Genomic DNA, 56,438 nt, shown 5'->3' with positions numbered 1-56,438 from the left:
AAATAAGCATCGGTTCAGAGGTTCCCGCAATCACATTCTCGTCGATTACCACTTTTTCAACGCCTTCAATTGAAGGCAGTTCATACATGGTTTCAAGCAATGCAGCTTCAACAATAGAACGGAGTCCACGTGCACCGGTCTTACGGCTCATTGCTTTCTCTGCAATCGCCACAAGTGCTTCGTCACGAAACTCAAGCTCTGCACCTTCAAGGCTAAATAACGCTTGGTATTGCTTCGTTAACGCATTTTTAGGTTCGCGTAAAATTTGAATCAACGCCTCTTCACTCAGTTCGCTCAGGGTCGCTACCACTGGAAGACGGCCGATGAACTCGGGAATCAAGCCAAATTTAATTAAATCTTCAGGCTCTGCTTGCGCTAAAAGCTCCCCTTCAGCCGCTTTTTTAGACGGATCTTTTACCGTTGCGCCAAAGCCGATACCTGAACCCGTTTCTACACGCTGAGCGATCACTTTATCTAATCCAGCAAAAGCGCCCCCACAGATGAATAGAATTTTTGATGTATCAACTTGCAAAAACTCTTGTTGTGGGTGTTTACGGCCACCTTGTGGAGGAACGGCTGCCACGGTCCCTTCGATCAGTTTCAGTAAGGCTTGTTGAACACCTTCGCCCGAGACATCACGGGTGATGGAAGGGTTGTCTGACTTACGTGAAATTTTATCGATCTCATCGATATAAACGATACCACGTTGCGCTTTCTCAACATCGTAGTCACATTTTTGTAGTAGTTTCTGGATGATGTTTTCAACATCCTCACCGACATAACCCGCTTCTGTCAGAGTCGTGGCATCTGCCATGGTGAACGGCACATCGAGTAAACGCGCTAACGTTTCAGCAAGTAATGTTTTACCACTTCCGGTGGGGCCGATAAGTAAAATATTACTTTTACCTAATTCAACACCGTTCGATGTATCGCCATTACGTAGGCGCTTATAGTGGTTATAGACTGCTACAGAAAGGACTTTCTTCGCCTTTTCTTGCCCAATCACATAATCATCGAGATGCGTGCGGATCTCACGCGGCGTAGGCAGTGCATTGCGCTCGCGATGTGGAGCAACTTCTTTTATCTCTTCACGAATAATGTCATTACATAAATCAACACATTCGTCGCAGATATACACTGACGGTCCGGCAATTAGCTTACGCACTTCATGCTGGCTCTTGCCGCAGAAAGAGCAGTACAGCAATTTACCTGAACCCTCTTTGCGCTTATCAGTCATCAGTTAGCCTCTTCTCAGTGTTATCAATGCCAGCATTATCATTTGTGATAATACTCGACGTTTAGGTGTGCAATTTGCTTAGCGCTTTTACTTGCGGTGAGTCAGGATGGAGTCGACCAATCCATAGTCTACGGCTTCTGCTGCAGAGAGGAAACGATCCCGCTCAGTATCACGCTCGATTTCTTCTAAGGTTTTACCCGTATGCTTAGCCATCAGTTCATTCATACGCTGTTTGACCTTTAAGATCTCTTTGGCATGAATTTCGATATCTGTTGCTTGCCCCTGATAACCGCCTAATGGTTGGTGGATCATCACACGGGAGTTAGGTAGGCAGAAACGCTTACCCTCTGCGCCAGCGGTTAACAGGAACGCGCCCATGGAGCAAGCTTGCCCCATACAGATAGTGCTGACATCCGGTTTGATGAATTGCATGGTGTCATAGATAGACATACCAGCGGTAATCACCCCACCCGGTGAGTTGATGTAAAGATAGATATCTTTTTCTGGGTTTTCTGCTTCAAGAAACAGCATCTGCGCAACAATCAGGTTTGCCATATGGTCTTCAACCTGACCGGTCATAAAAATAACGCGTTCTTTTAATAAGCGTGAATAGATATCGTAAGAACGTTCGCCGCGCGAGGTTTGCTCGACAACCATGGGAACCAGTGCCATTTGGGCTGGCGTCATTTCGGGTTGATTACTGTATGACATAAACCATCTCCTGGGTAAATTTCTTGAGCAACGCTTGTCGCCTTTAGTAACAACAGCCACTGATGCAGTGTAATTTTACATTCATTCAAGCATAACAAGGTTTTGATTAATACGCGAAGTAGATTACTGCGGTTCAGAAAATTCTTTTCAAGGGGGTACGATAAAAAAAGGCCCGTGACTTAAAATCACGAGCCTAATTCAATAGCTACACTATTACGTCTTAAGCTTGTTGGTTCATCAGTTCTTGGAACTTAGTCGCTTTATCAGTAACTTTAGCTTTTTCAAGAATGAAATCAACAGCCTGCTCTTCTAACGCAACGTTACGCATGTTGTTCATCATCTCTTTATTTTTGCTGTAGTACTCGATCACTTCTTGTGGATCTTCGTACGCTGCAGCCATATCAGCGATCATGGTATTAACACGTTCTTCGTCAGCTTTCAGCTCGTTAGTGTTGATCACTTCACCTAACAGTAATCCAACCATAACGCGACGTTTCGCTTGCTCTTCGAACAGCTCGCGTGGCAGTTCTAACGCTTGTTGCTCGTTACCACCAAAGCGTTGAGCTGCTTGACGACGTAATACGTCGATCTCACCGTCAATCAGTGCAGCAGGAACGTCAATCTCGTTTTGCGCCAGTAGACCGTCAATAGCTTGGGTCTTAATGCGGTTACGCACTGCGCCTTTCAGCTCACGTTGCATATTTTTGCTGATTTCTGCACGCAGGCCATCAACAGAACCGTCTGCAACGCCGAAACGCTTAACGAACTCTTCAGTTAATTCTGGCAGTTCACGCTCTTCAACTTTCTTCAGAACGATATCGAACTTAGCGTCTTTCCCTTTCAGGGTTTCAGCGTGGTACTCTTCAGGGAATTTAACATCGATAGTAAATTCTTCACCTGCTTTGTGACCGACTACGCCTTCTTCGAAGCCTGGGATCATACGACCTTGACCCATCGCCAGAACGAAGTCAGAAGATTTGCCACCTTCGAACTCTTCACCGTCAACGGAACCAGAGAAATCGATGGTTACGCGATCTTCAGCGGTTGCCGCTTTATCCGTTTCTTTCCAATCTGCTTGTTGCTTACGCAGAGTGTCTAGCATGGCATCAACGTCTTCATCGTTGACATCGACTACAGGCTTCTCAATTTCGATGTTCTCTAACCCTTTTAATTCAACTTCTGGGTAAACTTCGAATTCTACTGAGTAAGTAAAATCTTCACCTAACTTGTATTCACCTGGAACGTAGTTTGGTGCGCCCGCTGGATTAATCTTCTCTTTAATGATCGCATCAATAAAATGACGAGACATAAGTTCGCCCAGAACATCCTGACGAGCAGAAGCACCGTAACGCTTTTCGATGATGGTCATTGGCACTTTGCCTTTACGGAAACCATCAATACGCGCTTTTTTAGCGATATCAACCAGTTCTTTCTTCACCGCACCTTCAATGTTGTCGGCAGGGATAGTCATGGTAATGCGACGGCCTAGGCCCTGAGTTGTTTCAACTGAAACTTGCATCTTGTTACCTCAAAAAATCACGTGCTCGATTGGCTTCATAGAGAACAGCAAGACGACTCACTGTTCGACAACAGAATATGTTGATATGGTTTGAACAACATCCCTGTTACCAGAAGCGTCACGAAGACATTCTGGAAAAATAGACGCCGCATTATAGCGGCATCAACGATATGAGTCGAGATTTGGCAGGGTTTCGAGGGGAGATTCTGCGAAAATTTTGTTCATTAAAGCTACATTTTTAGACAAATCAGAAAATAATTATTCAAACTGTCTTCTTTTTAAGCGATGATTCCTGCGCCACGGCAGTCCGGTGAAGACAATACTGTGTCCTGTAATCCCGCCCACTCTTTCGGCGTGTAAGTGTGTAGCGCCAAAGCATGAACGCCACCCGATAGCTCAGCACCTAAAATGCTGTAAATAGAGCGGTGGCGCGCGAGAAAGCGTTGGTCGGTGAATTGTTCAGACACGATAATCACTTTAAAATGACTTTCCGCACCTGCTGGCACATTATGGCGATAACTCTCATTCTGCACATCAAGGTGAGAAGGTGAAAAAGCCTGAATTAATTTTTCTTCAATCGTCTGACGTATCATAATAAGTCCCTCGCTATTAAGGCATCCAATGACCTTAAATAAATTGTAGCGTTTATTTCTTGTTACATACTACTTTTACGAAAAAAAAACGTGCTATTTTAGTGGCGGTTCCGCATGAGCGGTTTAATTCCTTTATGAACTATCGAGTGGCAAATTCATGGCTCTTTTGAAAAAGTTTGGTTTCCCGTTGCTAGCCTTATTTCTTTTGGCAGGTTGCGCAGCGCCAAGCAACACCATTGATGTAACTCCCCAAATTCGTCTACCTCAGCAAGACCCAAGTTTGATGGGGGTCACTATCAGTATTAATGGTGCCGATCAGCGTACCGACCAAGCACTGGCAAAAGTCAATCGAGACGGTCAATTAGTCACCTTGACGCCGTCACGAGATCTGCGTTTCCTACTACAAGAAGTGTTAGAAAAGCAGATGACAGCACGCGGATACATGGTCGGCCCGTCTGGAGCCGTTGATCTACAGATCATTGTCAATAAGCTTTATGCCGATGTGACTCAGGGTAACGTGCGTTACAGCATTACAACCCAAGCTGATATCTCTATTATCGCTACCGCAAAAAATGGTAACAAGCAGGTAAAAACCTATCGTCAAAGTAACAGCATTGAAGGGCCATTCAGCGCGACCAATGCTAAAATCACTTCCGCTGTGAACAGCGCATTAACCGATGTGATAAGCGATATGGCCGATGACACCTCGATCCACGAGTTTATTAAACAAAACGCTCACTAACTGATAGTATGGCTGTATGTTTTCTACATGCAGCCATTCATCATGACCTCACCTTTACGATTCATCACATTATCTCCTACGACATGGGTCCTGTTACTCTTAGGATTCTCATCAGGGCTTCCCTTAGCGCTAACGTCAGGCACTCTGCAAGCATGGATGACGGTTGAGAACATCGACCTGAAAACCATTGGTTTCTTTTCCATGGTTGGCCAAGCCTACGTTTTCAAATTCCTTTGGGCCCCGATGATGGATCGTTACTCACTGCCGTTTACCGGGCGGCGACGTGGATGGTTAGCAGTTTGCCAACTTTTACTTATCCTCTTAATTGCCTTAATGGGTACCGTCAACCCAAATTCGGGATTACTGTTACTGGCTATCCTCGCCGTCGCTGTCGCATTTTGTTCTGCGTCACAAGATATTGTGTTTGATGCATGGAAGACCGATGTACTCTCTGCAGAAGAACGCGGTAACGGGGCAGCCTTGACGGTTCTCGGTTATCGCCTCGCCATGTTGGTGTCCGGCGGAGTGGCGCTCTGGCTGGCTGACCGTTATCTCGGTTGGCATAATACCTATTTCCTGATGGCAGGGCTGATGCTGCTTGGCCTGATCGGAACGCTGCTTGCCAAGGAGCCGGAACAATCTGCCGCCCCACCGTTATCCTTACGCCATGCGGTCGTCGATCCGCTCAAAGACTTTTTCACGCGTAGTAATACTTGGCTGATGATTACCCTGATCATTTTCTACAAATTAGGTGATGCCTTTGCGGGGGCGCTCAGTACCTCTTTTCTGATTAGGGGGCTTGGATTCAGTGCAGGTGATGTTGGGTTGGTAAATAAATCCCTTGGGCTGGTCGCGACCATCATTGGTGCCTTATATGGTGGCGCGCTCATGCGAAAGTGGAGCTTATACCGAGCGTTGATGATTTTCGGGATTGCGCAAGCACTCAGTAATTTGGCTTATTGGGTGCTGACCGTGATTCCTAGCCATTTATGGTCAATGGGGAGTGCCGTTTTCATCGAGAATTTGTGTGGCGGGATGGGGACCGCAGCGGCTGTCGCATTATTGATGTCGCTTTGTAACCGCCGTTTTTCTGCCACACAATTCGCGCTACTCTCTGCCCTCAGTGCGATGGGCCGCGTGTATGTTGGGCCTATTGCCGGCTGGCTGGTTGAGTCTTGGCACTGGTCAGGATTTTATGCCTTTACGGTCATCGCGTCATTGCCGGGCCTTCTACTACTTCGTGCTGCGAAAACGTCGCTACTTAGGTTGGCTGATACGACTGATTTTGCGCCCCGACGTCACTACGCCTTCGCCTACTCGCTAACTACCAGAGGATTTTTACTGGGAGCACTGATGGCAACGCTAGGGTTGTTGATGATGTTGATTGCCTATCTATTCGATGTCGCCGAGCTATCCCTCATACAGCCACTCATTCGTTATGGCCTGATTGTCGCGGTTTTCGCCACCGTGGTGGGAGTGATGCTGGATATCCTTTCGAGGGAAAAAGCAGCATAAAATGCTATTTTTATTATTATTAGGAAAAATTCAATTTATCGAACTAATTATTAATTCAAGGTTTCGCCGCAGGCCGCCGACCACTGAGATAATAGAATGTAAACTAATGATACGATATGTGGTTTTTTATGTTAAATAAATGATGCACAAAGTTCGTGGTTATAGCTCGAGAAAATAGGTACGACATATATCAATAGGCTTTTGTTATATTAAAGCCAACTAATTGATGGTGTTGATAATTTCATTGCGTGAATAAAATTTGTTAAATGTCTCAAATAACCATCTACACTTTACTGACAGAACCTCAAGCAGGTTTACACTACTCCAACGTTACCGTAAAATACAGATACACTTAAACGACAATACAGCCCTTTGTCATTGAGGTCGTTAAATGAGACTCAAGAAATACAAAAATAGTTTGGGGATTTTGTCATTAATTTCAGCCACTCTGCTCATGAGTGGTTGTAATAGTGCACTTTTAAATCCTAAAGGTCAGATTGCACTGGAGCAACGTTCACTAATACTGACAGCCTTCGGCTTGATGTTGATTGTCGTTATTCCAGCAGTCTTCATGGCAATTGCATTCGCCTGGAAGTATCGGGCATCGAATACAAATGCTAAATACTCACCCAACTGGTCACACTCTAATAAAGTGGAAGCAGTAGTCTGGACAGTTCCTATCCTGATTATTCTCTTCTTAAGCGTGCTGACTTGGAAAACTACTCACTCTCTAGAACCTAGCAAACCTCTCGTTTCTGATGTAAAACCTGTCGAAATTGATGTCGTTGCTTTAGACTGGAAATGGCTGTTTATTTACCCTGAGCAAGGTATTGCAACAGTTAATGAGATCGCTTTCCCAGCTAACACTCCGGTGCATTTTAATATCACCTCTAACTCTGTGATGAACTCGTTCTTTATCCCTACCCTGGGAAGCCAAATCTATGCGATGGCTGGAATGAGAACGCAATTGAACCTGATTGCCAACGAAGCAGGGATTTTTGATGGTATCTCGTCTAACTACAGTGGTCGCGGGTTCTCTGGTATGAAGTTTAAAGCCATTGCCACCAACACTAATGCTGAATTCCAGCAGTGGGTAGACAAGGTCAAGACTGCACCTAATACACTGACTACCATGGATCAGTTTGAGAAGTTGGCTGCGCCAAGCGAAAACAATCCAGTAGAATATTTCTCAAATGCTAACCCTGAACTGTTTACACAAGTTGTCGACAAGTTTATGTCTAGCCACGGAAAAATGAACATGCCTGCGCACGCTGGTATGGACATGAATCACACCGCTTCAGCCGGAGCAGAGGAATAATCATGTTAGGAAAATTAACATTAGCGGCGGTTCCCTTAGACGTACCAATCGTCATGGTGACCATCTCCGCTATTATCCTTATTGGTCTGGCACTCGTTGCCACCATCACTTACTACGGTAAGTGGAAGTACCTGTGGACAGAGTGGTTTACCTCTATTGACCACAAAAAACTCGGTATCATGTACTGCATCATGGCTTTCGTGATGTTGCTCCGTGGTTTTGCCGATGCCATCATGATGCGGAGCCAACAGGTTCTCGCCTCAGCAGGTGAAGCTGGCTTCCTTCCGCCGCACCACTACGACCAAATCTTTACCGCGCACGGCGTGATTATGATTTTCTTCGTAGCGATGCCTTTCGTTGTTGGTTTGATGAACATCGCTGTCCCGTTACAAATCGGTGCTCGCGACGTTGCCTTCCCATTCCTAAACAACTTAAGCTTCTGGTTTACGGCTATCGGTGTCATCTTGGTAAACCTGTCTCTGGGTGTGGGCGAATTCGCGCAAACCGGTTGGCTGGCCTACCCTCCTCTGTCGGGTGCTGAATACAGCCCAGGCGTAGGGGTTGACTACTGGATTTGGAGTCTACAGCTATCAGGTATTGGTACAACACTGACCGGGATTAACTTCTTTGTCACTATTTTGAAAATGCGTGCCCCAGGCATGACTATGTTCAAAATGCCAATCTTCACTTGGACCGCGCTGTGTACTAACGTCCTGATTATCGCTGCGTTCCCAGTACTGACGGTGACCTTAGCACTGCTGACCTTGGATCGTTACCTTGGCTTCCATTTCTTTACTAATGAAATGGGCGGTAACATGATGATGTACGTGAACCTAATTTGGGTTTGGGGACATCCAGAAGTTTATATCCTTGTGCTTCCTGTGTTCGGTGTCTTCTCTGAAGTAACGGCAACATTCGCTAAAAAACGCATGTTTGGTTACACCTCAATGGTGTGGGCAACGGTTGCGATCACCGTACTGTCATTTATCGTTTGGTTACACCACTTCTTCACTATGGGATCCGGTGCCAACGTCAATGCCTTCTTCGGTATCATGACAATGATTATCGCAATCCCAACAGGGGTTAAGATCTTCAACTGGTTGTTTACCCTGTATCAAGGTCGTATCGAAATGACTGCGCCTATGCTGTGGACCATCGGCTTTATCGTGACCTTCTCGGTCGGCGGTATGACGGGTGTTCTATTAGCGGTTCCGGGTGCGGACTTCGTATTACACAACAGCCTATTCCTGATTGCTCACTTCCATAACGTTATTATCGGTGGGGTAGTCTTCGGTTGTATGGCGGGTGTGACCTACTGGTTCCCGAAAGCCTTTGGCTTCAAGCTTGACGAGAAATGGGGCAAACGCTCTTTCTGGTTCTGGATCATCGGCTTCTTCGTTGCCTTTATGCCGCTGTACGCATTAGGCTTCATGGGGATGACCCGTCGTTTAAGTCAAAACATCGATCCACAATTCCACCCGCTGTTAGTTGTTGCAGCTTGTGGTGCAGGCTCGATCGCACTGGGTATCCTTTGCCAGCTGATCATGTTCTACGTCTCTATCCGTGACCGTGAACTGAATCGTGACCTGACTGGGGATCCATGGGGTGGTCGTTCTCTTGAGTGGGCAACCTCTTCTCCACCTCCGTTCTACAACTTTGCGGTAATTCCAGAAATCAATGAGCGTGACTCTTTCTGGGAAATGAAGCAAAAAGGCGAAGCCTATAAGAAACCCGCGCATTATGAAGAAATTCATATGCCAAAAAATAGTGGTGCTGCAGTCGTTATCGCTGCTTTCGCAACTATCTTCGGTTTCGCAATGATCTGGTACATCTGGTGGTTGGCGGTTGTCTCTTTTGTTGGAATCTTGGCGAGCTGGATCATCAAGAGCTTTGACGAAGACGTGGATTACTACGTTACCGTTAAAGAAATCGAACAGATTGAGAACAAACACTTTGAAGAACTTAGCAAAGCAGGTGTGAAATAATGTCTTCTCTATCTAAACACCACGACGCCCATGGAGAGCATGGGCATCACGATGCAGGAGCCAATAAGATTTTCGGCTTCTGGATCTACCTGATGAGCGACTGCATTATCTTTGCAACCTTGTTTGCAACCTATGCAGTAATGATGAATAGCACCGCAGGCGGCCCTGCAGGACGTGACATCTTTGAACTGCCGTATGTTCTTGGTGAAACCGCCCTACTCCTCCTGAGTTCTATTACCTACGGCATGGCAGTAATTGCGATGAACAAAGGTAATAAAGGAACGGTTAATGCTTGGTTAGTCTTAACTTTCCTTTGCGGTCTAGGATTCATCGGTATGGAAATCAACGAATTCCATCACCTAATCTCTGAAGGCTTCGGTCCTCAGCGTAGTGGCTTCCTGTCTGCGTTCTTTACCTTGGTCGGTACCCACGGACTTCACGTAACTTGTGGTCTGATTTGGATGCTAGTCCTGATGTTCCAGATCGCAACACGTGGTCTGACCGCGACTAACCGCACCCGTATCATGTGTCTGAGCTTGTTCTGGCACTTCTTGGATGTGGTGTGGATCTGTGTGTTTACCATTGTCTATCTGATGGGGGTCATGTAATGAGTCACTCAGCAACCGAACATGGCGCATCGCATGGTAGCGTGAAGTCGTACATGATTGGCTTCATCCTCTCTATCATCCTAACGGGAATTCCTTTCTGGATGGTAATGGATGGAAGTTCTGCACACTCCACTACCCTAGCGGTAGTGGTGATCTGTGCCGTAGTTCAGGTTATTGTCCATCTGGTCTATTTCCTCCACCTCGACAGTAAGTCTGAGGGCGGTTGGAACCTAGTAGCCATTGTCTTCTCAGCAATCATCATTCTGATTGTTGTGGTCGGCTCACTGTGGATCATGTGGAACCTTAACTACAACATGATGCCCCACTAACTGAGTTAACCGTAATGATTAAGCAATACCTACAAGTGACAAAACCAGGGATTATTTTCGGAAATTTAATTTCTGTGATCGGGGGTTTTCTGCTGGCTTCTAAAGGCAGCATCGACTTCCGCTTATTTTTCGTCTCGCTGATTGGCGTCTCTCTCGTCGTCGCATCAGGTTGTGTTTATAACAACGTGATTGACCGCGATATTGACCACAAGATGGAAAGAACGAAAAACCGAGTTCTGGTGAAGGGGCTCATTTCAACAAAAGTGAGCTTGGCCTACGCCACCTTGTTAGGTATTGCTGGATTCGCGGTACTTTACTTTGGTGCTAATCCGTTAGCCATGTGGCTATCGGTCATGGGTTTCGTGGTTTATGTCGGTGTTTACAGCCTCTATATGAAGCGTAATTCTGTTTACGGAACGCTGATTGGAAGCTTGTCGGGCGCCGCACCTCCCGTGATCGGCTATTGTGCCGTCACGGGCAATTTCGATGCCGGTGCGTTGATTCTCTTAGCTATTTTTAGCTTATGGCAAATGCCTCACTCCTATGCCATAGCGATTTTCCGCTTTAAAGATTATCAAGCGGCAAATATTCCGGTGTTACCTGTCGTGAAAGGTATCTCCGTCGCTAAAAACCACATTACGCTGTATATCATCGCGTTTATGGTAGCGACATTAATGCTCTCCTTAGGGGGCTATGCCGGTTATAAATATTTAGTGGTTGCCGCCGCGGTTAGCCTGTGGTGGTTGGGCATGGCATTATCGGGTTACAAATCTGAAAACGATGACCGTGTCTGGGCACGTAAGCTGTTTGTCTTCTCTATTGTCGCCATTACCGCGTTAAGCGTGATGATGTCTGTCGACTTTATGGGCCCTGGCTCACCAGAGCTACTGACCTACGTGCGTTAATACCACGCTATGCTCCTAAGGCGCGAATTTCGCGCCTTTTCTTTTTGTTACGTAAGCTTAAGATCTATTCATTTACCCAACCTACACAACTCCTTAGACTATAAACAGAATTAAAGTAGAGGTTGTCATGAACGATAATAAAATGACCCCACTCGAGTTGCGCGCAACCTGGGGATTGGGGACGGTATTTTCTTTACGCATGCTCGGCATGTTTATGGTCTTACCTGTATTAACCACCTATGGTATGGCGTTACAGGGCGCGACAGAGGGATTGATTGGACTCGCTATTGGTATCTACGGTCTCGCACAAGCAATCTTCCAAATCCCGTTTGGCTTACTCTCTGACCGCGTGGGACGTAAACCTCTAATTGTCGGCGGCTTATTGGTATTTGTATTGGGCAGTATTGTTGCGGCAACGACGACCTCAATTTGGGGGATTATTTTAGGGCGTGCCTTGCAAGGTTCCGGTGCTATTGCCGCTGCGGTAATGGCGCTGTTATCCGATTTGACGCGAGAGCAAAATCGTACCAAGGCGATGGCCTTTATCGGGGTAAGTTTTGGGGTGACCTTCGCCATTGCGATGGTGATAGGCCCCATAGTGACGCATCTCCTCGGCTTACACGCCCTGTTCTGGATGATTGCTGTACTCGCTAGCCTCGGGATCATCATCACTTTATTAGTTGTCCCTTCTACCTCCGAGCATGTCCTTAACCGTGAGTCGGGTATGGTTAAAGGTAGCTTTAGCAAGGTACTTGCAAATCCCAAACTGCTTAAACTCAATGCCGGTATTTTATTCCTACATATCTTATTAATGTCGAGCTTCGTCGCGCTACCCGGTGAGTTTGAACAAGCCGGTTTCCCCGCCTCTGAACATTGGAAAGTCTATCTGGTAACCATGCTGATCGCCTTTGTAGGCGTTGTGCCGTTTATTATCATTGCTGAAGTTAAGCGCAAGATGAAGCTGGTGTTTGTGAGCTGCGTGGCGCTATTACTGATAGCAGAGCTGGTATTGTGGCAAGCTGGTGCTCACTTCTGGACTTTGGTCGTGGGCGTTCAGCTTTTCTTTTTCGCCTTCAACTTGATGGAAGCCATCTTACCTTCGCTGATCAGTAAAGAGTCGCCTGCTGGCTATAAAGGGACGGCAATGGGGATTTACTCGACCAGTCAATTCTTGGGTGTTGCTATCGGCGGCAGTGTAGGCGGATGGGTTTTCCAGCATGTCGACGCGCAAGCTGTCTTTTTACTTGGTGCAGGGATTGCCATTGTGTGGTTACTGGTCAGTTTAACCATGCAAGAGCCACCTTACGTCAGTAGTCTTCGCGTGGTGATCGACCGCACTGATAACGCTCAGTCACTTGAACAGCGCTTACGCGAAGCTCCGGGCGTGAGTAACGTCTTGATTATTCCTGAAGAGCGGGCGGCTTATATTAAAATCGACAGTAAAACGACCAACCGTCAAGAAATCGAAGCGCTGATTGCAGCGAATTAACCCCCTCCCCTCTCGACCACTTACCTGATCCTTTGCTCAGGTAAGTGGTAAGTCATCTTAATCGCGGAAGTTTTTAAATTGGAACGGCTGCCCCAAATTAGCCGCCTTAACGGTTGCCATTGAGGATTGTAAATCATCACGTGATTTACCTGTCACGCGCAACGATTCACCCTGAATCTGCGTTTGTACTTTCAGCTTGGCATCTTTGATGACTTTGACAATTTTCTTGGCAATGTCTGACTCAATCCCTTTTTTCATTTTAATGTCTAGGCTCCAGCTCTTACCGCTGTGGGTAATCTCTTCTGGTACATCCAGCACAGCCCCTTCAATGCCACGCTTCAACATTTTTTCACGCAGGATGTCGACAATTTGACGCACTTGGAAGTCAGACTCACTGCTCACAGAGATCACTTCATTCTTTTCATTCAATGTCACTTCTGCCGTCACATTGCGAAAATCGAAACGAGTTGATAGTTCACGGTTGGTATTTTCAACAGCATTTTTCACTTCTGGCATTTCAACTTCTGAAACTATATCGAAAGATGGCATATTTTCTTCTCCTCTTAAATCGTTGACATGCATAATACCGATCTGTAATGACGACACAACTGTTCAGCAAAAATTGGCAATGGATTGCGAGGGAATTTTATGAGAATAACAGTATTAGGCTGTGGTGCTTTAGGTCAGATATGGCTATCGGCTCTCTTCAGAGCAGGCCATGATGTACAAGGGTGGCTCAAAGTGCCACAACCGCAGCTCGCTATACAGGTCTTCACCCCTGAACAAAACTGCTATCAGCATAGGTTCTCCGTTAATGATGCTCACCTTCTGCAACAATGTGAATTATTGCTGGTAACGTTGAAGGCCCAGCAACTGCAATCGGCATTAACACCGCTTTTACCACTTCTGCCTGCAGCGTGCCCTATCGTCTTAATGCATAATGGACTGGGGGTCATTGATGATCTGCCTGTAATCACTCAGCCACTCTGTCATGCCGTGACCACGCAAGCAGCTTACCGTACCGCGGCAGCGACATTGCATAAAGCATGGGGATTAACACAAATCGGGCCATTAAACGCGGCAGCGCAGTCGGTAAGCCATGTCGCTGATATTCTCCACCAAGCTCTGCCAGATGTCGCTTGGTATGATGAGATAAAAATATCAGGGTGGAAGAAATTAGCGGTTAATGCGGTAATTAATCCTTTAACGGTTAAATATGACTGCCAGAATGGTGAGCTAATGATGGTGTTAGACGAGGTCAAAGCGTTGTGTAGTGAGCTTGCAACCGTGATGAAGCGGGAAGGTATCCATACCGACACCCTTCAATTATACGATCAGGTCGTCAATGTGATTAGCCTCACCGCCGCAAACAGTAGTTCTATGCGTCAAGATATCCACGCAAAGCGCTTAACTGAAATCGACTATATCAATGGCTATCTCCTTAAACGTGCGCGCTGCTACGGGTTAACCTTACCTCAGCATTCGGCGCTTTATCAACGGATTAAACAAAAGGAATCCGAGTATGTCAGCGACGCCCTCAGTGCTACTCTGCCTCGCTCATGGTAATGATGCCATTGAGATCACCACCTTTTTAAGTTTACTGCCGCGCGCCGGTATTCAGGTTACCGTCGCCAGTGTCGAGGGTGATAGCACCCTCACCCTTCAAAGCGCAGAGGGGCTTACCTTTCAGGCCGATACTCCCCTCTGTCAGGCGGTCGATAACGCCCACGATATGCTTCTTCTACTCGGAGGAAGAGAAAGTTGTGAAACTTACGTCGAGAGCGACTTGGTGATTGAATCTATCGCTCAATTCATAGCGAGCCAACGCTACGTTGTGGCCATGAGCCATGCGGTGCCGGGATTAATCGATAAGGTAGACTGTTACCGTGGGGCAAATGTAACCTGCCTGCCGCAACAGAAGGCTTTATTACAGCATACGCAATGGCAAGAACGGCGTGTTGTGATCGACCCACGCTATCATCTATTGAGCGGTCAAGGACCGTTATGTGCAACCGATATGGCACTGAAAATTATTGAACTGCTGAAGGGGAAGGAAGATGCTCATGCCGTTACTCATGATCTCGCCATCCCGATTGGGATTTACAATTATCAAGAGTAAAAAAAAGGCCTCATCATTGAGGCCTTAAGTATTACGGTCGGTACACTTTAACGTTAGTGAACCCTTGCTCATGCAGGTATAAGGCTTGTAATCGGCTCATTACCCCCCGCTGGCAGTAGAGTAACCAGGTACGTGAACGGTCCAAGTCCCCGAATTGCGTACTCAGCTTGTAGAAAGGTATCGATTTGATTTCTACACCACCGATATCGAGAGGATGATCCTCTTGTTCATCGATTGAACGAATATCCAGAATCGCATCTTGAGCCGTAAATTCGCTGACTGATTCGATTTCTGCCACTTCAGCGGTGGTCTCAACGGCAATTTCACGAATATCGATATTGCGTGCCTCAGCAACGACCCGGTCTAAGATGGTGAAATCGAAATTATTCTCTTCTTCTTCAATCTTCGCCTTGACCGCTTTCACAGTAGGACTCTTCGAGATCACGCCACAATATTCAGGCATGGTTTTCGCAAAATCTTCTGTGCCAATTTGACGAGCCACTTTGATGATGTGTTCTTTATCATGGGAGATCAGCGGACGCAGAACAAGGGTGTCAGAGACGTTATCGATAAGACGAAGATTGGTTAGGGTTTGGCTTGAAACTTGGCCAAGTGCTTCACCGGTCACCAACGCCTGAACGCCATAACGCTCAGCAATATGAGAGGCCGCACGGATCATCATTCGCTTCAGTACAACACCCATCTGACCATCATCAACTTTTTCTAAAATCTCGCCAACCACTGGCTCGAAATCGATAGCGATGAATCGTACGCGGTGAGAGCGACCAAAGGTGTTCCAAAGATAATGCGCGACTTGGCGTACACCGATTTCGTGAGCGGCACCGCCAAGATTAAAGAAGCAATAGTGAACCCGGCTACCGCGGCGCATCAGCATATAACTCGATACACCTGAGTCGAAGCCACCCGAGATCAATGAGATCACGTCTTCTTGAGTCCCTATTGGGAAACCACCGAGCCCTTCATAACGATTAGTGATTAATAATAGGCGATCTTGGTCGATCTCTAAATGCACTGTCGTATCTGGATTTTTTAGTTTGACCGAGGCTGACGCAATATGTTGATTCAATCCTCCGCCAACATACCGCTCTACTTCGTGTGAAGTGAACTCATGTTTACCACGGCGTTTGGCACGCACACAGAAGGTTTTCCCCTCAAGTTGTGTTTGGTACCTAGCCAAGGTTTGCTCAAAGATGTCGTGCAAGCTGGTAAAGCTACGATCTTCGACAGCGAGCACGTGATGAATTCCCGGAATCCGCGTCAGTGCTTCTGCCACCGCCGAGCTAAGCTCCGGCTTTCGCGTACGAACCGTAATGTGGTCCCACAAACGGACTACCGCAATATCTTCATCAACGCTTTTCAGCACGTTTCGTATATTGCTGGATAAAATTTTGATAAAGCGCAGTCGTACAGATTGGCTTTTGATCGTTATTTCTGGAAATAGTTTTACGATAAACTTCATAATGGCACTAACTTACGTGGGAATAAACGTTAATTATTAATCGTTTATATGTTAAAATGGTTTTCAGGGTTACCCTCTGATTTAAGCGCGCGTAGTATATCACCATTAGGGTGCATTAGCTTGTTTTAGTCGTGCAATACAGAGTGTTTTGCGAAAACTCTCTAGTCAGCTAACATATATCTCAATTATCGTTCACTCACCAAGCCGGTACTGTATATGCCAAAAAAACCTGCGTCGACGATCAGCTTTGAACAGTCACTTTCTGAATTGGAAGCTATTGTCCAACGCTTAGAAAGCGGTCAATTGCCGCTAGAGGATGCCCTCAACGAATTCGAAAAAGGGGTGACTCTTGCACGCCAAGGCCAACAGCAACTACAGCAAGCCGAGCAACGGGTGCAAATTCTGCTTGCCCAAGACGAGCAGGCTGAATTATCAACGTTCACACCGGAAAAGTGATCATGGATCTCTCCACAACCTTAACGCATTATCGTACCCGTATTGACCGCGTACTCGAAGAATGTTTAGAGAATCTTACTTTTCAGTCTATTCCCTTATATAAAGCCATGCATCATGGCGTATTATTAGGTGGAAAGAGAATGCGTCCGTTTCTGGTCTACGCTACCGGTGAAATGTTTGGTGTCTCACCTGACGTTTTAGATGTGCCAGCATCGGCAATCGAGTTTATTCACGCTTATTCTCTTATTCATGACGACTTACCGGCCATGGATGATGACAGCCTCCGTCGAGGACAGCCAACCTGTCATATTGCCTTTGGTGAAGATACGGCAATCCTAGCGGGCGATGGATTACTGACGCAGGCATTTTCGATTTTAAGTGATAACCCTATGCAAGGCGTTTCGGACAAAATGCGGCTTGCAATGGTCAGCGAATTAGCCCAAGCCAGTGGTGCAGCCGGTATGGTGCTTGGCCAAGCCTTGGATTTACAGGCAGAAGGTAAAACGCTTGATTTGGCAGCCCTAGAAACTATCCACCGCCATAAAACTGGGGCACTGATTCGTGCTGCAATTCGCCTAGGGGCCTTAAGTGCTGGAGAAGAGAGCCGTCAATACCTTCCGATTCTCGACCGTTACGCGGAAGCGATTGGCCTGGCCTTCCAAGTGCAGGACGATATTTTAGATGTTACCGGCGACAGTCAAGTAACGGGGAAACAACAAGGGATGGATGTTGCCCACGGCAAAAGTACCTATCCTGGATTATTAGGTCTTGACCAAGCAAAAGCGAAAGCCCAAGAGCTTTACCAAGAAGCCATCAATGCGCTGGTACAGCTTGAACAGCATGGCTTTTCTACTCAGCAATTACAGGCGTTAGCGAGTTATATCGTTGAGCGTAATAAATAAATTCTATGATGAGTCTCTGATGAGTTTTGACAATACCCTTTATCCCACTCTGGCCTTGGCTGAGACCGTTCAGCAATTACGCCAACTTCCTAAAGAGAAGTTGCCACAACTCTGCGAAGAATTACGCGCGTATTTGCTCAATAGTGTGAGTCAATCGAGTGGGCACTTTGCCTCTGGCCTTGGTGTCGTTGAACTTACCGTTGCATTACACTATGTCTATGATACCCCCTTCGACCACTTAATCTGGGATGTCGGCCATCAAGCTTACCCGCATAAAATTTTGACAGGTCGCCGTGATCGCATCGGTACTATTCGTCAAAAAGATGGGCTGCACCCCTTTCCGTGGCGCGCGGAAAGTGAACACGATGTATTAAGCGTCGGACACTCATCAACCTCTATCAGCGCAGGTTTAGGTCTGGCCGTCGCCGCGCAGAAAGAACAAAAAGAACGTAAAGTCGCCTGTATCATCGGTGATGGTGCCATCACTGCGGGAATGGCATTCGAGGCCATGAACCATGCCGGTGATATAAAACCTGATATGTTAGTTGTACTTAATGATAACGACATGTCTATCTCCGAGAATGTTGGGGCATTGAATAACCGTGTCGCACAACTTCTCTCCGGAAGAACTTATTCTAAATTACGTGAGAGCGGTAAGCGCGCCTTCGATAATTTCCCACCGATTAAAGAGCTGCTCAAACGCACGGAAGAGCATCTAAAAGGGATGGTATCCCCTGGGACCTTATTCGAAGAACTCGGCTTTAACTATATTGGTCCGGTGGATGGCCACGACGTCCTGACGCTGGTGAGTACCTTATGTAATATGCGCCAGCTGAAAGGCCCGCAATTCCTGCATATTATTACGCAGAAAGGCAAAGGATATGCGCCGGCGGAAAAGGATCCGATTAGCTGGCATGCTGTGCCAAAATTCGATCCCGCAAGCGGTGTATTACCGGCTAGCAAACCTAGCATTGCCCCTACCTACTCGAAAGTTTTCGGTGACTGGCTATGCGAAGTCGCGGCGCAAGATCCTAAACTGATGGCAGTCACCCCAGCGATGCGTGAAGGGTCTGGTATGGTCCGCTTTTCTCGCGAATTTCCACAGCAATATTTCGATGTGGCAATCGCTGAACAACACGCGGTAACCTTCGCGGCAGGGTTAGCGATTGGTGGTTATCATCCCGTTGTGGCCATTTACTCAACATTCTTACAGCGTGCTTATGATCAGCTGATTCATGATGTCGCTATTCAGAAGTTACCTGTCTTATTCGCCATCGACCGTGGTGGGATTGTGGGGGCTGATGGTCAAACCCACCAAGGTGCGTTTGATATCGCTTTCTTACGCTGTGTGCCAGACCTCGTCATCATGACGCCAAGCAACGAGGACGAGTGCCGTCAAATGCTCTATACCGGCTACCAATACCGTCAAGGGCCTAGCGCCGTGCGCTATCCTCGCGGTAACGGTATCGGCTTAGCAGAGCGCCCATTAGTCGCCCTACCGATGGGTAAAGGGTATGTGGTACGTGAAGGGTCACAGATAGCGATCTTAAACTTTGGAACACTGCTTGAAGAAGCCAAATACGCGGCCGAGCAGTTAGGTGCAACCTTAGTGGATATGCGTTTTGTTAAACCACTCGATGAAGCATTAGTCCTTACCCTTGCCCAAACACATGATACCTTTATTACCCTCGAAGAAGGGTCAATCAAAGGTGGTGCAGGCAGTGCGGTCAATGAACTTCTGATGGCTCATCGACTGATGCGTCCGGTCCTCAATCTAGGCTTGCCCGACGAATTTATCGCACAGGGCACGCAGGAAGAGGTCAGAGCATTGCTCGGCTTAGACAGCCAAGGGATTATCGCCAGCTACCAGCAGTGGTCAGCCTAAAGAAAAAGCGCCTAACGGCGCTTTTTTTATCCAGTGAAGTGGTCAAACCCCTTCGGTTGGTAAGGCAGCTTCTTACCGTTATCAAATAGGGTAATGCCCTCGGAAGCCGGTAAAATTTGACCAATACAGTGCCCTTCAACGCCTAAATTCGCCAAGGCTACTATGATGGCCTCACGGTTCACTTCAGGCACTGTGAAGCAAAGTTCATAGTCTTCCCCTCCATTCAAGGCAAAGGCTATCGCCTCTTCCCGTGACACCACTTCTTGGAGAGTCGCCGACAGAGGAAGATGATCCTGATCTATCTTCGCTCCAACGCCGCTGGCTTGCAGAATATGCCCGAGGTCTGAGAGTAATCCATCTGACACATCGATCGCGGAAGAGGCTAAATCGCGCAGCGCTTGGCCTTGTAAAATACGCGGCGTTGGGCGCAAGTGCCGTTTTAATAAATAATTTCGCTGTTCAGCGGTTGCCGTCGATAACTTCTCTTGTAACAGAGCAAGTCCCGCCGCACTATCGCCTAGGGTTCCCGTGACAAAAATCCAATCCCCATGTTGTGCGCCGCTTCGTTTCAATGCTTTTCCGGCAGGTACCAGTCCGTGGATCCCAAGCGTCATGGATAGCGGACCGCGTGTGGTATCCCCACCGATTAATTGCATATGATAATAATCGAGTTGTTCGAATAGGGCATCACTAAAGGCTTGTAGCCATGGGTGGTCAATCGCTGGGAGGCTGATCGCTAACGTTAACCAAGCTGGGTCTGCGCCCATTGCAGCCAGATCACTCAAGTTGACAGCCAATGCCTTATAGGCAAGGTCGTCCGGGGCGATATCGTGATAAAAATGAGTACCTTCCACTAATGTGTCAACACTAATGGCTAATGTCTGATTGGGAGCAAGATTTAATAATGCGCAGTCATCACCAATCCCTGTTTCTACATCTCGTCTATAAGTCGTTTTACGATTAAAATAACGACTAATAATCTCAAATTCTCCGCCAGCCATCACGCTTACCTTTTTTGTCTTGCTGAGCCATAAAAAAAGGCCGGAATATCCGGCCTCATAGCATTATTTACGGCGAGGTCTAATTTGTGGAGCAACCTTGTCCAATACGCCGTTTACGAACTTATGGCTATCTTCTGCACCAAATATTTTGGCCAGTTCAATCCCTTCGTTAATCGCAACTTTGTAAGGCACGTCATCACGCTTACTGAGTTCGTAAAGCGAAATACGTAATGCGGCTTTCTCAACTTCGCCCAGCTCGTCAAGGCGACGGCTCAGGTGAGGTTGCATCAGCTTATCAAGATAATCACTGTTGTTCGCTACGCCTGTCAGGATCTCCCGAAAGTACAGCACATCAACGTCTTTGACGTCGTTTTCAGCAAGGAACTGATATTCAACATCAGCAATGTCGTTATTCGATAATTGCCAAGAGTAAAGTGCTTGAAGAGCACACTCTCGGGCGCGGCGGCGAGCAGCAGGTTTCACAAAAATCCCCTCAGAATCAGGCGTTAATCGCTTTTAATACGTTAATCATTTCGAGTGCGGTCAAAGCAGCTTCTGCTCCTTTGTTACCCGCTTTAGTTCCAGCACGCTCAATAGCCTGCTCGATATTTTCGGTCGTCAATACACCAAAAGAAACTGGGATGTCACTATTCATCGCAACATTCGCAATCCCTGAACTCGCTTCGCCTGCCACAAATTCAAAATGTGCAGTACCGCCACGAATTACGGTGCCCAGTGCAATGACAGCGTCATATTTTTTAGTCTGTGTTAAGGTGCGTGCGGCGAGTGGCAGTTCATAAGCGCCTGGTACCCACACCACGGTAATGTTTTCGTCTTTGACCTGACCAATACGTTTTAACGCATCGACTGCACCTTGAAGCAAGCTATCGTTAATGAAGTTGTTGAAACGAGCGATAACAATCGCAATATTTGCTTCTGGCGTAGCAACCGGCGCTTCGATAGTTTTCATAAATATCCTTCAGGTTAAGAGTTAGACGCCCAACAGGGCGCGAATTCTAGCATAATGTTTAACGAACTGCTTAGGCTTTTACGCAGACAGTGAGGTTGGCTGTAAAATAATACGAATATCGGGGCCAACTTGTTGAATATCTTGTATCTCAAATCGTAAGGCTTGTGCAAGGTGCTCAAGGCCCGGTAGCACACAAAGCCCCCGAGCATCGGTCCCCATTAAGGTCGGGGCCATATACAGGATCAATTCATCAACGACACCTGCTTGCAATAGCTGTCCTGCCAAGCTTGCGCCCGCTTCAACCCACACAGTGTTAACCTCTTGTTTGCCCAACACCATCATTAATGCGACCAAATCGATATTTTCTTGGTGCTCAGGAACGACTAGGGTTTTAGTCCAACACGAGGAGTCTACCCCCGGCTGAGTAACGACTCGCCATGTCTGTGCCTCCGTCACCGTGAACAGGGTCTGATCATCGTTCACTTGACGGTGACGATCCAGCACCACACGAATCGGTTGACCTAACAGCTCTTCTCCCCCAATAGTCGCTTGGGCTGCAGGGCTTAACTCTGACCAGCGTACATTCATGCTAGGATTATCGACGAGCACAGTTTTACTGGTGGTGAGGATGGCTGAGGCCTGGGCGCGAAACTCCTGGACGTCTTGTCGTGCTGCAGAAGAAGTGATCCACTTACTTTCACCATTCGCCATGGCTGTGCGCCCATCCAGCGACGCGGCCAATTTTAGTTGTACCCAAGGGAAGCCTGTTCGCATCCGTTTTAGGAAACCTCGGTTTAAGGCTTCAGCCTCTGCCGCCAATAGGCCGAACTCGACCTCGATTCCAGCTTGGCGTAATCGGTGCAAGCCTCTGCCCGCAACTTGAGGGTTGGGATCTTGCATTGCCACGATAACTCGTGAGATCCCTGCTGCGATAAGCGCATCACAACAAGGCGGTGTCCGACCATGATGGCTACAAGGCTCGAGCGTGACATAGGCTGTCGCGCCTCGCGCTTTATCACCGGCCTCACGCAGTGCATTGACTTCTGCATGCCCTTCGCCTGCTTTTTTATGCCAGCCTTGACCGACCACTTCGCCATCCTGAACGATCACACAGCCGACATTTGGATTAGGGTTAGTGGTAAAACGTCCCCTTTTGGCGAGGTCTAAAGCCTGTTGCATAAACACTTGATCTGACATTACTCGCTCCCCAGCTTGGCAATTTCCTCACCGAATTCACGAACATCCTCAAAACTACGATAAACTGATGCAAAGCGGATGTAAGCGACTTTATCCAATAATTTCAATTCGTCCATCACGTAATTCCCTACCACCTTGCTTGGCAGCTCGCGTTCTCCGGTCGCGCGTAATCGCGCTTTAATTCTGTGCACGGCGTTGTCCAGGGCATCCGCACTAACTGGACGCTTTTCTAAGGCCTTCAGCAACCCACGCATCATCTTTTCTTCATCAAAAGGCTCTCTAACCTCATCGCTTTTAATGACACGTGGCATCACCAATTCGGCAATTTCGAAAGTGGTAAATCGTTCACTACAGAGTAAACACTGCCTACGGCGACGTACTGACGACCCTTCACTGACTAAACGAGAATCAATGACTTTGGTATCGACAGCGTTACAAAAAGGGCAATACATGGTGTCTCCTAAACTGAGGCAGTAGGGTCAACTAGTGTAGCGCGAACCCCTGAGGACAGAAACGCCTAGCATTAAATTTATTCACTACAGCCAGATATCTCTCATTGTGAAAGAAATAGTCTATGCTTTACGGTGAAATACTGACTATTTTCACGACCTAAAACAGGAGTTTGTAATGGGCTTATTTGATTTTGTTAAAGAAGCAGGTGAAAAAATTTGGGATTCAGTCACCTCACATGACGATGCGGCAACCAAAATTCAGGATCACCTAAAAAAACTGGGGATTCCGGGGGCTGATAAAGTACAAGTTAATGTAGAGGGTGATAAAGCCACTGTCAGCGGTGATGGAATTAGCCAAGAACTGAAAGAGAAAATCTTGGTGGCTATCGGCAACGTTGCGGGCGTTAGTCATGTCGAAGATAACGTGAAAACGACGGATACTACGTCCGAGAGCAAGTTCTATACCGTTAAGTCAGGCGACACGCTCAGTGGAATTGCTAAGCAAGTCTACGGTGACGCTAACCAATACAATAAAATTTTTGAAGCGAATAAGCCGATGCTATCGCATCCAGATAAGATCTACCCTGGTCAATCTCTGCGTATTCCTGCCTAAAAAAATCGCTGCCGTGTCATCGGCAGCGACACTTTCACCGTCTATCGCTTACGACGGGTCAACGGATAGCCTAACAACAGCAATACCACCCATACTGCGCCGGCGTACAATGACAGGCGTGTATCAGGGAAATAGCCAATCAAGGCGATGATAAAGACTAGGAAGATCACCGCGATACTCGACAATACGACACCACCCGGCAGCGCAAATTTCAGTGATTTTGCCGCCTCCTTGCCCATTTTGATCCGTGAAGCAATTTGCGATAGCAGGATCATAATCCATACCCATACCGTCGCAAAGGTCGCTAGTGAAGCGATTACCAAGAAGACTTTTTCCGGCATCAGATAGTTAAGCAGTACCGCAATCAACAGTGCCACCATCATGACGATTACCGTCACAGCCGGTGCGCCGCGAGAAGAAACCTTACGGAAAATGGCGGGCGCTTGCCCCTGCTCAGCCAATCCGTGCAGCATACGACCCACCCCAAAAATATCGCTATTAATCGCAGAGAGTGAGGCGGTAATGACCACAAAGTTCAGGATAGAGGCGGCAGCAGCAATCCCCAAATGCTGAAAGGTGAGTACAAACGGGCTGCCTTGGGTACCAACCTGGTTCCAAGGATAGATTGCCATAATCACGAACAGCGTTGCGACATAGAACACAAGAATACGCCAAGGGACGGAGTTGATCGCTTTCGGAATCGATTTTTCTGGATTTTCGGCTTCTCCAGCGGTGATCCCAATAATCTCGATGCCGCCATACGCGAACATGACCATTTGCAACGAAAGCAACATACCGACTAGTCCATGGGCAAAAAATCCGCCATGTGTCCATAAGTTAGAGATACCGGTGGGCTGCCCGCCATTGCCGATACCCCAGATAATCATACCGAAGCCAGCGATAATCATTAGCGTAATGGTGGCAATTTTAAAGAATGAGAACCAGAACTCGACTTCACCGAAGGTTTTGACGCTCATCATATTGATTGCGCCAATAATAAATACGACACTCAGTACCCAAATCCAATGCGGGACTTCTGGGAACCAGACCCCCATGTAGACACCGAACGCTGTCACATCGGCAATACCGACGATCAATATCTCAAAACAGTAGGTCCAGCCAGTCAAATACCCTGCCCAAGTCCCTAAGTAATCATTGGCATAACGTGAAAACGAGCTGGCTGAAGGGTTATTAACCGACATTTCGCCGAGGGCGCGCATAATAATGTAAGCCACTAACCCGCCGATAATATAGGCTAACAGCACACTTGGACCCGCCATACGAATCGCATCCGCCGATCCGTAAAATAAGCCCGTTCCAATCGCCGAACCTAATGCCATAAAACGGATATGCCGGATACTCAATCCCCGCTTTAGGGTATTTTTTTGTTGCTTCATTTTCCGATTCCACAAATAAAAACCACGAGCCTTAGCCCGTGGTTGTTCACGTCAATACTGTTTTACTGCGTGGTTTTCACGCTAACAGTCTTACCCTTCATTCTATCAATGATAGCCGCCACAATAATAACGACTAACACTGGGGGTAACCACGATAAGTTTTGTTCAGAGAGAGGCAAATGTTGCAAGCTTGCCGGGACGACTGAACTGAAATCACTGGCCTTTAATCCATCGATGATGCCGAATACTAAGCTAACCGCCATCGCAGGTTTGATGATTCGCCCCGCTTCTTGCCACCAATTTAGGGTAAAGCTTAACAGTACCAATACGATACAAGGTGGGTAAATCGCAGTAAGCACTGGCACAGAAATCGCGATCAGGTGCGTCAAGCCGAGATTTGAGATAATCATCGCAAACACGCCAAGGAGCACCACCAACGTCTTATAAGAGAGTGGGATGTATTGAGCAAAGAACTCCGCACAGGCACAGGTTAGACCAATTGCCGTTACCATACAGGCGATAAAAATGAGTACACCTAAGAATAGGCTGCCACCCGCACCAAAAGTATGTTGCACATACGCATGAAGAATCGCTGCACCGTTAGCGGATTGGCTAATTAAGCTGCCGCTGTCTGAACCGAGTTTGAACAGAGATAGGTAAACCAGTGTCAGACCCACCCCAGCAATTAATCCGGCGAGTACTGTATAACGAGTCAGTAATGTTGGATTCTCGATACCACGCGAACGCGCAGCATTGACAATAACAATACCGAATACCAACGCCCCTAACGTATCCATGGTCAGGTAACCATTCACGAAGCCATTAGAGAATGCTGCTTGCTGATAAACCTCCGTCGCCGGCAGATTATTACCTGCAGGCCACATCAATGCGGCAATACCCAGAATCGCGAGCGCGACAATTTTAACCGGTGCAAGAAAATGACCAACGGTATCCAGAAGTTTTCCAGGGAACAGCGAGATCACGATAACCAAGCAGAAGTAGATTGCGCTGTAGATGGCCAACGCCAACGAGTTTTCACCCACCAGAGGGCCAATTCCAACTTCAAAGGAGACCGTTGCCGTACGCGGCGTGGCGAAGAGCGGGCCCACAGCCAAATAGCAGACTATCGCTAGCACTATACCTGCCGCTTTACCGACTGGCGTACTCAAGCTATCCACACCACCGCCGACGCGTGCAAGCGCGATGACCGTTGCAACGGGTAAGCCTACCGCGGTAATTAAGAAACCAATAGCGGAAACCCAAACATGTTCGCCGGATTGAATACCGACCATCGGTGGGAAAATAATGTTACCCGCACCGACAAACAGCGCAAAAGTCATAAACCCCAGCGCAAAAATGTCCCTAGTTGTTAAACGTTTCATCATAAATACTCTATGTCGCCCTGTCGTTTATAAAAGTTATAGTTTATTGACGATCACTTCCCCTTCTAAAAGCCTGGGCCAGAGGGATTAAAAAGTGAGATGGCGTTATGCCACAAGCTCCGTCAAGGTCATAAGTAAATCTTTTATAATAAACAAAGGCAACAGAGCAAGCGCAATGCAGGAGGATATTCTAAAAAAGAGGATTAAATCAGTAATTATGCTAAGTATAGAGTGAAACATTTAGAAAATGATATGAGTGTTTTTTGTCCAGCTTAACGCAATAGCCTAAAAATGGACCTAACCTGTACGATTTTTTTACTGCTTATCAATAGGGACCGTAGCACAACAGTCCCCTTGAATTTATCCCTTAGGTACAGCAGATGACGATGCTTCAGAAACGATAAAGGATTTAGTCAATTGAAAACTAAAAACAGTCTGATGATGAGGCTGACTTTCAATGCGCAATTTGCTGCCATGATGACTGAGTGCATGTTTAACAATTGCTAACCCTAAACCGCTACCTCCAGAATGGCGTGAACGTGCACCATCCACTCGGTAGAAGCGCTCCGTCAGTCTTGATAAATGCTCTGGCGCTATCCCCGGTCCATTATCGATCACCTTAAATTCTGCGCCACTGGCGATTCGCTGCCAGCTAAGGGTAATTGCCGTACCACTCGGCGTGTGATTGATCGCATTAAACACTAGGTTCGACAGTGCGCTGCGTAATTGCTCCTCATTTCCTCGCACCGTTAAGCATTGATCAATCTCGCAAACTACCTGATGTCGGCCATCGCTTAATGCGGTCGCATCAAGGTAAATTTGCTCCAGTAGCCGTGGAACGTCGATATGCTGTCGCATCTCATACGCTGGGGTTGCTTCGATTTTAGAGAGCGTGAGAAGTTGTTTGACCAGTTCTGCCATACGCTGCGTTTGAGATTGCATCGATGCTAACGCCTTTTGCTGGCTCGCGGGCGGCATCTCTCCCTCCTCCAGCATCTCGAGATAGCCTTGCAAAACGGTAAGCGGTGTACGCAGCTCATGGCTCACATTGGCAAAAAAATTACGACGCATATTTTCGAGCTGATGAAGTTGACTCACATCCCTACCAACGATCAACCATTGTTGATCGCTGTAAGGCATCACCCGAAATTCCATCTGCTGCCCATTATTCAGTCCTTGCACCAAAGGTTGAGTAAATTGGCGTTGCTGCAGATAACGCGAGAACTCGGGGTAACGCAGAAGATTTTGAATGTTTTGACCATTATCTTCCGGCCAACGCAACCCAAGCAAATCTTGCGATAAACCGTTACACCAGAAGATATTTCCCTCTTCCGTGACCATCACTAAGGCATCGGGCAGTGATTCTGCCCCACTGCGAAACCGTTGAATTAATGAGCGTAATTCACTGCGCCGGCGCTTGTTGCGCTGTTGCATCAGCAGTAAACCGTAAAAGAGTGGCTCCCAACTGCCCCGTCCTGAAGGCGGTGTCATGCTCCGATCGATCCACAGCCAATGAGAGAGACGCAGAAGCTGTTTGAAGTGCCAGCCTATCAGTAGCAAGAGCCCAAGAATGATAGCGATGGCCGGTTGATGAAAAAAAAATCCGATGACCGAGGCTACAATAAGGACAAGACACAACTCGAGCAGAAGTGTTTTAAGCGATAATTTATCCAGCACCGTATCGCTCCCTAATAGCGTACTGAGAAACGGTAACCTGCGCCACGAACGGTCTGAATCATTTTTTCATAGCCTGAGGGTTCTAATGCTTTACGTAAGCGTCGAATATGAACGTCCACGGTGCGATCTTCTACGTAAACGTTAGTGCCCCAGACCTGATTCAGTAAGTGTTCACGAGTATAGACTTTTTCGGGATGTGACATAAAAAAGTGCAGTAAGCGGTATTCTGTCGGCCCCATATCTACCGGAGTCTCCCCCGCCATCACTCGGTGCGAGCTGGGATCGAGTACAAGCCCTTGGATATCAATGACTTCATCTTCTGGCATCGGCGAGATACGTCTAAGGATCGCTTTAATCCTCGCGTTCAATTCTTTCGGTGAAAAAGGCTTGAGCATATAATCGTCGGCCCCGGCGTCTAGCCCTCGCACCCGATCTTCCTCTTCCCCTTTCGCGGTCAGCATCAGCACCGGAATATCGCGGGTAAAGGCCTCTTTCTTCAAATGCCGGATATACTGAATACCACTGCCGCCGGGCAGCATCCAATCCAGTAAGATCAAATCTGGCCAAGGCTCAATTAATTGTCGGAGAGCACGATCATAGTCTTCTGCTTCGATTACGTCATAACCATTCTGTTCGAGTACAAAACAAATCATTTCACGAATGGGGGCTTCATCTTCTACTACTAAGATCCGCTTGGCCATTTTATCTCCAAAATTAACCCCTTACTTAGGCATGGGCGCCATTATCTGTCACTTTTATTACAGTTTTATGAATAACGGTAGTAACTAATCATCTTCCCTTAACTATTGCAAGTTTGCCCCGAGGTGTTTTTTGCCCCATCGGTAAAGGCTATACTCCTGCCTTTATAACTTTAGAAGTGAAGCCTGATGAAAATAGTTCATACCTCAGATTGGCACTTAGGCCAGTTTTTTTATGCGCGAAGCCGTGCGGCGGAGCATCAGGCTTTTTTTCAGTGGTTGAAGGCGTTAGTCATTGAGCAAGAGGTCGAGGCCATCATCGTGGCTGGGGATATTTTTGATACCGCTACCCCGGCCAGTTATGCCCGTGAGCTATTAAACCAATTCATTGTGTCGCTACAAGAGACTGGCTGTCAGCTTTACCTGCTAGCGGGCAACCATGATTCGGTAGCAACGTTGAATGAATCGAGAGAGCTGGTCGCCTGCCTCAATACCCATATTATTACTGGTCCGACGGAGCAAGGCGACTCGCCGATTTTTCCGTTAAGAGATAGGCAAGGTAACGTTGCAGCAATCCTCTGCGCTATCCCCTATTTGCGCCCGCGAGATATTCAGTTGAGTCAAGCCGGGCTGTCGGCAAGAGAGAAGCAACAAGACCTTTTACAGGCTATCACTGGCTATTATCAGGATATTTTTCAGCAAGCGCTTCACCTCCAGCAACAGTATCAGGGCGATACTCTACCCATCATTGCAACCGGGCACCTTACCGCGCTAGGCGTGACGAAGAGTGATTCTGTCCGCGACATCTATATCGGTTCGTTAGAAGCTTTTCCTGCTAGTGCCTTTCCACCGGCTGACTATATCGCGCTAGGGCATATCCATCGCCCACAAAATGTTAGCGGCGATAAGTCGATTCGCTATTCCGGTTCACCGATCCCGTTAAGCTTTGATGAGCTGGGGTCGCCGAAGAGTATCACGCTTATCACCTTAAGTGCCGACCAGCCATTACAGTGGCAAGCGGTCGATATTCCGTGTTTTCAACCGATGCGCAGCTTGAAAGGGAACTTAAGTGAGCTAGCTAATCAGCTAGCAGACCTTGCGCCACCGACACCTGGACAGAAAATCTGGCTGGATATCGAGATCCACCACGAGGAATATCTCAGCGATTTGCAACAACGGGTAGAAAAAATGACCGAGGGCCTGGCCGTGGAAATTCTCTTACTGCGACGTAAACGGCTTCAGTCCCCCCTCGCCCTCACCAGCAACGTTAAAGAGACCTTAAGCGAATTAACGCCTGAAGAAGTATTTCGGCGGCGATTAGCACAAGAGCCCTTGAATGATGACCAGACTCACACCCTGCTGCAACTGTTCCGAGAAGTCTCCGCACAACTTGATGAGGCAGAAGAATAAGCGATGAAAATAGTCACGTTACGCCTTAAAAATATAAACTCCCTGCGCGGAGAGTGGTTTATCGACTTTAGGTTATCCCCCTTTAGCGACAATGGCTTATTTGCTATCACCGGAGAAACTGGCGCAGGAAAAACCACACTATTAGATGCGATATGCCTCGCGCTTTATCATCAGACGCCACGTTTAGGGGCGATCTCGCCGACGCAAAATCAGCTGATGACCCGTGGCACCAGTGATTGTATGGCCGAGGTTGAATTTGAAATTAAAGGGGAGGCTTGGCGAGCCTTCTGGAGCCAGAACCGCGCAAGAAACGATCACCGAGGTAAGTTACAGCCGCCGAAAGTCGAACTTGCTCGCTGTGCCGATAACAAAATTTTCGCAGATAAGGTTTCGGATAAACTTAAGACTATCGAAACGCTTTCTGGTCTAAATTTCCAACGTTTTACTCGTTCAATGATGCTGTCGCAGGGGCAGTTCGCTGCGTTTCTGAACGCTCCCGTGTCGGAGCGGGCCGAATTACTTGAAGAACTGACGGGTACTGATATCTATGGGCGTCTATCACAGCAGGTCTACGAGCGACATAAGCAGTATAAGATCGAGCTCGACCAGTTGCAGGCCAAACTCTCTGGCGTTACGCTGCTTGACCATTCGCAGCGTGACGCGCTGTTTCAACAACATAAAGATTTAGCCCAAGAACGTGATGCCTTACAGCAACAGCTTGAACAGCTGCATAATGCACTGAATTGGCAGCACTACCATCAACAGCTTGTTCAACAGGTCACTGATAGTCAGCAGGCGTTAGTCACGACTCAACAGCAAGCAGAGAACGTTGCCCCGCTACGGGATCAGCTTGCTGCCTACCAACCCGCAGTACAACTGTTACCCTTTTGGCAAGCCTTAGAGCAGTCGACTCATCGTTTAGCGGCGACACGCGCTCAGCAATCGACCTTACAACAACAGGTTGAACACACCGAACAGCAAATACAGAGCCGCTATCAAGCGTGGCAAAACACCGTTCAAGCGGAACAGCAATTCCAAATCCACCAGCAGCAGCAACAGCAATTGCTGGTGGAACAGATTATTCCCCTTGATGAGCGTATTAAACAGTTGACTCAGCAACAGCAAGAGCTCGCGCAGCAGCAACGTCCTTTGCAACAGACCTATCAGCAAACAGCCCAGCAGTTGAGTCTGTTAACCCAACAAGCAGACACTCAGCAGCAACGTCTTCGAGTGATTGAAGATTGGCAACAGCGCTATCCGACACTGAGCGAGTGGGGACCGGAACTGGGGGGCTGGCAGCACACAGCCGAGCAGCTGTTGCGAGAGGAAAATGCTCATCAGGCCATGGTAAAGCAGCTTGAACAGCGGAAAAGCACATTGCATTCGCTAAGCCGTACACGGTCAGGCCAACAGCAACAGATTGATAACGCGCAACGTCTGGTTACGGAAAGCGAATCGGCCTTAACCGCTTTTCTACAACATCCTCTAGCACAAGAGGAAGCATCGGCTTTTGCGGCCCTAACGCAATGGCACCAACAGCAGGGGCAATTAACCCCCTGCTATCAACAATTAATACGCTATTCAGATCAATGGCAAACGCAGAGAGTCGCGGCTGAGCAGGCGCAACAAGCACTTACCTGCAGCGAACAACAGTTGATCTCCTTGCAACAGCAGCAGAATCGGCATGCACAGCAGCTGGAAACTGAAACCGCGCACCTCAATGCCTTAGAAAAACTCTGTGTGCTAGAGCAGCAGGTCGCCGATTTGCAACGTCTGCGTGAAAGTTTGCAGCAAGGGGAGCCTTGTGCGGTGTGCGGTTCAACGTCCCACCCGGGTCATCCGGAAAGATCGGCGGCTGTCCCGACATCCCATCATTTCACTGCCCGCGATCAGCAGCGGGAAGCGGTCGATAGGCTTAGGCAAGCACTTACCCGTTTGGAGGCTGACTGCCACAATAGCCAGCGTGAGGCACAGCAGCAACGCCAGCTACTCGATCAAGCGGAGGCGCGTATTACCGACCTGCGCTCGACATGGCAACACGAAACCGCACAACAGGGTATTTCCCTGAGTCTTGAGGACCGTGAGGGACTGGAACAGGCTTATACTCAGCAACAGGATTTTCAGCAGCGTTACCAACAGGCGCTGGAACAGCAGCAGCGTCGTCACGCGGAGCGTGCTCAACTAGAGAAAATAGTTCATCAACATCAACAAGTCCTACAACAGCAACAGCAGGCCGCGGCGTTAACCGACCAGCACTCTCGGTCAGAGCAGCAACAACTGGACACCCTAAGCCAACAGGCACAAATAGCGCAAGAGGCGTTACAACAGACTTTAAAGGTCCTCTTACAGCATTTGGCACAGCATCAACTATCCCCGCAGCCCATAGCGCAACTGGCTAAGACCTTGACGGAGTACCAACAGATTTGGCGAGAATACCAAGCACGCCAGAAAGAACGGCTCGCGGGGGAAACCGCCCTGCATACTTTGACAGAACGACTGGCATCCTTACAGCGCGAACAGACTCAGCGGGAAACGGAAATCCACCAGCGTCAGCAACAGTTGCTTGCTGGTGAGTCTGCTCTTCAGCAATGCCGAGCAGAGCGCCAGGCCTTGGTCGGTGAGCAGTCAGTCAGTGCTTTACGCCAAGCTCTTGAAGAGCGTGCTGCGCAATATCGTCTCGACGAACAGCAGCATCGGCAGCTCTGGCAGAGTTGTAAAGATCAACAACAACAGACGCATGGCGAGATGCGCCAGATTATCACGCAGCTTGAGAGTCTGGTGGCGCAGCATCAACACACTGAGCAACAGTTCGCCGAAGCATTACAGGCCTCAGGCTTTAGCGACCAACAACAGTTCTTGTTAGCTCTCCTGCCAGAATCGGTTGTTAAGGACTACCAGTATAAAATCGATCAAGCGGCGCAGCAGATTGACCGTGCTAAAACGCGACTTCAGCAATCTGAACAGGCAGTGACACAGCATAGCCAAACCCTTCCTCCCCTCGCACATGAGACTGGCGAGACGCTGTCTGCACAACGCCACCAGCAACAGGAGCGCTATCAGCAGGTATTATTTCAGCAAGGTGAGGTGACTCAGCAGCTTCAAGCAGACGATACGCTGACTCAGCAGCAATCCTCGCTTATCGCGATGATCACCGAACGACAAGCTCATTTGGCCAATTGGGATCACCTTAACGATCTGATTGGATCGGCCAGCGGTGACAAATTCCGCCGTTTCGCTCAAGGGCTCACACTTGAAAACTTGGTTTGGCTCGCAAATCAACAGCTCGAACGCTTACATGGTCGCTATCGCTTACAGCGGACAGATCGAGACTTACTCGAATTACAAGTGGTCGATCAGTGGCAAGCTGACGAGTGCCGTGATACCAAAACCCTCTCTGGGGGAGAAAGCTTCTTGGTCAGCCTTGCGCTCGCCTTAGCGCTCTCCGACTTGATGAGTGAAAAGAACCATATCGATTCTCTCTTCTTGGATGAAGGCTTTGGTACGCTTGATGCTGCCACCTTGGATACCGCGCTGGATGCGCTGGATACGCTTAATGCGTCGGGGAAGATGATCGGCGTGATCAGCCATGTGGAGGCAATGAAAGATCGTATACCGGTACAAATAAACGTTAAAAAAGTGAATGGCTTAGGCTTTTCTTCCTTAGTCATCCGTCAGTAACCGCGTGCTATAGTGGCTGAAACCCTCTGGTAAATTCAGTATGATACGCGCAGCGAAAAGCAAACAGAGGAAAGCAAATGTTATGGTTTAAAAATATGATGGTCTACCGATTAACCCGAGAGATCCCTCTAGTTGCTGAAGAGATCGAAACGCAATTAGCGTCCAGCCAATTCACGCCTTGTGGAAGCCAAGATAAACTGGCTATGGGTTGGGTATCCCCCCTTGGTCCGCAGGGGAAGACCTTGGTTCATGCTAGCCAAGGCCAGCTTCTGCTTTGTGCTCGCAAAGAAGAAAAAATGCTACCGGCGACCGTGATCAAGCAAGCGCTTGAAGCCAAAGTATTGAAGCTTGAAACAGAGCAACAGCGCCGGTTAAAGAAGACGGAAAAAGACTCTCTGAAAGATGAAGTTATTCATAGTCTGCTGCCGCGTGCCTTTAGCCGCTATAGTCAGACATGGATTTGGATCGATGTGCAACATCAGCGCGTTATCGTCGATAGCGGGAGTGCTAAAAAAGCCGAAGATGTGTTGGCCTTATTACGCAAAAGCCTCGGCTCTTTACCGGTCGTTCCGCTAACGCTTCAAACCCCCGTGGAAATTACGCTTACTGAATGGGTACGTTCTGGCACGCCAAGTACTGGGTTTACACTGCTGGACGAGGCCGAGTTGAAAGCGACCTTGGAAGAAGGCGGCGTGATTCGCTGTAAAAAACAAGAGTTAGTCTGTGACGAGATCGCGCACCATATTGAGTCGGGTAAACGTGTTACTAAACTGGGTATTGATTGGCAAGAGCGCGTACAGTGCTTACTCAATGACGATGCATCGATCAAACGAATTAAGTTTAGCGATACCCTTCGTGAGCAAAATGATGATATTAGCCGTGAAGAAGCCGATTTACGGTTTGATGCAGATTTTGTGCTGATGACCGGTGAATTAGCGGCCTTTATCGATTCGCTTACTGAGAGTCTTGGTGGTGAGTCAGAACACTAATTGTTCCAAGGTGGCTGCCTGAAAACGGCAGCCTGTTTCCCATTACAGATAGCGGCAAAGGTAAGCCGTAGGCTCCGCAACCTGTAGGTGAAATTCGCTGTGCGCCGGGATATTAAAGGTGGTACCCGCTTCGAACCACTGCCACTCAGTTTCACCCGGTAATAAGACTTTCAATGCCCCACTGATCACCGTCATCTCTTCGGCTTTTGCTGTGCCGAACGTGTATTCACCCGTCGCCATAACCCCCACGCTGGCTTCGCCGGCAAGGCTATTTGCAAATCCAATCGATCTTACTTTACCTTCAAAATACTCGTTCGCTTTAAGCATACTATTTCCTTTTTAGAAATAAGGGTGAGTGATGAGTGACCTTCAGGGAGTGCGAGACATTAGGCCGTTAATGAGTCCCGACTTAACGCCGTTAAAATATCTATCACGACTTTTTCCGGCGGTTGATTGGCATCGATCGTGTGATGAGCCGCCTGCTGATAGAGCGGAAGTCGTTGTTGAAGAACGTCATAAAGCTCTTCTGTAATCGGCCTGCCTGTCAGGGTTGGACGTTGCCCTATTTCGGGATCGGCAGTCAGCCGATTAACCAGTACGTGGTGTTCGACACTTAACCAAATCACCGTTCCGGCCTCACGCATATGTCGACGATTATCCTCACGGAGAATAATCCCTCCGCCCGTGGCGACGACTGTATTCTCTGACGTCACAGTAAGCAGTGCATGATGTTCTTGTTGGCGAAAAGTGTCCCAACCGTGCTGTGCGACATAGTCTGCGATACTTTGGGCGAGTTGTTGTTGTAGCTGTTGATCTGTATCGCAAAAATGATAGCTGAGTTGACGAGCAAGTAATTTACCTACTGTCGTTTTTCCACAGCCTCGGGCACCGATTAGGTATACCGGAAATGACATAATCAGAACATCCTCTACCGCCGCCTGGCGGACGTCTCCATAGTAAGTGATCTGTAGGCATCATAACTGGATTACGAGTAGACGGCTATCCCGCTTAGGCTAAGAAAACATATTTATTTACGGCTAAACCCTTCCCTTTGCAGTAACTAACCCCATATCATCAGCTAAGTAGAGCGTTCCAGCCTATCGCAGGAGTGCCAAGGTATCTTGTTGCTTATAAGAAAAGAGAGGTTTCTGATGCAAACTGAAGAACAAAAACTCATCGATGACCTGTTTGGTCGCCTGCAACAGGCAGAAACGCAATCCAGCGCGCGTGATAGCGGCGCGGAACAGCGGATTAAACAGCATTTACAGTCCCAACCCGATGCCCCTTATTACATGGCTCAAGCCATTATTATCCAAGAGGCTGCATTGAAGAAACTGAATGATCGGGTGGCGCAACTTGAGCGTCAGGCCGCTGAGCAGCCTAAACAAAGTAGTGGTGGTTTCCTTTCCGGCCTATTTGGCGGTGGGAACAGCCGTCCGCAAAACGCGCCACAACAAAACAGCGGTTGGGGTGGCAATGCACAAAATACCGCCCCACAACAAGGTTATAATAGTGCCCCGCAACAGCCTGCGGCGCGTGGTACTGGCTTCTTAGGCGGCGCGTTACAAACCGCAGTAGGGGTTGCTGGAGGAGTGGTAATGGCGGATATGCTAACGAGCATGTTCCACCATTCTCAGCCTGAAGAGATCGTCAATATCATCAATGAGCCACCGCTCGAACAACCGAATTACGATTCGAATCTAGATACTTTCAATCAACAAGCAGATACCAGTGATTTCAATAATGCCTGGGAGTCACCACAGAACGACGATAACAGCAGTTTCTTTGGTGATAGCAGCTTTGGCGACGACGACGACAGCTTCCTATAAGCGTCACATTAAGGCTTATCGCGCTCGGAACCACTTATCAAGTTCGTTAGCAAATAGCTGACGATCTTTTTGACTCAACGCTGCGGGCCCACCAGAGGGTATGCCGCTGGAACGCAGCGTTTCCATAAAGTCACGCATCACTAAGCGTTGTTTGATTGTTTCACGGGAATAACGTTCGCCACGCGGATTAAGCGCCTCTCCCCCCTTCTCCAACACTTCTGCTGCCAGCGGAATGTCACTGGTGATCACCAACTCACCCGGCCCCACACGCTTTACAATTTCGTTATCAGCTACATCAAATCCCGCTGCAACCCGCAGCGTGCGGAGATAGTCTGACGAGGGAACGCGTAAAGACTGATTCGCGACGAACGTCACTATCGTCTGGGTTCTTTCCGCTGCGCGGTAGAGCACTTCCTTAATGACCACCGGGCAGGCATCGGCATCAACCCATATCATGTTTATTCTCCATCTATACTTATGGTGAAAGATAATTGTGTATAGTAATAACTTCTCGTGGATTTGTCATAGATAAGGTTTAACAGCGATATGAAAAACGTAAAGATAGGCTTTCTAGGATGTGGCAATATGGCCAGCGCAATGATTAGCGGCTTAATCAAAAGTAAGGCCATACCCGCTGAAAATATTCTCGTCTTTGACCGTAAACCTAAAACGAATAGTGATCTTCACGACCAATTTGGCGTGACCGCAATGGATAGCGCGAATCAACTCGCCGAAAAAGCGGACTACCTGATTGCTGCCGTGAAGCCCAATGCCTTGCTGGCAATACTTGATAAGCTCTCCGCTGATCTGCGTAAAGAAACAGTGATCGTTTCGGTCGCGGCAGGTGTGACGTTAGATGCTTTAGCTTCAGCGCTGCCAGAAGCGCAAAAAATTATCCGTGTCATGCCGAACACGCCTTGTCTGGTGGGAGAAGGCATGAGCTCTATCACCCCTAACAGTCATGTCACGGAACAAGAGACTGATACGGTGGTAACACTCTTTAGCCAATTCGGTAAAGCCGAAGTCGTCAGTGAAAGCCTGATCCATGCAGTAGTCGGTGTCAGTGGTTCAGCCCCTGCGTATATTTATATCTTAATTGAAGCCATGGCAGATGCTGCAGTCTTAGCGGGCATGCCTCGTGCAAAAGCTTACCAATTTGCTGCACAAGCAGTGAAAGGTTCGGCAGAAATGGTGTTAGAGAGCGGTAAACATCCTGGCGAATTGAAAGATAATGTGTGCTCACCCGGCGGTACCACTATTGAAGCCGTGGCCATGCTGGAAGAGACCGGCTTTCGTTCGTCGATTATGCAAGCCATGCAAGCGTGTATCGCAAAGTCGGATGCCTTAAGCAAGAAGTAGCGTAGGAACAGTAAGAGGTTCAGGGCCTTGAAGCGCAGCTTAGGCAAGTATTGTTAGAAAGAATCACCCAATACGGTATACCCGATATTGGGTGATTAAATTTTAAGATTTCTTCAGGCAGCTACTCATAAATGACTTACGCTCTGTACCGGCTAATTTCTTATCTTTAGCGGTAGCATTACAAGTCTTCATTTTTTGCTGCTGGGCAGTTAAGCCAGACGCTTTACTGTCTTTCTTCAAACAATTACTCATAAAGCTCTTGCGGCTATCGCCTTTTAAGCTTTGTGAGCTCGCCTGCTGATTACATACCGTCATCTTTTGTTGCTGAGCGGTTTTTTCAGCTGCTGAAGCATAACCTGCGACTAAAGTCGTTGCTAAGGCAAGCGTCATTAACATCTGTTTCATTCTACTTCTCCTTATGAGTCAATAGTGTAATTCACAGATACTCTGTAGAATTATTTAACAGAATACACCGAATTTATGAAGGTTCGAAGAAACTATTTGTTAATTAACGTGATTGGCTATAGCCAAAATGAGGACCACCTGGGCCGCCACCACCGCCACCGCCGCCACCACCTGGGCCACCCCAAGGGGGTAAAATGCAGCCGCTTAAGCTTGCGGTGAGTGCCAGCACCGATACAATTTTAATTAATGTTTTCATCTGCACATCCTTCTTTTTCTCAGAGATTGAATTCTATCTCGAGAACCAACCAGAAAAATCTGCAACTGAATGGGGTTAATACTTAATAACCGAGCTTTACTTAACCCCTACACTCAGTTGATTAAACGCTTGCACTCTTAACGAATCAACCGCAATACACTCGGGTGATAATGCCCTTATCATCGGCAAGAAAATTTATTCTACGTAGGACAAAGTCCATTGTGACTGATGCATAAGCAGGTATCGCTCTGACAGGTTGTTCGAGTTGTAAATTATCAACTGCCGTCAGCGGCTTTCCGACATAATTCTGAAATTGAGAGGCGCTACACATATCGTCATCCGGCAGATACTGCGGACGCGCGGCTTGGTCGGAATGGCTGCAAGCAGAGAGTAGCGAGCACAATAGTATAGAGGGCAATAGCGTGAAACGTTTCATAAAAGCCTCATAGAACACTCTATCAATCGGGAGCTTGCAGGTAAGATCGCCTTCTACTCCCGAGTAGAAGATTAATTATGACGATCCTGTTCAAAGTGTTTTTTGAACTGCTCGTAAATCGACAACATATTACTGGCATCGCCTTGCAGGGGACTTAACTTACCTGCTCGTACTAATTCGACTACCAGTTGTAGGGCGGCTTGTTTAGGATGCTTGTCTGGATGAGCGATATTTTCATTATCCGAAGGACGTGGGGGTAATTCCGACATAATTAACCTTATTTTCTTAAACGTAATGGCAAGGATAGTGTAACTCAGTTGACGCTTTTCTGGCAGAATAGTGGCACTGAAAATTAGATAATCTCATTAAATGACAATGGGCCTTCTCTAAACCCACACAGGAGTCAGGCATGCTAATAGGATTTGTATTACTGGTGAGCGCTTGTGGAAATGATGCTTGCGATGCCTTACCTGTAACAGAAACTATTTACCCAACTCTCGCAATGTGTCAACAAATGGAAGCCCGCGTTCACAAGGTAAGACCAAATGTTGTGTTACTGTGTGGCGAAGTCCACCGAGACCATCCCGATTAATCATGGTTGATGATTCGTTACAACGCACGGATACCCCTAACATGAGAGCTGTGGCTCGTCGCCCACGTCGACCTACGGGTCATTGGGTTTATTATTTACTCGAAGAGGGACTATTATGGCCCTGCCCTGTTCACTGGGAGTGGGAAAACAGTTACGGCGGCTGGCTACCCTTCTATTGTTCACCGACATTAGATTATATCTCAGCGGATCCGAGTAAAGTGGTGAAGCGGCCCAAGACGTCGGCATCAACTACAGCGACGGTAGCACGATTGAGGGAGGTTAAGTTGCAGGGTCGAGAAGAAGAGTGACGCCGAAGCGTCACTGACAGTATTAGGCGTTAAGCGTATAGTCGAGAGTAATTTCAGCATCGAACAGCTGTGATACTGGGCACCCCTCTTTGGCTTGATTGATGATTTTGTCGAACTCTTTTTCATCAATGCCCGGTAGCTCCACGTTGCTCTTTAGTGCAACTTTAGTAATTTTGAAGCCTTCTCCAGCTTTATCTAGCGAGACTGTCGCCGTGGTATCAATACTTTTCGGGGTGTGCCCTGCATTACCAAGCATCAGGGACAGTGCCATGGAGAAACATGCAGCGTGGGCACCGCCGAGTAATTCTTCAGGATTGGTACCGGTCTTACCTTCAAAGCGGGTATTAAATCCGTAAGGTTGTTCGCTAAGCGCACCACTTTCGGTGCTAACTGTGCCTTTACCTTCTTTGATTGGACCTTCCCAATGCGCTGAACCACTTTTCAGAATCGTCATAACCACTCCTAGTCAAAGTATGTTTCATTCAGTATAGAAGTGATTAGCGAATCTTCAACCTCATCGAGAAGAGGTATTATTTTTAAAGTCGATCACCACGCGGCCTGAAATCTTACCAGCGTGCATTTCGTCAAAAATTGTGTTGATCGCTTCAATCGGGCGTAGTGTCACTTTCGGCGTGACTTTGCCTTCTGCCGCAAACTGAAAGGCTTCCGCCAAATCGGTGCGCGTTCCCACTAATGAGCCGACAACTTGTATTCCATCTAAGACTAAACGTGGAATATCGAGCGCCATCGATTCTGGGGGTAAGCCAATCGCGACCACTTTCGCCCCAGCTCTAACGCTAAAGACCGCTGACTGAAAGGCAGACTTCGCTACGGCGGTCACTAGTGCGGCATGAGCACCGCCGCATTTCTCTTGAATTATTGCCGCCGCATCGTGATCGCGTGAATTAATCACGACATCCGCCCCCAACGAGGAGGCCAAAGCCAATTGTTGCTCGTTAATATCCACCGCAATAACTTTGGCATTAAACACGTTTTTAGCATACTGCAAAGCAAGATTGCCCAGTCCCCCTAGGCCGAAAATTGCTACCCACTCACCTGGACGAATATCACTGACCTTAAGCCCTTTATAGGTGGTAACCCCCGCACAGGAAATACTGCTGGCCGCCGCGGAGTCCAGCCCTTCTGGCACTTTGACCGCATAATCGGCGTGGACAATACATTGCTCAGCCATTCCACCGTCAACGCTATATCCGGCATTTTTCACCGAACGACACAGCGTTTCCCTCCCTGAATTACAGTATTCACAATGTCCACAGCCTTGATAGAACCAAGCCACACTAGCGCGATCGCCGAGCTTTAATGCGGTTACGCCAGGCCCCAGTTGGCTCACAATACCAATCCCTTCATGACCAAGTACGACTCCCGTTTTATCGCCAAAATCGCCATTTTTGACGTGTAAATCGGTATGGCACACACCACAGCATTCCATAGTGAGCAATGCTTCACCATGCTCTAAGGGCCTTAGATGTTTGTCTTCAACACTGACTCGATGATCATGAGTGACTATAGCGGCTTTCATCTCGTACCTCTCAGTAAAAGTGATTAACAATCCACCGCTACTCTACGCCTTTACCCTTTATGTAAATTGATTCAGATCAAATATTAGCAAACGAATAGTTAAGTTTTTATGACTTATTTGATAGGTCGCACAACTCATAACGTCTCAAGCGCCTGCCTTAAATCGGCAATCAAATCGTCAGCATACTCTATTCCTATCGAGATACGGATGGTGGTATCAAAGATGGAAAATTTTTCACGAACAGCTTTGGCTACCCCTGAGTGAGTCGTTGACGCAGGATGGCTGATAAGTGACTCCGTTCCGCCTAAACTTACTGCTAATTTGAATATTTTCAGTGCATTAAGGAAACGAAAAGCTTCAACTTCATTCTGCCCTACCTCAAACGAAAAGGTAGACCCTCCGCCGGTACACTGTTTATCGTAAAGCGCGCTTAATTGGCTTCCTGGTGTGAAAAGAGGTGGATAGGTAACGGCTGATATTTTCGCATGCTGCTGAAGATAACGAGCGACATGCTGCGCATTATCTGCCGCTTTCTCCATACGTAACTGTAATGTTTCTAAAGAACGCCCTAACATCCAACTGGTGTGGGGATCTAACTGTGTCCCAATGGCGCTACGCATCTGTTTAATCTTTGTAATGAGCGTGTGACTCCCCAGTGCGGCCCCTGCCACGAGATCAGAGTGGCCACCGACATATTTAGTCAATGAATAGACGGTAATATCGGCCCCTAACGTCAAAGGTTTCTGGAAAATAGGCCCTAATAATGTGTTATCACAGATAATAAAAGGTCTAGTTCCCTGTTGCTGCTCCAGCTCATCGGCTAATTGAGCAAGTAAGCTGATATCTGTCATAGCATTAGTGGGATTGGCGGGCGTTTCGACAAAAATTGCGGTAATTGGGCCCCGCTGCGTGGCTTGATTAGCATCCTGTCGTAATACGGAAAGATCGCTAGTGTCTTGGAGGGGATAAGGTTGAATACCAAAACGTGATAGCGTCTTATTAAATAACGTTTCAGTCCCCCCGTATAAGGGTTGAGACGTTAAAATAGTCTCCCCTGGTTGACACAGCGCCATCAAGACTGTGGTGATGGCTGACATCCCTGAAGAGAACAGCACTCCCCGCTCAGCCCCTTCATATAACGCTAAACGGTCTTCGACAATCTCACTATTGGGATGATTGAAGCGTGAATAGACCAGGCCTTCTCTTTGCCCCTCCGGTGCAGGTGTACGACCACTGGTGACGTTAAAAAATGCTTTTCCTTCTTCTGCAGTACGAAAGATAAAGGTCGAGGATAAAAATATCGGCGGTTTGACGGCTCCCTCCGACAACATGGGGTCGTAGCCATAACTGGTCATTAGCGTCTGAGGGTGGAGCACATGCTCGCCCTGTGCGGTACTGAGGGTTTTACGATCGCCCATAATATCTCCTTGAGGTTCTGAAACTGTGTAGGCCATTAAACAGAAGAGGGAGTGTAGCGAAAGTTTTCAGTTTTACTTAATCACCTTTATTAAGAAGATTATGCTAAAAAAAGATATTGACCTCGATAATGCTTTGGTAAGAAGAATGTTTTATCCATAAAAAAGGGGCTGGCCACTGGCCAACCCCTTGTTCATTATTAACTTTTCGATGTCGCGTTAGCGAGACCTTAGTTAAGACGCTCTTTGATACGAGCTGACTTACCAGTACGCTCACGCAGGTAGTACAGTTTAGCTTGACGTACAGCACCACGACGTTTGACAGTAATGCTGTCAATAACAGGTGAGTGAGTTTGGAAAACACGCTCAACACCTTCGCCGTTTGAAATCTTACGAACAGTGAATGCAGAGTGCAGACCGCGGTTACGGATAGCGATAACCACGCCCTCGAATGCCTGCAGACGTTTTTTAGAACCTTCAACGACCCATACTTTCACTTCCACGTTGTCACCTGGACGGAAGGAAGGTACGTCCTGTTTCATCTGCTCTTGTTCAATTTGTTTAATAATGTTGCTCATAATTGTATCTCTTATCCTGGGTAAACTGATATTAAGGGAAGTCAGACTTCCTCATCATCATGTTGTTGTTGATATTCCTTGCGGAACGTATTCAACAATTTTACTTGCTCTTCAGTCAGAGCCAGGTTTTCCAGAAGTTCAGGTCTTCTCAACCAAGTACGTCCTAGCGACTGTTTCATGCGCCAGCGTTTTATCTCAGCGTGATTTCCCGACAGCAATACTGCTGGGACCTCTTCACCTTCTAACACCTCAGGGCGGGTATAATGTGGGCAGTCGAGTAAACCTTCAGAGAAAGAATCCTCATCTGCTGACGCTTGTTTGCCCAAGACTCCAGGAATAAACCGAGAGACTGAGTCAATCATCGTCATAGCGGGGAGCTCCCCACCACTTAACACGTAATCGCCAATTGACCATTCTTCATCAACTTCAGCATTGATTACACGCTCATCAATCCCTTCATAACGGCCACAGACAAAAATTAATTTGTGCTGTGTCGCTAATTCGCAAACCCCTTGTTGATCGAGTTTGCGACCTTGAGGCGAGAGATAAATCACTTTCGCGTTATCACCCGCTGCGGCACGTGCTGCATGAATGGCATCCCGTAAAGGTTGAACCATCATTAACATTCCAGGCCCCCCACCATAAGGACGATCGTCCACGGTGCGATGCTTGTCATGCGCGAAATCACGAGGACTCCAGCATTGAATGTTTAGCAGGCCATTTTTGACCGCTCGGCCAGTTACCCCGTACTCGGTAATCGCTCGAAACATTTCAGGAAACAGGGTGATAACACCAATCCACATATTTCGTCGCTCAGTTACCGTGATATCCGGAGATCAAAAACCAGGATCCCAATCCACTTCAATGGTAGAAGTGTCGAGATCGACTTTTCTGATAACCTGTTCATCAAGAAACGGAATTAACCGCTCCTTCGCACCAAAAGCATCTTTCAGGTTTGCCTTAACGACTAAAACGTCGTTCGATCCGGTTTCCATCAAATCAATGACTTTCCCCATCTCGTAGCCTTGGAGGTTAACCACCTTGCAACCCATTAGGTCTTTCCAGTAGTAATCACCATTATCCAACGCAGGCAAGTCAGCAGCGTTAACCGATATCTCGGCATTCGTCAATTGGGCTGCTGCATCACGATCATCAATACCTTTGACCTTGATGATCAGATCCTGATTGTGATGACGCCAACTCTCCAGTTCGATCAACTGCCATTTACCGGCATGTTGAATAAACCAAGGTTGATAGTCAAAAATACTTTCAGCATTTTCGGTGGAGGAAAACACTTTGAGCCAACCGCGAATCCCGTAGGGCGCACCCAACTTCCCCAAAATAAGTGGGTTAGCAGGAGGCTGTGCGGAGTTAGTTTTGGTCATGCTCACCACCGTGACAGATTAAGCTGCTTTTTTTGCTTCTTTAACTAGTGCATTCACACGATCAGACAGAGTTGCACCCTGACCAACCCAGTGTTCAATGCGATCTAAATCAAGACGCAGACCTTCAGCCTGGCCAGAAGCAACCGGGTTGAAGAAACCAACACGCTCGATAAAACGACCGTTACGTGCATTGCGGCTATCAGTGACAACCACTTGGTAGAACGGACGCTTTTTTGCGCCGTGACGTGCTAAACGAATTGTTACCATAACATCCTCTTGAGTTAATAAAACAACTGGGCCCCATCGAGGAACGGGGCCCAGGTGCAATATAAAAGCCCGAAAATTTTACTTATTTTGGCGTAAAAAGCAACCGATAATGTAAAATCGCTCGAGTCTTTTCGTTTTGGGCTTAACGCCCAGGGAATCCAGGTGGCATCATGCCTTTCATGCCACGCATCATCTTGGCCATACCACCCTTCTTCATTTTCTTCATCATGCGCTGCATATCATCGAATTGCTTAAGCAGACGATTCACATCCTGAACTTGTAACCCACAGCCTGTCGCAATACGGCGTTTACGAGATCCCTTGATAATCTCAGGCTTAGCACGTTCTTGACGCGTCATGGAATTGATGATGGCTTCCATACGGACCAACACCTTATCGTCCATTTGCGATTTCATGTTATCTGGCAGCTGGCCCATACCTGGCAATTTACCCATCAGGCTAGTCAGTCCACCCATGTTACGCATCTGCTTTAATTGCTGCAGGAAGTCATCTAAATCGAAACCATCGCCACTCTTAAGCTTCTTCGCCAGTTTTTCAGCTTCTTTGTGGTCAACTTTGCTTTCAATATCTTCGATAAGAGAAAGCATGTCGCCCATGCCTAAAATCCGCGAGGCAATACGATCTGGATAGAACGGGTCTAGGGCTTCGGTCTTTTCACCGACACCCATGAATTTAATTGGTTTACCCGTGATATGACGAATTGACAGTGCCGCACCACCGCGCGCATCACCATCAACTTTGGTTAGTACGACGCCGGTTAGCGGCAGTGCTTCGTTAAACGCTTTTGCCGTGTTCGCCGCATCTTGCCCGGTCATGGCATCGACGACAAACAGTGTTTCGACTGGGTTAAGCGCGGCGTGGACATCTTTAATTTCGTCCATCATCGCTTCGTCGACGTGCAAACGCCCTGCGGTATCGACGATTAGCACATCATAGAATTTTAACTTCGCTTCTTTCAGTGCTTGGTTAACGATATCAACAGGCTTCTGACTGACATCAGAAGGGAAGAAATCGATATTCACTTGCTCGGCTAACGTTTCAAGCTGGCGAATCGCCGCTGGACGGTATACGTCGGCGGAGACCACTAATACTTTTTTCTTCTGCTTTTCGCGCAGGAATTTACCAAGCTTACCGACACTGGTGGTTTTCCCCGCACCTTGCAGGCCAGCCATTAGGATAACCGCTGGAGGCTGTGCCGCGAGATTCAAGGCATTATTTTCAGCGCCCATCGCCGCGACTAATTCATCACGAACAATTTTGATGAACTCTTGACCCGGGGTGAGGCTTTTATTTACGTCATGGCCGACGGCACTTTCTTTCACCCGGGCGATAAACTCGCGTACAACCGGAAGCGCCACATCGGCTTCTAGTAAAGCCATACGGACTTCACGCAACGTTTCTTTAATATTTTCTTCGGTCAGCCTGCCGCGACCGCTGATATTGCGCAGTGTTTGCGACAATCGATCTGTTAAGTTATCAAACATTATCCACTACTCAGATATAGGCTGGCGAAGCCGCCTGTGAGACATATTGTGCCTATCATAGCATGAAGTTACAGAGATCTCTGCAATTGTACTGAGATCGTTTGGCGCAGGCAGCAGGTAACGTTATACTGGACGTTTACTGGCAATATTTAAACGAATCCATCATCTATGTCTTTGTTTGCGATAGTGGCGTTATTCGCCTATTCCCTAAGTCTTGCGCTAATCATACCTAGCCTGCTGACTCGCAGTAATGGCTGGCGGATGATGGCGATGCTTTCTGCGATTGTGGCGCTTATTTGCCACGGAGTCGCCATTGAGCAACGGATCTTCAATCTCGAAAGCAGCCAAAACTTTAGCCTACTTAATATCGGCTCAGTAATCAGCCTCATCATCTGCGCGGTCATGACCATTGTCGCCTCGCGTAATCGGGGCTGGCTCTTACTGCCCTTTGTCTACACCTTTGCCCTGATCAATCTTGCGTTTGCAACCTTTGTACCGAATGCGTTTCTCACCCATTTGGAAGCGACTCCAGGTATTTTAGTGCACATTGGGTTAGCGCTTTTTGCCTATGCAACGCTGATCATTGCGGCACTCTATGCCCTGCAACTGGTCTGGATTGATTATCAGCTTAAGAATAAGAAGCTCTCTTTTAATCATGAAATGCCACCACTGATGGTGTTAGAACGTAAAATGTTCCATATCACCCTGGTCGGATTCGCCTTACTGACCTTAGTCTTGGCCAGTGGTATTTTTTACTTACAGAATTTTTTTAGTGCTGAGAACATGGATAAGGCTATCCTTTCTTTCTTAGCCTGGTTTATTTATCTCATTTTACTTTGGGGACACTACCAAAAAGGTTGGCGAGGACGTCGTATCGTCTGGTTCAATTGTAGTGGCGCCTTTCTGCTCACTATGGCTTACTTCGGTAGCCGCGTACTCCAGCAATTACTCACTCATTAAGGATTGTTTCAGTGGACTCTGTCTCGACCACGTCGTTGATTATTATTTTAGTTGTTATGGTTTTAGTTTCTGCTTGGTTCGCCGGTTCTGAAACCGGCATGATGACGCTTAACCGCTATAAGTTACGGCATCATGCAAAGCAAGGAAACCGTGCAGCAAAACGTGTTGAGAAACTGCTGAAGCGCCCTGACCTACTGATAAGCCTAGTGCTTATCGGTAATAATTTAGTCAATATTTTAGCCTCCTCACTGGCGACAATCGTCGGGATGCGCCTGTACGGTAATGCGGGTGTCGCCATTGCCACCGGGGTATTAACCTTCGTCGTCTTAATTTTTGCTGAGGTTTTACCTAAAACCATCGCCGCACTCTATCCGGAAAAGGTCGCCTACCCAAGTAGCCTTTTACTCGGCCCGATTCAAACAGTCATGTTACCCATCGTTTGGTTATTAAATACTATCACCCGCTTTTTAATGCGCTTGGTCGGGATTAAAACCGCAACATCGATGAGCTCGGCTTTGAGTAAAGAAGAGCTAAGAACCATTGTGTATGAGTCGCGTAATCTGATGTCGCGCCGAAATCAAGATATGTTGCTTTCCGTGTTAGACCTAGAGAAGGTGACCGTAGACGATATTATGATCCCGCGTAACGAAATCGTTGGGATAAACGTCAACGACGATTGGAAAACATTAAGCCGTCAGCTGACTCACTCACCTCATGGTCGTTTAGTGCTCTATCGCGATACCCTTGAGGATTGCGTCGGCATGCTACGTGTGCGGGAAGCTTGGCGTACCATGAACGATAAGCGTGAGTTCACCAAAGAGAATTTATTGCGGGCGGCAGATGAAATCTATTTTATTCCTGAAGGGACTGCCCTTAACCAACAGCTCGTCAAGTTCCAACGAAATAAGAAAAAAACTGGTTTAGTCATCGATGAGTACGGCGATATTAAGGGCTTAGTGACTATCGAAGATATATTAGAAGAGATTGTAGGGGATTTTACCACCTCGATGTCTCCTTCTTTAGCCGAAGAAGTGATGCCACAAAACGATGGATCAGTGCTGATTGATGGCAGTGCTAATGTCCGTGAAATCAATAAAGCCTTTAACTGGGACCTGCCAGAAGATGGTGCGCGTACGATTAACGGTATGCTGCTTGAGTTCCTCGAAGAAATTCCAGAGACGAACACTAAAGTGAAACTGGGCACCTTTGCAATCGATATTCTTGATGTGCAAGATAATATGGTCAAGCAGGTTCGAGTGGTCCCTAACAAGCCTCTTAAACAGAGTTAATCTCCCTTCTCATAACGCGACGCCCCGTCGCGTTTTTTATTTATCGAGCACTCCCCAGCGGTTTTCAAGACAAAACGACTTTCTGTGCCATGCTTAATTAACTTACTGAAAATCAGATTTCACTTAGTTCGTTCGCGCGTCACAAGGAGAAACTCTTGAAGAATAGTCAATACCATTCCCCTGTTCGTCAACAAGGCACTGTTGGTCTTGGTAATTACGCCGCGATTGGCGAAGGCCGTTCAGTCGCATTGATTGCACCCGATGGCGGTATCGACTGGTGGTGCGTTCCGCATATGGACTCCCCTGCCCTATTCGACCGTATTTTGGATAACGATATTGGTGGCTACTTTAGTCTGACCCCTACGGAAGAATATAGCGTTCAGCGACGTTATCGCGAAAACAGTAATATTTTAGAAACTGAGTTTATTACCGCCTCCGGCCGGGCGTTACTTACCGAATCAATCAATAGTAATTTAGCTGGCCCTCTCCCTTGGAATGAATTAGCCAGAAGAATCGAAGGTAAAGAGGGCAATATCAATTTTCAACTCACCATTCGGTTTGGCACACAAGTGGAGACTCGCTCACCTTGGCTCGACACTACCGCACAAGGCAATATTTTCCATATCGGTGACTTGATGGTGATGCTACGCTGCAGCAATGATGTTGAGATCAAGACATGTGAAAATAATCAGGTCATCGCACAGTTAACCAGCCACCCCTCTTCCTCATCGCTCTGCGCCCTATTAGTCTCTTATGCTGAACCCTTAGCCGTTCCGACAATCGACGCAATTGATAAGCGTATCGAGACCAGTCATCTTGCGTGGCAAAACTGGGTAGAAAACTTGAGTTATCAAGGGAGCTACCCACAGCATGTCATCCGCTCCGCGCTCGCATTGAAGTTTCTCTGGTTTTCTCCGACAGGTGCGCTTGCCGCCGCCGCCACGACATCACTCCCTGAAGGTATCGGCGGTGAGAAGAATTATGATTATCGTTATGCTTGGATCCGCGATGCCTGCTTAATCATTAAATCTTTCGTTTATTTAGGTGCGCTGGAAGATTGCCAAGCTGCTTACTCTTGGCTGTCGAAAACCATTATGCGTCACGGTGAGGAACTGCTTACCTGTTACACCTTGGAGGGAGGAGAGGTTCCCGCTGAAACCTACTTAGTGCTACAAGGGTACCAAGACTCGCAGCCTGTACGGAAAGGAAATAATGCTCGCGACCAGCGTCAACTCAGTATGTATGGGGATATGTTAGCGGTCGGACAGTTATTCGTACAATCTGGCCATATTCTTGATTTAGAGACTTCACGGCTATTATGTCGTTTAGCCAACCAATGTGCTGACCGCTGGCGATTAAAGGATTCTGGTATGTGGGAGCTACCGGACCTGCAGCACTACACCCATTCTAAGATGGCGTGCTGGCTCGCTTTAGATGCTGCAGTGGAATTAGCCGACGCGGGGCACCTTGAGCCCACATGGCGCGATCGCTGGGCAGCAGAGCGCGACAGTATCGCGCAATGGGTGGAACAGCACTGCTGGTCGGAAACCCGTCAGGCTTATCGATTCTATTCTGATGATAATGATGAATTGGATGCAGCCTTAACCCTGGTCTATCGATACGGTCAGCGCATTAACAAATCGCGTATGCTTGCAACCTATCGCGCCATGATTGATGAGCTCGGTCATGGTGGACCGCATCTCTACCGTTACAGCCATGTCGAGAAAGAGGAGAGTACTTTTGTCGCCTGCTCATTTTGGATGGTCGAGGCGCTCGCTGCGCTAGATGAAAACGCTCTGGCCGAGCAAAATATGCAAACGATTCTTAAGACTCTGTGTGACAGAGGCAATGTCGAGACCTTCAATGAGATGTTTGATATTCGTACTGGAGAATGGCGAGGAAATCTTCCGCAGGGATTAAGTCATTTAGCGTTAATTTGTGCGGCGCAAGCATTAGGAAATCAGCCGCTGACTGGCTGTTAGAAAGGGTGCTACCCGCCGAGGCGGGTAGCAGATATCTTTAGACTGCTTTCCACTCTTGTTCGACTTCTTGTAGCGTTTTAGACAAGATAACTTTGTTATCGTCAACGCTTGTCACCCATGCTAGCGGGATCAAGTGGTGGCTGCCGTCTGCATTGGGTGCTTTTTTAACCAGCTTGATTTGGTCTTCACTTTCAAAATGGTCGACAACGCCCACAAAGTCGCCATTCTTATCAACTACTTCTGCATGATCTAGGATTTGAGCTTTAGTTACCATTTGAGAGTCCTCGTTATTAAAGGGATTATTTCGAACACTCAAAAAGTGTAGTACAGGATTTACTGATCAAAATAAAAAAAATTAAAAAAATAGTAGCTATAAAGACTAGAGTTTTAATAATTTTGTGCTAAAGAACTAGGGTTTTACTGGAGAAGCTTATTTATTAGAAATAACGGCAGTAATTTAAAAGCGTTAAACCTCCAGCGTAGGGGAGTACTTTTTAATGTTATCTAGCCATCATAGGCCCGATTTTTTCATTAGTAAAATAACGCATTTCTTCATCATAAGTTGGCTCCCCCCCCACACAATATAAATTAAAATTAAACCTTTTTGATATGTTATAGGAGAAGCCCTGAAGATTATACATTAACCACTCAACACGCTCATTTTCTGAGCAATACAAACCAATACTAATATCAGAGTAATTAAAAACCATATCAATATCGAATAAATCCTGATATTTAACCATCCTTAATGCTAGATTAATTATTGTTGATGTATCGCTAACTCTCAAATCAGTTAATCGCTTTATAAATATGCACCCACCTTCAAGTCTAGTTATGAATTCCACTGCTTCCTTATCTGTTTTCTCATGATAAACGTCAACAGGGAAGCCCATTGTTGTAAACTCACTATGGCTCTTTGTTTTAGATAAAATGAACTCTAACATTGGAAAAAGATCGGTTTTATCTACACCTTAAAATAATAATTCATACTTCATTCCTTAATCTATAAAAATATTGAAAGTGCCATCCATATTCAACCTGACCCCACGCCCATCGGGTAGTCTTTTCTCTATAAATAAAACCCCTTTCTGCGTTTTAATTCTCTTAAAATATCCCGGTGCACGGATAATATCTCTTAGATGCGTCATTCCCTGAGCATCTTAAAGTTGAATAGGCCCATGCATTTTACCCCAGGTCTCAGGATACCGTCCTGAATGCTTCGATAAAGCATGCCCGACGGTGGTAATATTTTTATAGGGTAATTTAGCTGATTTAATTATAAGTCTTATTTTACTAAAGGATAACTTCCATGCCTTAACCCCTAAACTAATCCCTTTATGCGTTATGCCAATTCCCACCGCATAAGTCATCGCATTTGCCAAGCGTTGCGGGCTTAATAACGGATTGTAATCATTATCCGGCAGATAGCAGTGGCGTACCGTTGTTGTCGGCGATTAACCAAGCAACCTTAACTGTGTTAAGTGTTACCGCGGGACTTATATCGGCTTACCATAGCGGTTTTTCAGTCAATTGCCCTGCAGCGTCCTAGCGATAGGCGATTCGATTACCCAGCTCATCCCGTTGTGCAGTAAGCTGTCCAGCGAGCTCGTACTGATACTGATATCGGTTGCCCGAAGGACGACTTTCACTCACCACGTTGCCAAAGGCATCTTGTTTGAAGCTCAACTGTCGTCCTAGTGATGTGGTGACGGTGGTAAGCTCGCCATTTGGCTGATAACTGTAGCGAGTCAGCGCTCCGAGGGCATTATATTGACGAACGTCTCTACGTCCTGCGGTATCTTCAACAACTGCCGGTAGGTCTTGTGAAAGGATCATCGCTGTAGACCTCGCTAGGTAGGAAATAATCGACGATAAGTTCAGGGAGGGGTTTTACGATAATTGCAACGGTCTTGACGTCAAACGCCTCATTACGCTCGCTTTGGGTATAGCTGACCTTCGCTGCTAAGTAGTAACGGGTACTGACATCTATTGCTGCCCCGCCAGTCGGAATAATTTGCCAGTGCTGCGTTTCAGCGCCTTGAGCCGCGACCGTAGAGGGGGCGATATTAGGGGCAAGCAACTGATAAAAAAATCGCGCCTGACTTGGTACACTCTCTTTAGACGCTTGCACCGGATTCAACTGGCTATCCAAGAAACGTAATTCTACCTTAACGTTGGTCAGTGGTAGAGGACTGGCGTTACGCAAAGTCAGCCTAGCATCGAACGCTTGCCGTTCAAAAGAGGCTCGCTGACTTAGACTGAAGGTTATCTCTGCGCAGCGTACTTCGGCTGATTGTGCGACAGAGCATGAACTCATCAGATAAATAATCATCACACCACAGAATAGGCGGATAAGAGAATACAGGCAGGTAAATTGTCGTTCAGCGGGCATCCTTGCGCTTCATAGGTGTACTCGACACCAACGAACTGTGCATTCCTTGCACGTCACTGTCTATAAAACATACTTTTTAATCTCACCACAATAGACAATTAAATCAATCCTATCATTTGTGATGAATATCAAAAAAAAGCCGCAACTCGGTTATTACCGGTGCGGCTTATGAAACGCTCAATGACGATGAAGGACTAAATTTCGAGCTCTTTAAGCGTTTCAGCAGGAAGTGCCAACTCTGCATTCTGGTTGACGCGTACATCGTGCGAAATAATATGACGCGCAATATCTTGCGCTTCGCTGAGGGAGTGCATTTCGTACGTCCCGCATTGGTATTCGTTCAACTCAGGAATTTTCTTTTGGTCCTGAACTTTCAATACGTCTTCCATCGCCGCTTTCCATGCCGTGGCCACGCGTTGCTCCGCTGGCGTACCGATAAGGCTCATATAGAAGCCTGTACGGCACCCCATAGGCGAAATATCGATGATTTCTACACCGTCACCGTTTAAATGGTTACGCATAAAGCCGGCAAACAGGTGTTCTAAGGTATGGATACCGCGCTCAGGCATCACTTCTTTATTAGGAATACAGAAACGGAGGTCGAATACGGTGATGGTATCGCCATGTGGGGTATTCATGGTCTTGGCCACACGCACTGCAGGCGCAGCCATACGGGTGTGGTCTACTGTAAAGCTATCCAATAACGGCATATTTCACCTCGCTAAAAAAATTTTCGATTTGATGAACTTTTCACATCACACGACGTCTTAATCTATGAAAGACGCGCAATTGTTATCATCATCCTGACAACTAAGATGTTATTCGGCCACAATGAAGTGGCCTTTTTCTTGTCTGCTAATCGCCTATCCCTTGCGAGAAGCAAGATATTCCTCGAATGAGAGCGTATCGCTCGCTTCAATATTCTGCTGCTCAATAATCGACTCAGCGGCCTTTTCGGCAAAAATATCGTCGTTGAGGATTTCCAAAGGTTCCTGTAGTAATGCTTGACGGTAATTCTCTGCCAAGGTTATCCCACTACCAATAAACCCTTCTTGCTTAATAACACTTAATATCTTACCTGAATAAGTCGTCTCAGGATCGGTAATCATGCCACGTAATGTCTGGCAAGTCGTCTGATAAGCCGTCTCTGTTCCCTGATCCAGAATCTTCGCAATCGAGGCTAATCCATCAAATAGGGCTAATCCAGCCTCTTGCAGCGAGAAGTCCTGCTGTCCACACTCTGCTTTTAGTTTGAGGCCTGGTTTACGCCCTTCTAAAATAACAGTGTTCCAATTGCCCCTAACAAAGCTAAGCTGAGCTTGATCCATCTCAGGTGAATCAATCAAGGCACACCAGATCAGGAATAGATCGAGAAAACGTACCTGCTCTTCGCTGATGCCGGTGGCAGAGAAAGGATTGATATCCAATGAACGCACTTCAATATACTCAATCCCCCCACGCTTCAATGCATCCGAAGGGGCTTCACCACGACGAATGACACGTTTAGGACGGATAGGCGCGTAGAGTTCGTTCTCAATCTGTAAGACATTAGTATTCAGTTGAATACGACGCTGCTGATCATCGAATAATCCCATTTTCTCGTAAGATTCTGAAGGCGTGGCTATCGCTTTTTTCAGACCGGCCACGTACTCCTCTAAAGAGTTAAAAGAGATTTCCAATCCGCTTTGCGATTTATTGGTATACCCCAAGTCGCTAAGCCGTAGCGATGTTGCATAAGGGAACCAACGAGACCCTTGTCCATCGCTCTCCATGGTGTTCAATACAGGATTATCCCCCAAAAAGCTTTCGCAAACCGCTGGTGAAGCGCCAAACAGGTAGGGGATTATCCAGCCGAAACGGTAGTAGTTACGAATAAGGCGAAGATAGCCTTCAGAAGCGATTGCTTGTACAGGTCGAGTGTCATTGTCGGCAAGCGCTCTCGCTTCCCAGAAAGCAACGGGTAAGGAGAAATTATAATGAATACCGGAGATGACCTGCATCAACGAGCCGTAGCGGTGTTTAAGACCTTGGCGGTAGATGTGCTTTATTTTGCCGAGGTTTGAGGAGCCGTAATTGGCTAAGGCAATAGTTTCCGTATCAGTGATGGTGCCTGGAATACTAAACGGCCATAATCGCTCGTCACCAATACTCTTCACCACATGTCTATGCAAGTCACGCAAAAAGGTCAGTAGATGAGGGATATCGCGATCGACAGGTGTAACAAATTCCATTAATGATTCGGCAAAATCAGTAATTATCCAATCGTGGGTCAGTGCTGATCCAAGCGCTTTAGGATGGCCTTGTTCTGATAATGAGCCATCAGCCCGAACACGCAGCGATTCCCGCTCAATGCCTCGTCCAATCCCGGTTAAGAGCTGTGGCTGTTGTTGTAGCCAGCGTAACGCGTTAGTAACGTCAGGTAACACTGACACCTCCCATGGTGAAAGTCTTTTTAATTCAATCATTAGTCAGACAATACTCTAGCCGATTGTCGGCAAGTTGTCGCGGACATGAGTAAACCTTAGATGCTATGACAGTAAAAAGCTATTTTAGCGCAGAACAATTGAATTATTTAATAAAGATTATGCATTTAGGGAAGAAAAGCGAATGGTGCATCCGGGAGGATTCGAACCTCCGACCGCTCGGTTCGTAGCCGAGTACTCTATCCAGCTGAGCTACGGATG

At 47.4% G+C, this 56,438-nt stretch carries 60 protein-coding genes (1 of these 60 running past the window's edge); 24 read left to right on the top strand and 36 right to left on the bottom strand.

Features of this window, described 5'->3' with window-relative positions; all coding sequences use genetic code 11:
- The 4 genes from clpX to bolA all read right to left on the bottom strand — a co-directional run.
- Window positions 1-1,237: the 5' portion of an ATP-dependent protease ATP-binding subunit ClpX gene (clpX, locus tag MKR94_RS03010; protein ID WP_241645399.1), read on the bottom strand. Its footprint begins 35 nt before the window's first position; 1,237 of the gene's 1,272 nt are visible here — the first part of the coding sequence; it begins with the start codon at window positions 1,235-1,237; its stop codon lies beyond the left edge, outside the window.
- An 87-nt stretch (window positions 1,238-1,324) separates the two neighbouring features.
- The gene (gene clpP, locus MKR94_RS03005) at window positions 1,325-1,948 is read right to left on the bottom strand and encodes an ATP-dependent Clp endopeptidase proteolytic subunit ClpP (protein WP_048911697.1); all 624 of its coding nucleotides are present in this window, start codon (window positions 1,946-1,948) and stop codon (window positions 1,325-1,327) included.
- Window positions 1,949-2,168: 220 nt separating this feature from the next.
- Window positions 2,169-3,467 carry a trigger factor gene (gene tig / locus MKR94_RS03000; RefSeq protein WP_048911696.1) on the bottom strand — a complete coding sequence of 433 codons (1,299 nt, stop codon included), beginning with the start codon at window positions 3,465-3,467 and terminating at the stop codon, window positions 2,169-2,171.
- Window positions 3,468-3,745: 278 nt separating this feature from the next.
- The gene (gene bolA, locus MKR94_RS02995; RefSeq protein WP_241645398.1) at window positions 3,746-4,060 is read right to left on the bottom strand and encodes a transcriptional regulator BolA; all 315 of its coding nucleotides are present in this window, start codon (window positions 4,058-4,060) and stop codon (window positions 3,746-3,748) included.
- A 157-nt stretch (window positions 4,061-4,217) separates the two neighbouring features.
- On the opposite strand from bolA, the gene MKR94_RS02990 reads away from it, so the two are divergent.
- From MKR94_RS02990 to MKR94_RS02955, 8 genes are all read left to right on the top strand, one after another.
- Complete coding sequence (locus tag MKR94_RS02990) at window positions 4,218-4,802, top strand: lipoprotein (protein WP_241645397.1); 585 nt, start codon at window positions 4,218-4,220, stop codon at window positions 4,800-4,802.
- Between the two features lie 27 nt (window positions 4,803-4,829).
- Window positions 4,830-6,317 (top strand): AmpG family muropeptide MFS transporter, encoded by a 1,488-nt coding sequence (locus tag MKR94_RS02985; protein WP_241645396.1) that lies wholly within the window; start codon window positions 4,830-4,832, stop codon window positions 6,315-6,317.
- Between the two features lie 391 nt (window positions 6,318-6,708).
- Window positions 6,709-7,635: a cytochrome o ubiquinol oxidase subunit II gene (cyoA, locus tag MKR94_RS02980; RefSeq protein ID WP_241645395.1), complete on the top strand. Its 927-nt coding sequence runs from the start codon at window positions 6,709-6,711 to the stop codon at window positions 7,633-7,635.
- Between the two features lie 2 nt (window positions 7,636-7,637).
- The gene (gene cyoB / locus MKR94_RS02975) at window positions 7,638-9,620 is read left to right on the top strand and encodes a cytochrome o ubiquinol oxidase subunit I (RefSeq protein ID WP_241645394.1); all 1,983 of its coding nucleotides are present in this window, start codon (window positions 7,638-7,640) and stop codon (window positions 9,618-9,620) included.
- Complete coding sequence (locus MKR94_RS02970) at window positions 9,620-10,228, top strand: cytochrome o ubiquinol oxidase subunit III (protein WP_048911690.1); 609 nt, start codon at window positions 9,620-9,622, stop codon at window positions 10,226-10,228. Before cyoB ends, MKR94_RS02970 begins: the two co-directional genes overlap by 1 nt.
- On the top strand, window positions 10,228-10,557 hold the full coding sequence (locus tag MKR94_RS02965; RefSeq protein ID WP_092675588.1) for a cytochrome o ubiquinol oxidase subunit IV: 330 nt from the start codon (window positions 10,228-10,230) through the stop codon (window positions 10,555-10,557). The genes MKR94_RS02970 and MKR94_RS02965 overlap by 1 nt, the downstream gene beginning before the upstream one ends.
- Window positions 10,558-10,571: 14 nt before the next feature.
- Window positions 10,572-11,462 (top strand): heme o synthase, encoded by an 891-nt coding sequence (gene cyoE / locus MKR94_RS02960; protein WP_241645393.1) that lies wholly within the window; start codon window positions 10,572-10,574, stop codon window positions 11,460-11,462.
- Between the two features lie 127 nt (window positions 11,463-11,589).
- Window positions 11,590-12,951, top strand: a complete 1,362-nt coding sequence (locus tag MKR94_RS02955) for an MFS transporter (RefSeq protein WP_241645392.1) — start codon at window positions 11,590-11,592, stop codon at window positions 12,949-12,951.
- A 57-nt stretch (window positions 12,952-13,008) separates the two neighbouring features.
- Here the strand turns inward: MKR94_RS02955 and MKR94_RS02950 are convergent, their stop codons facing one another.
- A complete protein-coding gene (locus tag MKR94_RS02950) occupies window positions 13,009-13,500 on the bottom strand; it encodes a YajQ family cyclic di-GMP-binding protein (RefSeq protein WP_048911686.1) in 492 nt (163 codons plus the stop codon).
- Between the two features lie 99 nt (window positions 13,501-13,599).
- On the opposite strand from MKR94_RS02950, the gene panE reads away from it, so the two are divergent.
- Together panE and MKR94_RS02940 are read left to right on the top strand one after the other, a co-directional pair.
- Window positions 13,600-14,517, top strand: a complete 918-nt coding sequence (panE, locus tag MKR94_RS02945) for a 2-dehydropantoate 2-reductase (RefSeq protein ID WP_241645391.1) — start codon at window positions 13,600-13,602, stop codon at window positions 14,515-14,517.
- Window positions 14,474-15,070, top strand: a complete 597-nt coding sequence (locus tag MKR94_RS02940; protein ID WP_241645390.1) for a DJ-1/PfpI family protein — start codon at window positions 14,474-14,476, stop codon at window positions 15,068-15,070. Before panE ends, MKR94_RS02940 begins: the two co-directional genes overlap by 44 nt.
- Window positions 15,071-15,101: 31 nt before the next feature.
- Here MKR94_RS02940 and thiI read toward each other — a convergent pair whose 3' ends face one another.
- Window positions 15,102-16,550, bottom strand: a complete 1,449-nt coding sequence (gene thiI, locus MKR94_RS02935) for a tRNA uracil 4-sulfurtransferase ThiI (protein ID WP_241645389.1) — start codon at window positions 16,548-16,550, stop codon at window positions 15,102-15,104.
- 216 nt (window positions 16,551-16,766) lie between these two features.
- On the opposite strand from thiI, the gene xseB reads away from it, so the two are divergent.
- The 3 genes from xseB to dxs are packed head-to-tail and all read left to right on the top strand — an operon-like array spanning window position 16,767 to window position 19,793.
- Window positions 16,767-17,006: an exodeoxyribonuclease VII small subunit gene (gene xseB, locus MKR94_RS02930; RefSeq protein WP_048911682.1), complete on the top strand. Its 240-nt coding sequence runs from the start codon at window positions 16,767-16,769 to the stop codon at window positions 17,004-17,006.
- Between the two features lie 2 nt (window positions 17,007-17,008).
- Window positions 17,009-17,908, top strand: a complete 900-nt coding sequence (ispA, locus tag MKR94_RS02925; protein WP_241645388.1) for a (2E,6E)-farnesyl diphosphate synthase — start codon at window positions 17,009-17,011, stop codon at window positions 17,906-17,908.
- Window positions 17,909-17,927: 19 nt separating this feature from the next.
- Window positions 17,928-19,793 (top strand): 1-deoxy-D-xylulose-5-phosphate synthase, encoded by a 1,866-nt coding sequence (gene dxs, locus MKR94_RS02920; RefSeq protein ID WP_241645387.1) that lies wholly within the window; start codon window positions 17,928-17,930, stop codon window positions 19,791-19,793.
- Between the two features lie 26 nt (window positions 19,794-19,819).
- On the opposite strand, the gene thiL is transcribed toward dxs, so the two are convergent.
- The 5 genes from thiL to nrdR form a co-directional block, all read right to left on the bottom strand.
- Entirely contained in the window at window positions 19,820-20,794 is a 975-nt protein-coding gene (thiL, locus tag MKR94_RS02915) for a thiamine-phosphate kinase (protein ID WP_214218151.1), read from the bottom strand.
- 63 nt (window positions 20,795-20,857) lie between these two features.
- A complete protein-coding gene (gene nusB / locus MKR94_RS02910) occupies window positions 20,858-21,277 on the bottom strand; it encodes a transcription antitermination factor NusB (RefSeq protein WP_241645386.1) in 420 nt (139 codons plus the stop codon).
- Window positions 21,278-21,293: 16 nt separating this feature from the next.
- Complete coding sequence (gene ribH, locus MKR94_RS02905) at window positions 21,294-21,764, bottom strand: 6,7-dimethyl-8-ribityllumazine synthase (protein ID WP_241645385.1); 471 nt, start codon at window positions 21,762-21,764, stop codon at window positions 21,294-21,296.
- Between the two features lie 78 nt (window positions 21,765-21,842).
- A complete protein-coding gene (gene ribD, locus MKR94_RS02900; RefSeq protein WP_241645384.1) occupies window positions 21,843-22,961 on the bottom strand; it encodes a bifunctional diaminohydroxyphosphoribosylaminopyrimidine deaminase/5-amino-6-(5-phosphoribosylamino)uracil reductase RibD in 1,119 nt (372 codons plus the stop codon).
- Window positions 22,961-23,413, bottom strand: a complete 453-nt coding sequence (gene nrdR, locus MKR94_RS02895) for a transcriptional regulator NrdR (RefSeq protein ID WP_048911675.1) — start codon at window positions 23,411-23,413, stop codon at window positions 22,961-22,963. The genes ribD and nrdR overlap by 1 nt, the downstream gene beginning before the upstream one ends.
- 175 nt (window positions 23,414-23,588) lie before the next feature.
- Here nrdR and lysM point away from each other — a divergent pair, with 175 nt between their 5' ends.
- On the top strand, window positions 23,589-24,026 hold the full coding sequence (lysM, locus tag MKR94_RS02890) for a peptidoglycan-binding protein LysM (RefSeq protein ID WP_241645383.1): 438 nt from the start codon (window positions 23,589-23,591) through the stop codon (window positions 24,024-24,026).
- 41 nt (window positions 24,027-24,067) lie between these two features.
- Here the strand turns inward: lysM and proY are convergent, their stop codons facing one another.
- The 4 genes from proY to phoB all read right to left on the bottom strand — a co-directional run bounded on the left by proY (window position 24,068) and on the right by phoB (window position 29,183).
- Complete coding sequence (gene proY, locus MKR94_RS02885) at window positions 24,068-25,423, bottom strand: proline-specific permease ProY (RefSeq protein WP_241645382.1); 1,356 nt, start codon at window positions 25,421-25,423, stop codon at window positions 24,068-24,070.
- A gap of 62 nt (window positions 25,424-25,485) precedes the next feature.
- Window positions 25,486-26,808 carry a branched-chain amino acid transport system II carrier protein gene (gene brnQ / locus MKR94_RS02880; protein WP_241645381.1) on the bottom strand — a complete coding sequence of 441 codons (1,323 nt, stop codon included), beginning with the start codon at window positions 26,806-26,808 and terminating at the stop codon, window positions 25,486-25,488.
- A 357-nt stretch (window positions 26,809-27,165) separates the two neighbouring features.
- Complete coding sequence (phoR, locus tag MKR94_RS02875; RefSeq protein WP_241645380.1) at window positions 27,166-28,482, bottom strand: phosphate regulon sensor histidine kinase PhoR; 1,317 nt, start codon at window positions 28,480-28,482, stop codon at window positions 27,166-27,168.
- A gap of 11 nt (window positions 28,483-28,493) precedes the next feature.
- Entirely contained in the window at window positions 28,494-29,183 is a 690-nt protein-coding gene (gene phoB, locus MKR94_RS02870; protein WP_241645379.1) for a phosphate regulon transcriptional regulator PhoB, read from the bottom strand.
- Between the two features lie 186 nt (window positions 29,184-29,369).
- Between phoB and sbcD the strand changes: the two genes are divergently transcribed.
- The 3 genes from sbcD (at window position 29,370) to rdgC (ending at window position 35,257) form a co-directional block, all read left to right on the top strand.
- Window positions 29,370-30,590 (top strand): exonuclease subunit SbcD, encoded by a 1,221-nt coding sequence (sbcD, locus tag MKR94_RS02865; RefSeq protein WP_241645378.1) that lies wholly within the window; start codon window positions 29,370-29,372, stop codon window positions 30,588-30,590.
- A 3-nt stretch (window positions 30,591-30,593) separates the two neighbouring features.
- Entirely contained in the window at window positions 30,594-34,268 is a 3,675-nt protein-coding gene (locus MKR94_RS02860) for an AAA family ATPase (protein ID WP_241645377.1), read from the top strand.
- Window positions 34,269-34,345: 77 nt separating this feature from the next.
- A complete protein-coding gene (gene rdgC / locus MKR94_RS02855; RefSeq protein ID WP_241645376.1) occupies window positions 34,346-35,257 on the top strand; it encodes a recombination-associated protein RdgC in 912 nt (303 codons plus the stop codon).
- A gap of 42 nt (window positions 35,258-35,299) precedes the next feature.
- Here the strand turns inward: rdgC and ppnP are convergent, their stop codons facing one another.
- Together ppnP and aroL are read right to left on the bottom strand one after the other, a co-directional pair.
- Window positions 35,300-35,584, bottom strand: coding sequence for a pyrimidine/purine nucleoside phosphorylase (gene ppnP / locus MKR94_RS02850; protein ID WP_241645375.1), 285 nt, complete (start codon window positions 35,582-35,584; stop codon window positions 35,300-35,302).
- A 59-nt stretch (window positions 35,585-35,643) separates the two neighbouring features.
- Window positions 35,644-36,171, bottom strand: a complete 528-nt coding sequence (gene aroL, locus MKR94_RS02845) for a shikimate kinase AroL (protein WP_241645374.1) — start codon at window positions 36,169-36,171, stop codon at window positions 35,644-35,646.
- 237 nt (window positions 36,172-36,408) lie between these two features.
- On the opposite strand from aroL, the gene MKR94_RS02840 reads away from it, so the two are divergent.
- Complete coding sequence (locus MKR94_RS02840; RefSeq protein WP_241645373.1) at window positions 36,409-37,086, top strand: DUF2076 domain-containing protein; 678 nt, start codon at window positions 36,409-36,411, stop codon at window positions 37,084-37,086.
- Window positions 37,087-37,101: 15 nt separating this feature from the next.
- Here the strand turns inward: MKR94_RS02840 and MKR94_RS02835 are convergent, their stop codons facing one another.
- Window positions 37,102-37,542 carry a YaiI/YqxD family protein gene (locus MKR94_RS02835; protein WP_241595330.1) on the bottom strand — a complete coding sequence of 147 codons (441 nt, stop codon included), beginning with the start codon at window positions 37,540-37,542 and terminating at the stop codon, window positions 37,102-37,104.
- A 90-nt stretch (window positions 37,543-37,632) separates the two neighbouring features.
- Between MKR94_RS02835 and proC the strand changes: the two genes are divergently transcribed.
- Window positions 37,633-38,445, top strand: a complete 813-nt coding sequence (gene proC / locus MKR94_RS02830; RefSeq protein ID WP_241645372.1) for a pyrroline-5-carboxylate reductase — start codon at window positions 37,633-37,635, stop codon at window positions 38,443-38,445.
- A 102-nt stretch (window positions 38,446-38,547) separates the two neighbouring features.
- Here the strand turns inward: proC and MKR94_RS02825 are convergent, their stop codons facing one another.
- From MKR94_RS02825 to MKR94_RS02810, 4 genes are all read right to left on the bottom strand, one after another.
- Window positions 38,548-38,850 carry a PsiF family protein gene (locus MKR94_RS02825; protein WP_048911639.1) on the bottom strand — a complete coding sequence of 101 codons (303 nt, stop codon included), beginning with the start codon at window positions 38,848-38,850 and terminating at the stop codon, window positions 38,548-38,550.
- Window positions 38,851-38,953: 103 nt separating this feature from the next.
- A complete protein-coding gene (locus tag MKR94_RS02820) occupies window positions 38,954-39,106 on the bottom strand; it encodes a hypothetical protein (RefSeq protein WP_168174406.1) in 153 nt (50 codons plus the stop codon).
- Between the two features lie 145 nt (window positions 39,107-39,251).
- The gene (locus tag MKR94_RS02815) at window positions 39,252-39,542 is read right to left on the bottom strand and encodes an I78 family peptidase inhibitor (protein ID WP_241645371.1); all 291 of its coding nucleotides are present in this window, start codon (window positions 39,540-39,542) and stop codon (window positions 39,252-39,254) included.
- Between the two features lie 71 nt (window positions 39,543-39,613).
- Complete coding sequence (locus MKR94_RS02810; RefSeq protein WP_241645370.1) at window positions 39,614-39,811, bottom strand: hypothetical protein; 198 nt, start codon at window positions 39,809-39,811, stop codon at window positions 39,614-39,616.
- Window positions 39,812-39,951: 140 nt separating this feature from the next.
- On the opposite strand from MKR94_RS02810, the gene MKR94_RS02805 reads away from it, so the two are divergent.
- Window positions 39,952-40,134 (top strand): hypothetical protein, encoded by a 183-nt coding sequence (locus tag MKR94_RS02805; RefSeq protein WP_092675674.1) that lies wholly within the window; start codon window positions 39,952-39,954, stop codon window positions 40,132-40,134.
- Between the two features lie 41 nt (window positions 40,135-40,175).
- Window positions 40,176-40,442 (top strand): hypothetical protein, encoded by a 267-nt coding sequence (locus MKR94_RS02800; protein ID WP_241645369.1) that lies wholly within the window; start codon window positions 40,176-40,178, stop codon window positions 40,440-40,442.
- A 22-nt stretch (window positions 40,443-40,464) separates the two neighbouring features.
- Here MKR94_RS02800 and MKR94_RS02795 read toward each other — a convergent pair whose 3' ends face one another.
- The 8 genes from MKR94_RS02795 to ffh all read right to left on the bottom strand — a co-directional run bounded on the left by MKR94_RS02795 (window position 40,465) and on the right by ffh (window position 47,131).
- On the bottom strand, window positions 40,465-40,896 hold the full coding sequence (locus MKR94_RS02795; RefSeq protein WP_241645368.1) for an OsmC family protein: 432 nt from the start codon (window positions 40,894-40,896) through the stop codon (window positions 40,465-40,467).
- Between the two features lie 60 nt (window positions 40,897-40,956).
- Window positions 40,957-41,982, bottom strand: a complete 1,026-nt coding sequence (gene adhP, locus MKR94_RS02790) for an alcohol dehydrogenase AdhP (protein ID WP_241645367.1) — start codon at window positions 41,980-41,982, stop codon at window positions 40,957-40,959.
- A 134-nt stretch (window positions 41,983-42,116) separates the two neighbouring features.
- The gene (locus tag MKR94_RS02785; protein ID WP_241645366.1) at window positions 42,117-43,400 is read right to left on the bottom strand and encodes a cystathionine gamma-synthase family protein; all 1,284 of its coding nucleotides are present in this window, start codon (window positions 43,398-43,400) and stop codon (window positions 42,117-42,119) included.
- 227 nt (window positions 43,401-43,627) lie between these two features.
- Entirely contained in the window at window positions 43,628-43,975 is a 348-nt protein-coding gene (gene rplS / locus MKR94_RS02780; RefSeq protein WP_048912526.1) for a 50S ribosomal protein L19, read from the bottom strand.
- 41 nt (window positions 43,976-44,016) lie between these two features.
- Window positions 44,017-44,778 carry a tRNA (guanosine(37)-N1)-methyltransferase TrmD gene (gene trmD / locus MKR94_RS02775; RefSeq protein WP_241645365.1) on the bottom strand — a complete coding sequence of 254 codons (762 nt, stop codon included), beginning with the start codon at window positions 44,776-44,778 and terminating at the stop codon, window positions 44,017-44,019.
- Between the two features lie 33 nt (window positions 44,779-44,811).
- Complete coding sequence (gene rimM, locus MKR94_RS02770; RefSeq protein WP_048912528.1) at window positions 44,812-45,360, bottom strand: ribosome maturation factor RimM; 549 nt, start codon at window positions 45,358-45,360, stop codon at window positions 44,812-44,814.
- 18 nt (window positions 45,361-45,378) lie between these two features.
- Window positions 45,379-45,627 carry a 30S ribosomal protein S16 gene (gene rpsP / locus MKR94_RS02765; RefSeq protein WP_048912529.1) on the bottom strand — a complete coding sequence of 83 codons (249 nt, stop codon included), beginning with the start codon at window positions 45,625-45,627 and terminating at the stop codon, window positions 45,379-45,381.
- Window positions 45,628-45,769: 142 nt separating this feature from the next.
- Window positions 45,770-47,131, bottom strand: a complete 1,362-nt coding sequence (gene ffh, locus MKR94_RS02760; RefSeq protein ID WP_048912530.1) for a signal recognition particle protein — start codon at window positions 47,129-47,131, stop codon at window positions 45,770-45,772.
- A gap of 168 nt (window positions 47,132-47,299) precedes the next feature.
- Between ffh and MKR94_RS02755 the strand changes: the two genes are divergently transcribed.
- The 3 genes from MKR94_RS02755 to MKR94_RS02745 all read left to right on the top strand — a co-directional run bounded on the left by MKR94_RS02755 (window position 47,300) and on the right by MKR94_RS02745 (window position 51,362).
- Complete coding sequence (locus tag MKR94_RS02755; RefSeq protein ID WP_241645364.1) at window positions 47,300-48,091, top strand: cytochrome C assembly family protein; 792 nt, start codon at window positions 47,300-47,302, stop codon at window positions 48,089-48,091.
- 11 nt (window positions 48,092-48,102) lie between these two features.
- On the top strand, window positions 48,103-49,380 hold the full coding sequence (locus MKR94_RS02750; RefSeq protein WP_241645363.1) for an HlyC/CorC family transporter: 1,278 nt from the start codon (window positions 48,103-48,105) through the stop codon (window positions 49,378-49,380).
- A 155-nt stretch (window positions 49,381-49,535) separates the two neighbouring features.
- A complete protein-coding gene (locus MKR94_RS02745; RefSeq protein ID WP_241645362.1) occupies window positions 49,536-51,362 on the top strand; it encodes a glycoside hydrolase family 15 protein in 1,827 nt (608 codons plus the stop codon).
- A 37-nt stretch (window positions 51,363-51,399) separates the two neighbouring features.
- On the opposite strand, the gene MKR94_RS02740 is transcribed toward MKR94_RS02745, so the two are convergent.
- The 6 genes from MKR94_RS02740 to gshA form a co-directional block, all read right to left on the bottom strand.
- Window positions 51,400-51,636: a DUF2171 domain-containing protein gene (locus MKR94_RS02740; protein WP_048912534.1), complete on the bottom strand. Its 237-nt coding sequence runs from the start codon at window positions 51,634-51,636 to the stop codon at window positions 51,400-51,402.
- A gap of 226 nt (window positions 51,637-51,862) precedes the next feature.
- Entirely contained in the window at window positions 51,863-52,306 is a 444-nt protein-coding gene (locus MKR94_RS02735; protein ID WP_241645361.1) for a hypothetical protein, read from the bottom strand.
- A gap of 601 nt (window positions 52,307-52,907) precedes the next feature.
- Window positions 52,908-53,198: a hypothetical protein gene (locus MKR94_RS02730; protein WP_241645360.1), complete on the bottom strand. Its 291-nt coding sequence runs from the start codon at window positions 53,196-53,198 to the stop codon at window positions 52,908-52,910.
- Window positions 53,164-53,754, bottom strand: a complete 591-nt coding sequence (locus MKR94_RS02725) for a COG1361 family protein (RefSeq protein WP_241645359.1) — start codon at window positions 53,752-53,754, stop codon at window positions 53,164-53,166. The genes MKR94_RS02730 and MKR94_RS02725 overlap by 35 nt, the downstream gene beginning before the upstream one ends.
- Window positions 53,755-53,948: 194 nt before the next feature.
- Complete coding sequence (gene luxS, locus MKR94_RS02720; protein ID WP_048912538.1) at window positions 53,949-54,464, bottom strand: S-ribosylhomocysteine lyase; 516 nt, start codon at window positions 54,462-54,464, stop codon at window positions 53,949-53,951.
- A gap of 153 nt (window positions 54,465-54,617) precedes the next feature.
- Complete coding sequence (gshA, locus tag MKR94_RS02715) at window positions 54,618-56,219, bottom strand: glutamate--cysteine ligase (RefSeq protein WP_241645358.1); 1,602 nt, start codon at window positions 56,217-56,219, stop codon at window positions 54,618-54,620.
- Window positions 56,220-56,438: the final 219 nt, after the last annotated feature.

It is taken from the genome of Rosenbergiella metrosideri (assembly GCF_022602565.1).
Lineage (GTDB): Bacteria > Pseudomonadota > Gammaproteobacteria > Enterobacterales > Enterobacteriaceae > Rosenbergiella > Rosenbergiella metrosideri.
This window is presented reverse-complemented; position numbering and strand designations above follow the sequence as displayed.

What these genes read in the sequence shown, in the direction of transcription:
- ispA (WP_241645388.1), top strand. Translation starts at nt 17,009, where the DNA reads ATGGATCTCTCCACAACCTTAACGCATTATCGTACCCGTATTGACCGC.
- panE (WP_241645391.1), top strand. Translation starts at nt 13,600, where the DNA reads ATGAGAATAACAGTATTAGGCTGTGGTGCTTTAGGTCAGATATGGCTA.
- thiI (WP_241645389.1), bottom strand. Translation starts at nt 16,550, where the DNA reads ATGAAGTTTATCGTAAAACTATTTCCAGAAATAACGATCAAAAGCCAA.
- MKR94_RS02955 (WP_241645392.1), top strand. Translation starts at nt 11,590, where the DNA reads ATGAACGATAATAAAATGACCCCACTCGAGTTGCGCGCAACCTGGGGA.
- MKR94_RS02740 (WP_048912534.1), bottom strand. Translation starts at nt 51,636, where the DNA reads ATGGTAACTAAAGCTCAAATCCTAGATCATGCAGAAGTAGTTGATAAG.
- ffh (WP_048912530.1), bottom strand. Translation starts at nt 47,131, where the DNA reads ATGTTTGATAACTTAACAGATCGATTGTCGCAAACACTGCGCAATATC.
- adhP (WP_241645367.1), bottom strand. Translation starts at nt 41,982, where the DNA reads ATGAAAGCCGCTATAGTCACTCATGATCATCGAGTCAGTGTTGAAGAC.
- MKR94_RS02785 (WP_241645366.1), bottom strand. Translation starts at nt 43,400, where the DNA reads ATGGGCGATCGTAAAACCCTCAGTACCGCACAGGGCGAGCATGTGCTC.
- rpsP (WP_048912529.1), bottom strand. Translation starts at nt 45,627, where the DNA reads ATGGTAACAATTCGTTTAGCACGTCACGGCGCAAAAAAGCGTCCGTTC.
- proC (WP_241645372.1), top strand. Translation starts at nt 37,633, where the DNA reads ATGAAAAACGTAAAGATAGGCTTTCTAGGATGTGGCAATATGGCCAGC.
- ribH (WP_241645385.1), bottom strand. Translation starts at nt 21,764, where the DNA reads ATGAAAACTATCGAAGCGCCGGTTGCTACGCCAGAAGCAAATATTGCG.
- MKR94_RS02970 (WP_048911690.1), top strand. Translation starts at nt 9,620, where the DNA reads ATGTCTTCTCTATCTAAACACCACGACGCCCATGGAGAGCATGGGCAT.
- MKR94_RS02795 (WP_241645368.1), bottom strand. Translation starts at nt 40,896, where the DNA reads ATGACGATTCTGAAAAGTGGTTCAGCGCATTGGGAAGGTCCAATCAAA.
- rimM (WP_048912528.1), bottom strand. Translation starts at nt 45,360, where the DNA reads ATGACCAAAACTAACTCCGCACAGCCTCCTGCTAACCCACTTATTTTG.
- ribD (WP_241645384.1), bottom strand. Translation starts at nt 22,961, where the DNA reads ATGTCAGATCAAGTGTTTATGCAACAGGCTTTAGACCTCGCCAAAAGG.
- nrdR (WP_048911675.1), bottom strand. Translation starts at nt 23,413, where the DNA reads ATGTATTGCCCTTTTTGTAACGCTGTCGATACCAAAGTCATTGATTCT.
- MKR94_RS02805 (WP_092675674.1), top strand. Translation starts at nt 39,952, where the DNA reads ATGCTAATAGGATTTGTATTACTGGTGAGCGCTTGTGGAAATGATGCT.
- ppnP (WP_241645375.1), bottom strand. Translation starts at nt 35,584, where the DNA reads ATGCTTAAAGCGAACGAGTATTTTGAAGGTAAAGTAAGATCGATTGGA.
- cyoB (WP_241645394.1), top strand. Translation starts at nt 7,638, where the DNA reads ATGTTAGGAAAATTAACATTAGCGGCGGTTCCCTTAGACGTACCAATC.
- MKR94_RS02730 (WP_241645360.1), bottom strand. Translation starts at nt 53,198, where the DNA reads ATGATCCTTTCACAAGACCTACCGGCAGTTGTTGAAGATACCGCAGGA.
- rplS (WP_048912526.1), bottom strand. Translation starts at nt 43,975, where the DNA reads ATGAGCAACATTATTAAACAAATTGAACAAGAGCAGATGAAACAGGAC.
- dxs (WP_241645387.1), top strand. Translation starts at nt 17,928, where the DNA reads ATGAGTTTTGACAATACCCTTTATCCCACTCTGGCCTTGGCTGAGACC.
- cyoE (WP_241645393.1), top strand. Translation starts at nt 10,572, where the DNA reads ATGATTAAGCAATACCTACAAGTGACAAAACCAGGGATTATTTTCGGA.
- lysM (WP_241645383.1), top strand. Translation starts at nt 23,589, where the DNA reads ATGGGCTTATTTGATTTTGTTAAAGAAGCAGGTGAAAAAATTTGGGAT.
- MKR94_RS02815 (WP_241645371.1), bottom strand. Translation starts at nt 39,542, where the DNA reads ATGAAACGTTTCACGCTATTGCCCTCTATACTATTGTGCTCGCTACTC.
- sbcD (WP_241645378.1), top strand. Translation starts at nt 29,370, where the DNA reads ATGAAAATAGTTCATACCTCAGATTGGCACTTAGGCCAGTTTTTTTAT.
- gshA (WP_241645358.1), bottom strand. Translation starts at nt 56,219, where the DNA reads ATGATTGAATTAAAAAGACTTTCACCATGGGAGGTGTCAGTGTTACCT.
- MKR94_RS02735 (WP_241645361.1), bottom strand. Translation starts at nt 52,306, where the DNA reads ATGTTAGAGTTCATTTTATCTAAAACAAAGAGCCATAGTGAGTTTACA.
- xseB (WP_048911682.1), top strand. Translation starts at nt 16,767, where the DNA reads ATGCCAAAAAAACCTGCGTCGACGATCAGCTTTGAACAGTCACTTTCT.
- MKR94_RS02825 (WP_048911639.1), bottom strand. Translation starts at nt 38,850, where the DNA reads ATGAAACAGATGTTAATGACGCTTGCCTTAGCAACGACTTTAGTCGCA.
- MKR94_RS02950 (WP_048911686.1), bottom strand. Translation starts at nt 13,500, where the DNA reads ATGCCATCTTTCGATATAGTTTCAGAAGTTGAAATGCCAGAAGTGAAA.
- luxS (WP_048912538.1), bottom strand. Translation starts at nt 54,464, where the DNA reads ATGCCGTTATTGGATAGCTTTACAGTAGACCACACCCGTATGGCTGCG.
- MKR94_RS02810 (WP_241645370.1), bottom strand. Translation starts at nt 39,811, where the DNA reads ATGTCGGAATTACCCCCACGTCCTTCGGATAATGAAAATATCGCTCAT.
- phoB (WP_241645379.1), bottom strand. Translation starts at nt 29,183, where the DNA reads ATGGCCAAGCGGATCTTAGTAGTAGAAGATGAAGCCCCCATTCGTGAA.
- bolA (WP_241645398.1), bottom strand. Translation starts at nt 4,060, where the DNA reads ATGATACGTCAGACGATTGAAGAAAAATTAATTCAGGCTTTTTCACCT.
- tig (WP_048911696.1), bottom strand. Translation starts at nt 3,467, where the DNA reads ATGCAAGTTTCAGTTGAAACAACTCAGGGCCTAGGCCGTCGCATTACC.
- thiL (WP_214218151.1), bottom strand. Translation starts at nt 20,794, where the DNA reads ATGGCTGGCGGAGAATTTGAGATTATTAGTCGTTATTTTAATCGTAAA.
- cyoA (WP_241645395.1), top strand. Translation starts at nt 6,709, where the DNA reads ATGAGACTCAAGAAATACAAAAATAGTTTGGGGATTTTGTCATTAATT.
- proY (WP_241645382.1), bottom strand. Translation starts at nt 25,423, where the DNA reads ATGAAGCAACAAAAAAATACCCTAAAGCGGGGATTGAGTATCCGGCAT.
- MKR94_RS02860 (WP_241645377.1), top strand. Translation starts at nt 30,594, where the DNA reads ATGAAAATAGTCACGTTACGCCTTAAAAATATAAACTCCCTGCGCGGA.
- MKR94_RS02840 (WP_241645373.1), top strand. Translation starts at nt 36,409, where the DNA reads ATGCAAACTGAAGAACAAAAACTCATCGATGACCTGTTTGGTCGCCTG.
- brnQ (WP_241645381.1), bottom strand. Translation starts at nt 26,808, where the DNA reads ATGATGAAACGTTTAACAACTAGGGACATTTTTGCGCTGGGGTTTATG.
- MKR94_RS02800 (WP_241645369.1), top strand. Translation starts at nt 40,176, where the DNA reads ATGAGAGCTGTGGCTCGTCGCCCACGTCGACCTACGGGTCATTGGGTT.
- MKR94_RS02990 (WP_241645397.1), top strand. Translation starts at nt 4,218, where the DNA reads ATGGCTCTTTTGAAAAAGTTTGGTTTCCCGTTGCTAGCCTTATTTCTT.
- rdgC (WP_241645376.1), top strand. Translation starts at nt 34,346, where the DNA reads ATGTTATGGTTTAAAAATATGATGGTCTACCGATTAACCCGAGAGATC.
- MKR94_RS02835 (WP_241595330.1), bottom strand. Translation starts at nt 37,542, where the DNA reads ATGATATGGGTTGATGCCGATGCCTGCCCGGTGGTCATTAAGGAAGTG.
- MKR94_RS02755 (WP_241645364.1), top strand. Translation starts at nt 47,300, where the DNA reads ATGTCTTTGTTTGCGATAGTGGCGTTATTCGCCTATTCCCTAAGTCTT.
- MKR94_RS02820 (WP_168174406.1), bottom strand. Translation starts at nt 39,106, where the DNA reads ATGAAAACATTAATTAAAATTGTATCGGTGCTGGCACTCACCGCAAGC.
- trmD (WP_241645365.1), bottom strand. Translation starts at nt 44,778, where the DNA reads ATGTGGATTGGTGTTATCACCCTGTTTCCTGAAATGTTTCGAGCGATT.
- MKR94_RS02985 (WP_241645396.1), top strand. Translation starts at nt 4,830, where the DNA reads ATGCAGCCATTCATCATGACCTCACCTTTACGATTCATCACATTATCT.
- MKR94_RS02965 (WP_092675588.1), top strand. Translation starts at nt 10,228, where the DNA reads ATGAGTCACTCAGCAACCGAACATGGCGCATCGCATGGTAGCGTGAAG.
- clpP (WP_048911697.1), bottom strand. Translation starts at nt 1,948, where the DNA reads ATGTCATACAGTAATCAACCCGAAATGACGCCAGCCCAAATGGCACTG.
- aroL (WP_241645374.1), bottom strand. Translation starts at nt 36,171, where the DNA reads ATGTCATTTCCGGTATACCTAATCGGTGCCCGAGGCTGTGGAAAAACG.
- MKR94_RS02725 (WP_241645359.1), bottom strand. Translation starts at nt 53,754, where the DNA reads ATGCCCGCTGAACGACAATTTACCTGCCTGTATTCTCTTATCCGCCTA.
- MKR94_RS02940 (WP_241645390.1), top strand. Translation starts at nt 14,474, where the DNA reads ATGTCAGCGACGCCCTCAGTGCTACTCTGCCTCGCTCATGGTAATGAT.